This is a genomic window from Gordonia sp. NPDC057258 (assembly GCF_042668985.1).
Taxonomy (GTDB): domain Bacteria; phylum Actinomycetota; class Actinomycetes; order Mycobacteriales; family Mycobacteriaceae; genus Gordonia; species Gordonia hongkongensis.
This window is the reverse complement of record NZ_JBHUXZ010000035.1, coordinates 1-51,096: the sequence shown is the minus strand read 5'-3', so window position 1 is coordinate 51,096 and position 51,096 is coordinate 1. Positions and strand designations below refer to the sequence as shown.

The window sequence follows — 51,096 nt, the reverse complement described above, 5'->3', positions numbered from 1 at the left end:
ACTAGCCCTGGCCTACCCCGACCGCATCGAACCCCACCTCAACTAGACCCAACCAGCAACCACAGGAAACCCAGGAGTCACGTTCTTACACAGACGTCTTGACAAGCTCCGCGAGCATCTGCGTCCAGGCGATCAACTCGCAGGCGAGCATCACGATCGCGCACCAGATCCGGTTCTGATCGAAGCCGTGCAGCGGGAGATTCGTCAGGCCACAGTCTTTGGCGGTACGGACCCGGTCCTCACATCGAGCCCGCCGCCGGTGACACAGCTCCAGATCAGCGAGTTGGCCACGGACGGTGTTGGTGGCGAACGCGGTCAGCCGCAACCCATCACGGTCGGTGAACCGCAATTGTGCACCCGGGTGCGGCCTCTCCTTCCGGACGATCACACGCATCCCCTGCGGCCAGCCCGATAGGTCGATCAACCCGGTCAACTCGGCCACCCACGCCCCGTCGCGTTGCACGCCGTCGGCATCGTAGGCCGGGGTCCACGCCTCGGGACTGATCCGGTCGGTTGCGGCCGCGATGGTCTCGGTCAGCCCGAATCCCACTGAATAGGCCAGGCGCCGGCGGGTGAGATAGCCGAGGAACTCGTGGGTGCCGCCGGCCGAGTCGGTGCGTACCAGCACCGACTTGCCGACCCGATACCCCTGCACCGTCGGTAGCTGCTCGAGTGCGGCGGCGGTGACCGTGATGTGGTCGGCGGCGGTGTTGGCGCCGGCGTTGCCGGGCCGCAATTGGATGGCCAGGGGTTCGCCAGTGCCCTGGCTACCGTGATCGACAAACGCACACAGCGGGTGGAAACCGAACCCGCGCTTGTAGGTTGGTGCCGCATCCTGTTTCTCCGAGTGCGCGGTCACCAAGGTTGCGTCGAGATCGACGATCAGGGGATCGCCAGTATCGGCGTCGTGATCGGGGGCGGACGTGGCGGCTGCTGACCAGCACTCTGCCCGGGCAGCAGCGCGGGCGGAGTTGATGGCCGTCAATGCCGCTGGGGCGTCGGCGGCCAACGCCGAGATCAGTCGTGACACCGTGGGGTCAGAGGCGACCTGACCGAATACGGCGGGGTCGGCGCGCAGTTGGTTGATGTCGGCCAGACAATCACCGCCGATCGCGACTGCCACGGCCAGATCCGTGATGATCTTGCCTGGATCGTGGGTCGCCAGGGGTTTACGCCACGGTGTCAACGCGTCCGATAAATCGGTGGTCAGGCCCGTTTTCTCGGCTGTCCGCAGCAACACCGTGGCGCCGGCTTGCGACACTACCCCGGTTCCGGTGCCATCTGCAGACAGCACGGGATAGGGCGACGTAGACTTACTCACCTGAATGGTGCTCCTCGATCTGGTCCGATTGATGACTTCGCAATCTCAATCATCCCAGGTCAGGGCACCATTCTTCATTCACGACACGGAATCAGCGTGAAAGCACGAGGCTAGCTCCCGCACGGCCGCGGACAGCTCATCGCGTGACGATGCCCTTGCCAGAGTGGTGCCTTGTTCTTCGTCCACCGATCCGGGGGCTACAGGTCGTGGCGCTGCTGCGGATCGGTCGTCGGCGGACACGCCAGCCATGAGCGCTGGGGTGTTCGTTGGATTGTGACGATCGGCGAGCGCGGTGGCCGCGGCCCCGCCGGCTACACAGAGAACCACCGCGGCCACGAGCGATCCACTCAGCCCGGCAACGGCCGTCGACCTGGCTGATGCGCCCGAGACCTTCTCGTCGTCGAGCACGTCGAGAAAAGCAGATCGAACTTGCTGACTGCCTTGGCAATCGAGACCGGACGCCCGCTCCCATGGAGCAGTAGGCGCTGCGGCCCTGGGTTCCTGCCGAGATCGACCGTGCGCGGTGTGCGCGGTGGCCCGAAACCCCTATGATCGAACCGGGCTGCGCGCGGCCATACATCATGCGAGCGAGACGTGTATGGACGGCCATCGCGAGGTAGATATGAAGATGAAGACGTCCCGGGCGCACCCCCCGACCGAGCGTGCGACGCGCGCGGGGGAACAGAGGTAGCGGGCCGGATGGACCTGACCACAGCTTCGGGGGAGGGAGGCATCCGATGTCGCCCCGCCGCACGCGCGACACCCGAAGGCTGCGGCCCCGTGGCTCCGAGGGTGAAGGCCGCCGAGGCACCGCGAGGGGACGTGTGCATACCAATGGGGAGCGGGCTGGGGTCAGCTTTGCGATGCCGTGCCAAGGAAGGTCCTTCAGTCCAAGAGTCGTCCCGGATGGAACAGATCGATATCAAACGAGCCACGAACAGGTTACTACTACGTGGGTTAGTTTCTCTCCGCGCGGGCGCGCCGAACCGGCGCCCCTCACGGTTCCATCAGCGTTTTAAGTTGACCAGTGGGTCAGGGCTATGCGCTGGGGCGGAAACAGTTCGCAACGATGACAGCGCCCGACTAAAGCGTTTGCACGAGCGACCCCGCTAGGCGCGGTAGAAGCCCCACGTTGCCGGAGGCCTTGAACTACGTCGATGGTAGTAGTGCCACAGTGGTAGTAGTGCCACAACGGTGCAGCGCCCCTGAGCACAACCATGGACCAACCGAAGGACGGCTGTCTACCGGTTACGGCCTCGAATAGCACTTCATTCTTTGGAGCCGATCGCCGCTGTCCTCCGTGATCTGGGCCGTGCAGACCGGGACGACGGTCAGAGGCCGAATGCGCCGCCGCTGACGAGGATGACGATTCCGAGAACGATCAGCACGAGCGGGAACAGGATGTGTTCCCACCGTTCCAAGATCTCGGCGATGGCCTTGCGGGTGGTGAGGAACTTCGCGGTGAACACCAGCACGGCGACCAAGAGCAGGAACACGACCGAGTAGGCGACGATCGCCGCTGTACCCACGGTCGCGAAGACCGGGACGTAGACGCCGATGTTGTCGCCGCCGTTGGCGAAGGTCACCGCCGCCACCGTCCAGACCGCGACCTTCTTGCCCTCGAACCGTTCATCGTCGTCGCCGTTGTTGCGCCATGCTCTCCAGGCGGCGAGCAGACCGAGCAGCAGAGGAATGAGCCCGAAGTAGGCGATGGCTTCTTCGGGCAGCAGCGCCGTGACTCCCAGCGCTACGAGGACCGACGCGGCGAGGATCGCTCCGAAACCGAGATATTGTCCGGTCGCGATGGCGGCCGTTGTTCCGCGGGTTCCCGCGCCGCGGGCGAAGAACAGCGAAAGCACGATGATGTCGTCGATGTTGGTCACCAGGAAGAGTCCGATGGCCTGCAGGATCGAGGTAACCATTCCGGCGGATGCCCTTTCTCTGGGAGTACACTGCTGCTCGGCTGACACGCAGTTGTGTCGCGTGCCGTAGCCGCTGTCATGGGAGTGGCTATTTCAGTTTCGATCACGCGCCGGTGATGTCGGCGCGGGCGCAGGAGTGTGGTTGGGGAGTTTGGCGGCGATGGCCGCGGCCAGTAGTGCGCTGATGGCGGCGCTGGCAAGGAACACTGCGGACATGGCGTGGCTGTAGGCGTGGGCGCTGGACGCGGCCAGATCGGCGCCCGCTGGGCCGGGAATCTGGGTCGCGGCAAGTTGCGCTCCGGCGATGTTGTCACGCGCCGCGCTGACCACTGGTTCGGGCAGGCCGCTCAGGTGGGGGTCGAGGTCGCGGGTGTAAACGACGGTGAGCAGGGTGCCCAGGATCGCGACGCTGAACGCGGCACCGACCTGTCGAATGGCCATCAGCAACCCAGCTCCTGCGGCGCTGCGATGCTCGGGCAGGCTCGCCATGACCGCGTCGACAGCCGGCGCCAACGCCAGCCCGGCTCCCAGGCCCACGGTCGCCAGGCACACCGCGACGAAGCCGTAGCCGGAGTCGACGGTGATGCGGGATGCGAGCACGAATCCGGCCGCGGCGATCACCATGCCGGTGGCGATCGGGATTTTGGCGCCGAGTCGGGTCACGATCTTGTCCACAGCGGCTGCGGCGACGATGATCGCCAGCACCAGAGGCACCAAGCGCAGGCCGGTGCCGAAGGCGTCGTGGTAGCGCAGTATCTGCAGGTATTGCGGCAGCACGAACAGCACGCCGACCAGGGTGAAGGTGCCCGCGGTTGCGGCCAGGGTGGGCCAGGTGAAGGCCGGATTGGTGAACAGTGCCAGATCGACCAATGGGTCGCGGGCACGGCTTTCCCACACCAGAAATCCCGCGATCAGCCACACACCGGCCGCCAGAGCCGCGAGCACGACGGGATCGGTCCACCCGTACGCGGGAGCCTGGATGATGCCGAATACCAGCGCCGCCGTACCGGGCACGGCGGTGAGGATCCCGAGCCAGTCCAACGCCGGTGCATGCGGGTCGACCGATTCGGGCAACAGCACCACACAGGCAACCAGGGCGGCGACACCGACCGGGACGTTGATCAGAAACACCGAGCCCCACCAGAAATGCTGCAGCAGCCAGCCACCGACGATCGGCCCCAGCGGCAACCCGACACCCAGTGCACCGACCCACACCGCGATCGCGCGGCGACGCTGGTCGGGGCCGAACAGGGTCGGCAGGATCCCCAGCGACAGCGGCACGATGATCGCGGCCCCGATGCCCATGACCGCGCGGGCGGCGATCAGCGAGCCGGTGGACCCGCTGAAAGCGGCCCAGGCCGAGGCGGCGACGAAGGCGACCAAACCTATCAGCAGCAGCCGTTTGCGACCGTAGCGGTCACCGAAGCCGCCGGCGGGCAGCATGAGCGCGGCGAAGACCAGGGTGTAGGCGTTGACGATCCACTGCAACTGGGTGGTGCTCGCGCCGAGGTCTTGGGCCAGGGTGGGCAGGGCGACGTTGAGAACCATCAGGTCCAGCCCGACGGTGAGCAGGGCGACGACCAGCGCCGCCAGCCCTGCCCACCGACGTGACGGGCCCGGCTCAGTCCCGGTCGTCGGCGTGGTGTTCGGGTGAGAGTGGTTCTCGCTCATCGGAGTTTCCGATCAGAGTGGCGATGATGAGGGCGGTCGCGCCGAGCACGATGAAGGTGTCGGCGAGGTTGAAGGTGGGCCACCAGCCGGTGTGCAGGTAGTCGGTGACCACACCGTCGGGGGCCCGGTCGATGACGTTGGCGGCGGCACCGCCCAGGATCGCGGCGAGCGCGACGCGGGTGAGCAGGTTCGCGCGCGGCGCGACCACCCATCCGCCGACCGCGACCGCGGTGGTGATCACCGTGGTGAGCGTGAGCATCACCCAGCTCGGTGCGTCGGCGGCGATCGAGAACGCCGCTCCCGGGTTGAACGCCAACTTAAGGTCCACCGGACCCGCCTCGATCGGGGCCCCGGCCAGCGTGGTCTGCGCCCACGCTTTGAGCGTGAGGTCGATACCGGCCAGCGCGGCCGCGGCAGCGACCCACCGCAGTCGCCGCCCCCACCGCGACACGGTGGGAGCAGACGACGCGGTGGCGGTCACGCGGGCGCTCCGGCCAGTACCGGTGCGGGCTTTGCCGCCGAATCGGTCAGCGAGGCCAGGGGTTTGGTGCGTCCGGCGCGGACACCGTTGGCGATGACGACGATCTCGGCGAGTTCGTGCACCAGCACCACCGCCGCCAACCCGAGAATCCCGAACAGCGCGAGCGGGATCAAGATCGTGATCAACCCCAACGACAAACCGACGTTTTGCAACATGATCCGGCGAGCCCGACGAGCGTGCTCGAGAGCCCGCGGCAGGTGCCGCAGGTCCTCACCCATCAACGCCACATCCGCGGTTTCGATAGCGACATCGGTGCCCATCGCGCCCATCGCCACACCGAGGTCGGCGGTTGCCAGTGCGGGGGCGTCGTTGACGCCGTCGCCGACCATCGCGGTGAACCGGTCGCTGCGCAGTTCGCCCACGATGTGGGCCTTGTCCTCCGGGCGCAGATCCGCGTGCACGTCCTCGATCCCCGCCTCAGCGGCCAGAGCGGCGGCGGTGCGGGCGTTGTCACCGGTGAGCATCGAGACCCGGATTCCCAGCGCGTGCAATCGGTCGATGACCTCGTGTGCCTCGGGCCGCAGTTCGTCGCGCACAGCGATCGCACCGATCACCTGGCCGTCGAGCTCGATCAGCACCGCGGTCGCCCCCGCGTGCTGCATCCGTTCCACATCGGCGGCCAGAACACCCGGTTCGATCCAGCCCGGACGGCCCAGCCGCGCCCGGCGTCCGTCGACGCGGCCGGTCAACCCGGCACCGGTGACCGCCTCGACGTCGGTGGCGGGAGTGACGGTGTCGACGGCGGCGAGGATGGCGCGGGCGAGGGGATGTTCACTGCGCGATTCCAGCGCGGCCGCGACCGCCAGCACCCGGTCCCCGTGCACACCGCCGGTGGCGGCGATCTCGACGACGGCAGGCTTGTTCGCCGTCAGCGTGCCGGTCTTGTCCAGCGCGACCTCGCGCACCCGGCCCATCGCCTCGAGTGCGGCACCGCCCTTGACCAGCACACCCAGCTTGCTCGCCGCACCGATCGCGGCGACCACGGTCACCGGCACCGAGATCGCCAGCGCGCACGGTGAGGCGGCGACCAGCACCACCAGCGCACGTTCGATCCAGGTGACCGGATCCCCGAAGAGCGCGCCAATCACCGCGATGGCTGTGGCGGCGATCATGATGCCGGGCACCAGCGGTTTGGCGATCTTGTCGGCCAAGCGTTGAGCGTCGCCCTTGCGGGCCTGCTCGGCCTCCACGATCCGCACGATCCGTGCCAGGGAGTTGTCCTCGGCGGTCGTGGTGACCTCGACGGTCAGCACACCGGTGCCGTTGATCGCCCCGGCGAACACCTCCGCGCCCGGCCCGGCTTCTACCGGTACCGATTCGCCGGTGATCGCCGAAACATCCAGCGCGCTACGCCCGTCGACGATCACCCCGTCGGTCGCGACCCGCTCACCGGGGCGCACCAGCATCCGATCCCCGACGCGCAGCTCGGCAGGGGCGATGACGGTTTCGGTGCCGTCGCGTAGCACGGTGGCCCGGTCCGGTACCAGGTTCAACAGGGCGCGCAGCCCGCGGCGGGTGCGCGCGACCGCGTACTCCTCGAGGCCCTCGCTGATGGAGAACAGGAACGCCAGCATGGCGGCTTCGCCGACCTCGCCGAGGATCACCGCGCCGATCGCGGCGATCGTCATCAGCGTGCCGACACCGATCTTGCCCTTGGCCAGCCGTTTGAGCGTGGAGGGGACGAAGGTGTATGCACCGACGAGCAGTGCGGCGATCTCCAACCCCAACTCGACGGCGCGTGGGCCGCCGGTCCAGCCGACGATCAGTGCCGCGACCAGCAGCACTCCGGCGACCGCGGCGGCGCGCAGTTCACTGACTTCCCAGAGCTTTTCGGGTTCGCGTTCCTCGGCCTCGCCGTCACCGGCGGGTTCGTCGTGGCCGCAGCCGCATGCGTCGCTCATGCTCGTACCTCCGCGCTCTCCGTCTCGGTGGTGGAGTCGGTGCCGTAGTTCGGGCACAACGCCACCGCATTGCCTGTCGCCGCGAGCAAGGTCTCTGCCGAGGCGAGTAGGTCCATCAACTCCGGGCGGGCCAGGCTGTAGAACACCTGCCGCCCTTGCGGGCGGCCCACGACCAGCCCGCAGTCGCGCAGGCACGCTACGTGCGCCGATACCGTTGACTGAGCCAGTCCGAGCCCGGCCATCAGGTCCAAGACCCGCGCTTCCCCGCACGCCAGCCGGTGCACGATCGCCAACCGTGTCGCATCGGAGAGGCTGTGGAACAGGGCCACCGCCGGATCCAACCCCTGCGTCTCGACGAGGCAACCCCCGCCATCATTAATCGCCATAAAGCGATGATAGCGGCGAAAGCTATTGATATCGAGTGAGAGTGTGATTAATCTCGTTTCAACGATTACATCGTGATATGGCGATCAATTCGTGGTCGCTACGGAGGGAGGACGCGTGAACCAGCAGAAGTCCGCCGTCGTCGAGAACTCGCCTCAGCAACCATCGCCGCCGGGCTCGCCCGGAGTGCTATATCGGTGGGGCGTTCTGATGGCCCGGCGCAGACGTGCGGTCCTGGCGGTCTGGGGACTGCTGCTGGTGGTGTGCGCGGTGGCCTACCCGCTGCTCGAGAACCGGCTCGGTGCGATGGATTTCGGTGTCGAGGGCTCGGAGTCCACCGAGGTGGATCGCCTGGTTGCCCGGCACTTCCCGCAGTTCGGTACGGAACAGGCGGTCATCGTGCTGCAGTCTGGCGCGGTCACCGCCACCGACGCCGAGTTCCGTGCAGCGGTGGCTCGCACGATCACCGCCGCCACCGCGGTCGAGGGCGTGGTCGACGTCGTCGGCCCCTACGACGGGCTGCCCGGATCCCAGATCTCGGCCGACGGTCACGTCGCGATCGCGCTCGCCGGCATGGACGGCGACATGGCCGAACGCGCGAAAGTCGCGCGCGACCTGCAAGACGCCATCGCCACCACCGGCGACGATTCCATCGACGTAGGGGTCACCGGGTACTCGGCGGTACAGAACGCGGCCACCGAACTGCAGAACGCCGACCTGGCCCGCGCCGAGGCAATCGGCATCCCGGTCGCGCTGGTCCTGCTCGTCCTCGCCCTCGGCGCCCTGGCCGCAGCGGCGGTCCCGATCGCAGTGGCCATCGCCGGGATGCTGACCGCGGTCGGAGTGTTGTTCACCCTCACTGCTGTGACCGCGTTCGATTCGCTGACCGTGGCCATGGCCACCATGGTGGGCCTCGGCGTCGGTATCGACTACGCGATGTTCATCGTCAGCCGCTTCCGCGAAGAACTCACCCACCACACCGGGCCAGACCATGCCGCGATCAGCGGCGCCGTCGGTCGCTCCCTCGCCACAGCAGGCAAAACGATTCTGGTCTCGGGCTTGGTGGTGATGATCTCGCTGTGCGCGTTGATCATCATCCAGGCACCGATCTTCCGTGGCATCGCCATCGGCGTCGCCACCGCCGTCACCAGTATGCTCACCGTCGCCGTCACCCTGCTACCCGCCCTGCTCGCCGCCTTGGGCCCGGCTGTCAACCGCGGTAGTCTCCCGGCCCGCTGGCGCCCTGCCGACAGCGCCACCGACGCTCCCGGCGTTCTCGGTGGCCGCTGGGCGCGCTGGGCGTATCTCGTCATGCGCCGACCCGTCCTCTTCGGCACCGCGGCCGCAGCGGTGCTGGTCCTCGCCGCGCTGCCGGTATTCGGGATCCGCTACGGCCTCGACATGGGCACCACCGCCCTCGACGACACCCCGACCGGACGCGCCAGCACCGCATTGAACACCAACTTCCCGCCCGGAGCACTCTCCCCGGTCGAGATCATCGCCACCGGCCCCAGCGACACCCCACTCACCGCAGACGCCGAAGCACGGGTCAACCGATTCCTGACCGAGATCGACGGCGACGCCCGCATCGACACCGTCCTGCCCGCCCAGCTCAATGACGGTCGAATGCTCGCGATGGCGATCCCCTCGGTCACCTTCGACTCGATGGCCGCCACCGACCTCGTCCGCGACCTGCGCAACACAGCCGCCGGCGCAGCCGGAGCCGAGATCCGCATCGGCGGCAGCACCGCCGAATTCGTCGATCTCTCCGACGAAATGACCACCAAACTTCCGCTGGTCGTAGCCCTGGTGCTGACCGCCTCGCTGGTCTTCCTCATCGCCGCTTTCCGCAGTATCGCCTTACCCCTCAAGGCCATCGCGATGAACCTGCTCGCCACCGGCGCCGCCCTCGGTATCACCGTCGCGGTGTTCCAGTGGGGTCTGGGCGAGAACGTCCTCGACTTCACCAGCCCCGGATTCGTGCAGGTCTACCTACCCACCGTGGTGTTCGCGCTACTGTTCGGGCTCTCGATGGACTACGAGGTGTTCCTGATTCGTCGCATCCGCGAATACTGGGACGCCAGCGGCGACAACCAGCGCGCCGTCGCGGCCGGGCTCACCCACACCGCACGCCCCATCACCGCGGCCGCCGCGATCATGATCGCCATCTTCGCAAGCTTCCTCACCGCCGACATCCTCGAACTCAAACAACTCGGACTCGCCCTTGCCGTCGCCGTCGCCATCGACGCCGTCCTCATCCGCCTCGTCCTCGTCCCCGCCCTCATGCGCCTGCTCGGCGGCTGGAACTGGTGGCTGCCCGCCCTCAGGTTTCGCCCACCCAACACTCGCGCACCACGGGCCGCCGCTGAGTAGCGCGGCGATCAGACCAGGTTGATTCGTCGCGGACACGGGACCGGCCGCCGGGGCCACACCGCCCTCGGGGGCAACCGTCACGGCCGGTCTGACCTTCGAGTCGAGTCGAAGGTTCAGGGTCGCGGGGTGGTGATGATGCGTATTACCCAGCTGGCGCGGCGGAGCGGTGTCCCTGCCACCAGCTGCGGCTCTACGTCGGATCTGGCCGAGTTCGTGGAGGCCGGACCGTTCCTGGAAGCGTTCCTCGTGTTGATCGTCATCCCACTGACGCTGGCGTGGCTCACCCCAGGTGTACCGCGCGCCGGGACCGGGCAGCGGGTCTCGGCGCGCGGTGAGCACCGGCGATGGCGCCGTTGATGGCTACGGTGCTGATCACCGTGGTGGCCTCGCAGGCGCCAAACTCGGTGACGGCCTGAGCCAGGTCGCGGCGGTGGTGCGGGCCGGAGTGCCCGCGTCGCCGGAAGGTGTGGCTGCGCAGCCCTCATCGCAGCCGCGGGCGCGAGTCATTGGCGGGACCAGATCAGTCCGAGGAGCCCGAGTCCGATGGGCGAATCCGAGCGGTTGGAGCCATGACAGGCTCACCAGCAGCGTGCCGCTGCTCAGTGCTACGGCCGCGATCAGCAGCGGGGCACCACCGCGCAACAGCCCAGGCAGCAGTGCCGCGGTCCCGATGCAAGCCCGCCAGCGGCGTGTCTAGGTCGCAGCAGCCACAACGGCCTCCCCCGCAGCTCGCCGAGCCACCGCTGCCTGGCGCTGGGTTCGGTGTCGATGGGACAGGGCAGCAGGGGGATTCGCTGCGCTCGAGCAGGTCTTCGCGTCCGGCCGCCAGCGCGGCGGCCAGGGTGTCGCCGGACCGCGGTGAGTTCGGCGAGCTCGGCATCGACCTCGGCGAGCTTGACACCCAGTCCCAGCCGCGGTGAACCCGCCGACGGTGAGCGGCTGCCGAGACGTGAGGGCTGTCGAGGGCGTTCATGTCCGGTCACCGTCCGGTACCTGGTCGATGCGGGTGCAGCACGTCAGGGCGGCGGCGTTGTCGGCCGCGAGCAACCGGGCGAGCAGCACCAGTTCGGCCACGCGCGGGTCTCCGACCGTGTACCGCAGCTTCTTGCCGTCGCGGCGCGCGACGATGTATCCGCAATCGGCCAGACACGACAGGTGCACCGACACCCGCGGCTGGGAGATGCCGGCGTGCGCGACGCAGTCGGCCGAGGTGCGTTCGCCGGCGAGGATGTATTCCAGCAGCTTCAACCGGGTCGGATCCGACAGGGCGCGAAAGAACTTCGCCGTCGTATCCAGATGTGTGCACGCCAGCTCGTCGCCGGGCACGGCGGTCGTGGACCGGGACATGGGGCACCTCCACACCACTTGAACTATTCGCTTAAGCGCATAGTATGAGCCCTGTAGGTATTCGTCAATGCGAATAGCAGCCGTTGGCTGGCGACGCGGTTGCTCAACCCCTCAGGAGGCAGGCGTGGCCACGACACAATCCCGTCCGGATCTGGCGATCGTCGGGTCCGGTTCGGCGGCGTTCGCCGCCGCTATCGCCGCGGTCGGCCACGGCAGGTCCGTGGTGATGATCGAGCGCGACACCGTCGGTGGCACCTGCGTGAACGTCGGGTGTGTGCCGTCGAAGACGTTGCTGGCCGCCGCGGAGGCCCGCCACGCCGCAGCCGCCGCCGACCGGTTTCCCGGCCTGGGTGCCGCTGCGGTGCCGCTGGATTTTCCGGGCCTGATCGCCGGTAAGGACGCGCTGGTCGCGCAGCTGCGGGCAAACAAGTACATCGAGCTGGCGGGCGAGTACGGGTGGGAGATCGTCTCCGGCACGGCAGTGTTCGACGGCACGAGTGCGGCGCCGGGGTTGCGGGTCGGAGCGAACGACGGCGGGACCCGGGTGATCGAGGCTGGCCATTACCTGATCGCGACCGGTGCGACGCCGTGGATCCCGCCGATCGACGGTCTGGTCGAGGCCGGGTATCTGACCTCGACCACCGCCATGGACCTGAAGCGGCTCCCGGAGTCGCTGATCGTGATCGGCGGCAACACTGTCGGGCTCGAACAAGCCCAGTTGTTCGCCCGCCTCGGCGCCCGGGTGACGGTGATCGAGGCCCTGGGGCGGCTGGCGCCGGGCGAGGAACCGGAAATCTCGGCCGCGATCGAGGCTGTCTTCGCCGATGAGCATATCGCCGTGTTGACCGCGGCCACCGTCGAGAAGGTCCTGGCCGGTGGCGGCCACAAGCTGGTGAGCGTGCGCACTCGGGCCGGGGTCAGCGAGCTGCGGGCCGAACACGTGTTGGTCGCGACCGGTCGCCGCCCGAACACCGCGGGGCTGGGCCTGGAGGCGGTCGGGGTCGGTGTCGACGGGCGCGGCGCGGTGATCGTCGATGACCGTCAGCGCACCGGCAATGCCCGGATCTGGGCGGCCGGGGACGTGGCCGGGGGCCCGCAGTTCGTGTATGTGGCCGCCGCGCAGGGAACGCTGGTGGCCGACAACGCGTTCGCCGACGCGGATCGGGTCCTGGACTACGCCACAGTGCCGCGGCTGACGTTCACCAGCCCCGCCATCGCCGCCGTGGGGCTCACCGAGGCCGAGGCGGTGACGGCCGGATACCGGTGCCGGTGCCGGACGCTGGCGTTGTCGAGTGTGGCGCGGGCGCTGGTCAATCGCGATACCCGTGGCCTGGCCAAGATCGTCGCCGACGCCGATACCGGCCGGATCTTGGGCGTGCACGCGCTGGCCGAGGGTGCCGGAGACCTGATCACCGCCGCCGGATACGCGATGACCGCGGGTATGACCGTCGACCGGCTCGCCCACAGCTGGGCGCCGTATCTGACCATGGCCGAAGCGTTGAAACTGACCGCCCAGACCTTCACCACCGACGTGACGAAACTGTCCTGCTGCGCAGGCTGACGATCTCCTCCAGGAAAGGCCGAGATGAACGGGCACATGACGATCGGCGTGTTGTCGGCGCGGACCGGGGTGAGGGTGAAGGCGTTGCGTGAATACACCGACCTCGGGCTCATCCACACCCTGGGGCGCAGCGCGGCCGGCTACCGCCTGTACACCGATGACGCACTGTGGTGTGTGCGGTTCATCGGCGAGCTGCGCGGGCTTGGGCTCACCATCGCCGAGATCTGCCAGCTCACCGATGACGCCGTCGATAGTGGAGACGGAGCGGTCGGCGCGCGTCTGGCCGAGCTACTGGAGCGGTCGCGACAGCGGCTGCACCGCCGGATCAGCGACGCCCAGCAGATCCTCGACCGCATCGACGACTTCACCAGCATCCACCGTGCGCGGTGGGCCGCCGACGATGTGTGCTGGACCGAGGTCCGTGCCGATGCCCGACGCGGGCTTGACTCTGCCCCCGGGGGCAGACCCTACCGTCATCGACATCGCACCCGACGCATTCTCGGAAAGGCTGACTCTCATGAGCACCGACTCCATTCCCGCCGACGTTTTCGCCACGATCGCACCAGCCGACCGTGACCGGGCGCTGCTGCGGGCCGCGCTGCGGCTGCTGGCCCACGGAGCGCCGGTCACCGTCACGGAGTTGGCGGCCGCAGCCGGTGTCGACGCCGGAGATCTCGAAGAGACACCGATCGGCGCCGACATCGAATACGACGAGCAGGGCCGGGTCCTCGGGTGGGGATTGACCCTGAATCCGACCCCGCACCGATTCACCGTCGCAGGCCATCAGCTCTACACCTGGTGTGCGCCCGACACGCTCGTCTTCCCCGCCGTGATCGGGGCGAGCGCACACGTCGAATCCGAGTGCCCGGTTACCGTCAGCGCCGTGCGATTGACCGTCGATCCAGTCACGGGAGTCACCGACCTGCAACCGGCCGCCGCGATGGTGGCCTTCGTCGACCCCGCCGGGATCCGGGGCGGGCAGGTCCGCGCCACCTGCTGCAATCCGCAGATGTTCCTGGCCACTCCCGACGCCGCCGAGCAGTGGCGATCCGAGCATCCTGGGATGACCGTGCTACCGGTCGCCGACGCCTACACCCAGCTCGCACGCCCACTGGCCGAGGCGCTCATCGACCCGGCCGGCGAGGCGCCGTGCTGCTGACTCAGAACAGGGTGTCGCGCACCCACAAGGGCCGGTACCCGGTCGGGCCGAGCTGGGCGAGTTCGGCGTCGATATCGGTCTTGAACGCGCCGAAGAAGACCTCCGATCACACCAAGAGGTCAAGCCGCGATCTCGAAGGACGCGTCCTGAGCGGGCCCGAACGCCTTGATCGGGTCGTAGTGCTGACCGGTTTGCAAGCAGTAGTGGAGCTGCCCGAGCAAGCGGTCGAAGAGGTGCCGAAGCGCAGCGGCGTGCCGATCGCCGCGGTCGCGTCCTCGGCGTTAATGGTCTTGGGGTGCGCCGGCTTTCGCCATCGCGGCGAACGCCCAAAGGAATCCTGCAGCGTTGAGTCGGTTGTTCTTCACCACGCGGCGGGTAATCGAGATGCTGCGCCCGGAGGCCCGCGTGATCAGCACAGAACCGGCGTAGGTCCTTCAGCGAACGGGCGTCGGTGAACCGCTCGCGGTCGTCGCCGATCTCGCCGAGCACCCGAGCGCCGGAGAGGTCAGCCAGGCCAGGAAAACTGGTGATCACCGCGTAGTCGGGGTACTGCTGGAATGCCTCGGTAGTGGCCTCGGTGAGCTGATCCACGGCGGCGCATTCAGCATCGACGCCACCCAGCAGCGCGAGGGCCTGGCGGCCGAAGGCATCCGCTGATCTACAGATCGAGAGTCAGGGTGGCGGTGCGCGCTCGAGATACGCACGGGTAGATGACTCCGGTGACGAGCGCTACTGACACGAGTGACGAATCCCCAGGTCGCCAACTGACATCCAAATGACGGATCTCAGGCCACGTGTTGCATCTGATGCAATATGCAGGGGCTTACTTGACATAAGATAGGGGCTTCACCGTAGGCGGCTTTGTAGGCGGCCGCGAACCGTGCCACATGAGCAAACCCATTGTCGTAGGCGACGTCTGCAACGGTGGCTGCGCCTCGAGTTCTGTCGGAACGGGTGGAGAGTGTCAGAGCGCCGCGGTCAGATCGTGGGGGTCAAGTGCGAGCGTCGACAGGGTGTAGAGCGAGTCCTTCTTTCGGATGGAAATGGGCATGTATGCGATTGAGTCGTTCGATCCACTCGATGCCGGTGAGTGAGTCTGGTCCGTGGTCGAATGGGCAGGTTCAGTCCTTGGACTGCGGTCGACATGAGTAGTGCGCGACTGTGTGGTGCCTAGGTGGTCTGGTCGTCGACTGTGGCGTCGCCGGCGTTGTGTTTGACCGACTCGATCCCGGTTCGCGCTGAGGCCTTCGACTCATATGCGTGGCTGGCGGCGATGATTTCGCCGTTGGCTGCTTCAGATGGAAACGGTTCTTGCCGGGCCTCGTCGGTGAACAGTTCGAACTTCGCGGCCATCGTTGGGGTTCCTTCCGGTCGGGAGTGCCGCAGTCACTACAAATCGAATATGCGCGACCGTGGGCTCGACTTCTCCCCTCGAGACCTGATCCGGTGCTGATTTGTCCCTGGCCTTGCGGTCCTGCACAACGCTGGATGTGCGGCGTCGGCGATGCCGGTATCTCATTCTTATTCATCGGTACCATCCGTCGTTAGGTGACGAATCCTGACACCAGCGGGCGCGGCGGTCACCACGCCTGCCGTTCACGTCTCTCGCCGAGTGTGCAGACCGAGTATGATCCAGGCGCCAGGTCTCGATGAGTCCGCAAAATCTGTAGACGATTGAGCGCGATGTCGAGATTGTGGATGGCGCGGTGATGGTTGGGCCCGCCAGAGACGTGTAGTGCCAAGCTGGATCTCTCCGCCGTGAGAGCGAGTCTTTCAGCCGCCCGCACTACTAATTTCCGGGGGGACACAGCTCCTCGCCCCTGGATAATTTCGGCCGCCCGCTCGACTTCGGGCCGATGGCGGCGAGTAGGTATTTTGCGCGGTGGGAGGTGTTGCGCGCTTCGCGGACGGCGTCGAAGGGGTACAGCTCATTCAGACGATATGTTGTGACGAGTGCGGTCAACAACTCGACGACCTCTGCTAGGTCTGCGTGGTCACCGGCTGCGTCGCGCGGTCGTCGCGCCCGGGTGTCGAGCCGAGCGCGTATTAACAGCCGGTGCCGATCGAGTTCAAGGGCGAGCAGTAGCCCCTGCAGGCGTGTGGTTGCGCGGCTCTGCTCAAGTGGGACCATTCGGATCAGCCTCAATCCTCAGTTGCCGCAGAATGTCGGTTTGCGTCGCTTGGTTGGTCGACGTGACAAGCCAGCGGCGCGCGTCCGAGAACTGGATCTGTGAGCTTTGCCCGCGAGGGTGGGGAAAGGTCCACGAGATCGAGGGTCATCAATCGCCTGAAACGCCCCGGGTTTGTCGGAGGCTCTCGAATCTGTGAAGGATGGAGAGCATGGCAGCACCACGGAAGTACAGCGTTGAGCTGAAGGAGCGGGCGACGCGGATGGCGGTGGAGGCCCGCAAGGACCCAGCCACGCGACCAGGGGCGCTCAAACGGATCGCCGATCAACTCGGTGTGCACCCGGAGGCGCTTCGCACCTGGGTCAAGCAGGCCGAGATCGATGGCGGGGACCGCCCGGGGACCACGACCAGCGAGGCTGAGCGGATCGCGCAGCTGGAACGGGAGAACCGGGAGTTGCGGCGGGCGAACACCATCTTGAAGCAGGCATCAGCTTTCTTTGCGGCGGAGATCGACCGCCCACAGCGTTGATCGTGGAGTTCGTCGCCGCTTTCCGCGACGAACACGGAGTCGATCCGATCTGCGCGGCCCTGCGCGACACGGCCGCCCAGATCGCTCCGTCCACAGTCCGAGCCCATCTGAGCTCTCGACGAGTCGAGGCGCCACGGGTGGTCCGTGACCGCGAGATCCTCGGTGAGATCCGCACCGTGCATGCCGACAATCTCGGCGTCTACGGTGCCCGCAAAGTCCACGCCGAACTACGCAGAAAGGGTATCGGCGTGGCCCGGTGCACCGTCGAGCGGTTGATGAAAGCTGATGGGCTGCAGGGGATAACGAGATCCAAGACGCGGAAGACCACGCACAGCGAGGGGGCCGAAACTCCGCAGCCGGCCGATCGTGTCGAACGGCAGTTCACCGCGGCGGCGCCCAACGCGCTGTGGGTGGCGGACCTGACCTACATCCGCACACACTCGGGGTGGGTGTATGCCGCGTTCATCCTCGACGTCTTCTCAAGGATGGTCGTGGGCTGGCAGGTCTCGACCACCATGCACACCGACCTCGCGCTCGACGCCTTGGATATGGGGTTGTGGGCGCGGTCGCGTGCCGGCCAGGGCGTGGCCGGGCTGATTCACCACTCCGACCGCGGAGTGCAGTATCGAGCCATCCGCTACACCGAACGTCTCGCCGAAGCAGACGCAGTGACTTCTGTTGGCTCCAAGGGTGATTCGTACGACAATGCGATGGCCGAGGCGTTCAACTCGTTGTTCAAGGCCGAGTGTATCCGTAACCCAGTCATGCGCCCTCGCGGTGGCTGGGGCGGTGTCGGCGAGGTCGAGATCGCCGTCGCCGAGTACATCGACTGGTTCAACCACCGCCGCCTGCACGGCGAGATCGGGCACGTCCCACCCGTCGAGTACGAGACCACCTACTGGTCGACCCACACAGTCACCAGCTACCGTGAGAACCCGGTCCCGGCAGTCGCTGGAACCAAGTAAACGAGCCCCCAGCAAACCCGGGGCGATTCAGATTGCTTCGAGACCCTCGTTCCCGGCGCCCACGCCCGATGGCCACAGAATACGAAGGTGGTTAGTAGAAGTGGGGTGTGATGCGGGTGTGCTGAGGAGATGGTTGGGCATGACTGACGGTGTCGAGGTGCGGCGTGCGGGTCGGTTCGGCCCGCGCGGTCCTGCCCGTACGATCTCCCGTGCGGTGGGTCTTGCTGTGGTGATGTTTGAGGCGGTGGCCGCGTTCTGGCTGGTGATGCTGCTCCGAACGTCGGATCTCGTGCCATCCGACCCCCGCTCAGGAGTCGGGCGCGGTGATCCGGTTGAGCTGCGGGTGCTGACCGCTGTGGATGTGCACGACTGGGTGTCGGCTCTGAGTGCTGCGGCCTTCGCTGCGGGTGTGGCCGGTGCGCTGGTGGCGCGTCTACTCCCAGCAGTCAAGGGGCGCGCGACCGGTTGAGTAGTCGGGCCTGGGCCTCGCCGGAGTTTCCCTTGTCGGAGGGTTTCTATGGCTTAGGCTTTGGTGCCGCCGCCGCGGGTGTGGCGAGGTTTAAGGGTGAGGTATTCGCTGAGCACTTCACGCTCGGCGGGTGTCACGGTCTGGGCGAAGTGCATCAGTACTGCCGCGGAGTCCCCGCTGGCGTCGAGGACCTGACGCAAGGTGCGTGAGGTGGCCTCTTCACGGGTCTGCATGGGGAAGTACCGGTAGGCGCGGCTGACTTTTTCTCGACCGACGAACCCTTTTTTGTGCAGGTTGGTGACGACGGTGAGCACTGTGGTGTAGGCCGGTTCGCGGTCGTGGAGTTCCTCGACTAGGTCGTGCACCGACATCGCCGCACCGGCTGACCACAGCACGTCCATCACTGCGCGTTCCAGTGAACCCAGCCCAGTCATTTTCACCCACCATCTCTAGATGCGGGTCAATCTTACGACGGACTACCTCAGTTAGTAGCTTGGTCCCGTTGGAGCGCATCGGCAGCGCCGCGACGCGTGCGGTGTTTGAAGGCCACGGAGAATTCGGTTCCAGGGGTGCTGCGGTGGATGTGACGTCGGGTGGTGGTCGGCAACGTGATGGTGAAGGTGGCTCCGTGTCCGGCTCCCAGGCTTTCGGCGAGCAAGGTGCCCCCATGGTCTTCGACGATAGAGCGGGCGATGGTGAGGCCGATTCCGCTGCCGCCGGCGTCTCTGGTGCGTGAGGAGTCGGTGCGGTAGAAGCGGTCGAAGATGTGTGGAAGGTGTTGAGGGGGAATGCCGTCACCGCAGTCGACGACGCTGATGCGCACCGCGTGTGCCGGGGCGGTGTCGGCTTTCACTACGACTCGCTGGCCCGGGGAGCTGTGTCGCAGCGCGTTGGTGAGCAGATTGAGCAGTACTTGGCTCATTCGTTCGGCGTCGACATGGATGTGTACGCGCGCGGCGGTGGTGACGATGCCCAGCGTGACTTCGGCGTCGGTGAACAGGTCGGCGGCTTCTTCGTAGGTCGCGATGAGCAGTTCGTTGACAGTGATCGTCGCCGGGTGGAGGGGCATCTGATGCTCGTCGGTGCTGGATACGGTCGCGATGTCCTCGGCGAGACGCTGCAGGCGGGTGGTGGCGGTGCGCACGACGTCAAAGGTCTGTGAGTCGGGAGCCCGGATTCCGTCTTCGATGGCGTCGGTGATCGCGCCGATGGTGGTCAGTGGGGTGCGCAGTTCGTGGGCAAGGTCTGACAGCATCCGCTTACGGATGTCGTCTTGTGAATCCAGCCGTTGTGCAAGTTGGTTGATAGCTCGGCTGAGCTGGGTGAACTCGGTGCCGAGCTGGCGATCGGGTACGCGCGTGCGGTAGTTGCCGGCGCCAATAGCCACGGCTGAGCGGGCGACACTGGCGACTGACTGTTGTACGCGGCGAGCCAGGAACCAGCTGACGGCCGTGGCCAGGATCGTCGAGGTGATCAATGCGGCAGACATTGAGACGACGATCGAGGAAGTGAACGCGGCTTCGACATGGTCGGCCTGAACTGACCCTGGCTCGAGGCGAGCTTGGCCGAGGTGGTCGTGGAAGGTGTGTGGAGCCACGAATAGTGCCACGATCGCGACGCTGATGCCGCCGCCGGCGATGACGATAGCTTGAGCGAGCATGAGCCGGGAGCCGAAGCTGCCGGGGATACGTAACCGTCGACGTTCATCGTTCATCGCTGGCTCCTCGAGGTTGGCCGTCACCCATCCGGTAGCCCACTCCGCGAACGGTGCGGATGAATCGGCCGGCTACGGCGCTGTCACCGAGTTTGCGGCGCAGACTGGCGACATGGACTTCGACGACGTGGGCATCGCCGACCCAGTCGGGTCCCCAGATTTCGGTGAGCAGTTGCTCTCGACTGAACACAACACCGGGCCGCCGCGTGAGCGCTTCGAGAACGTCGAACTCAGTCCGAGTCAGCTCCACGGGTGTGCTCTGCACCTGGACTTCACGACCCTGAGGGTCGAGGGTGAGCTCCCCTATCGTCCGCGGGTGCGACTCGCCGGTTGGGGTCGGCCGTGGTCGGCGCAGCATGGCGTCGATGCGCGCCATCAGCTCACGAGGGCGAAATGGTTTCGTGAGGTAGTCATCGGCCCCCACCGACAGGCCAACGACTGTGTCGACTTCGTCCGCGCGGGCCGTGACCATCACGATGTAGGCGTTGGTGAAGGTGCGTAACTGTCGACAGACCTCGACGCCATCGAGTGACGGCAAGCCCAGGTCGAGGATGACTACTGCCGGACTCGCCGTGCGTGCGGCGGCGACTCCCTCCTGGCCGTCGGGCGCAACGGTGACCGTGAATCCGCTGCGCTGCAGGTAGTCAGCAACGACTTCGGCAATGTCGGGCTCATCTTCGATCACCAGGGCGTGCAGACCGTGCGGTGGTCGGACCACCGGCATATGGAGGTCGTCGACGACGTTGCGATCTTGGGGCACGCTCCTATGGTGGCGGTGGTCTACACGATCATCCAACCTCGTGGGCGTTCTTGAGCAGATCTTGATCCACGCTGCCGATCAGCCTTGAGGTTCGGTGGGCAAGGTGGCGGTGTCGCCGGGTGGAACGTTACGACACAGTTCCCTCTCACACTGATGATCTGATTTCTGCCCGGCGGCGTCCTGTTCAACAACGCAGAGGATGCCCGTGTGACTGTCTCTTACAGCCTCACCACCAGTGATCCATTCGCCACTACCTTCCCCGCCGAAGCCGCGTCGCCCCGTGCTGGGCTGAGTCGTCAGCTGGTGGGCGGCACCCCGGTGTTGCGCATCGAGGAACCCTTCGCCGAGCACGGGCGCGGCTTCTGGGCCAAGCTGGAAGGCTTCAACCCCGGGGGTATGAAAGACCGGCCTGCGCTGCACATGGTGGAACGCGCCCGCGCCCGTGAAGAGCTGGCCCCGGGGGCGCGGATCATCGAATCAACTAGTGGGACACTGGGATTAGGCCTGGCATTAGCGGGCATCGTGTTCGGGCATCCGGTGACCTTGGTGACCGATCCGGGACTGGAACCGATCTTGCGGCAGATGCTCGCCGCCTACGGCGCCCAGGTCGATGTCGTCAGCGATCCCCATCCGGGCGGGGGTTGGCAACAAGCCCGCCGCGACCGCGTGCGCACCTTGCTCGAGCGTGACGAGGCTGGGTGGTGTCCCGACCAGTATTCCAATCCCGACAACGTGACCGGTTACAGCTCGTTGGGTGTGGAGTTGATCGCGCAGCTGCGACATATCGATGTGCTGGTGTGCTCGGTGGGCACCGGTGGGCACTCAGCCGGTGTGGCTCATACTCTGCGGCAGTTCAACCCTGAGCTGGAGGTTGTGGGCGTAGACACCATTGGCTCGACGATTTTCGGCCAGCCGGCACAGTCACGGATTATGCGGGGACTCGGCTCGAGTATCTACCCCCGTAACGTTGCCTATGACCAGTTCAGTGAGGTGCACTGGGTGGCGCCGGCCGAGGCAGTCTGGGCATGTCGCACCCTGGCCGCCACGCATTACGCCACCGGCGGCTGGAGCGTGGGCGCGGTGGCCCTGGTCTCGGGCTGGCTGGCGCGTACTCGTTCGGCCGATACGCGCATCGCGGCGGTGTTCCCCGATGGCCCCGCTCGCTACTACGGAACCATTTACAACGATGAGTACTGCCGCGCTCACGACCTGATCGGCGCCCCGGCGCCGCCCACTGAACCCCGCACCATCAGCGATCCGCTCACTCAGGTCGCGAGCAGCTGGACGCGGTGCCCTACCATCATCGACCCCACTTGCGTGCCGCACGCCGAGCCCACGAGCTGATCTATGCGACGCATCTACCGCAGTTTCCGCAGCTTCGATCGCCCCAGCCAAGTGCTGATGGTCAATCAGTTCACCATCAATCTCGGCTTCTACATGCTCATGCCCTACCTCGCCGCCTACCTCGCCGGCCCGCTGGCCCTGGCCGCATGGGCAGTGGGCCTGGTCCTGGGGATACGCAACTTCTCCCAACAGGGCATGTTCCTGATCGGGGGAACACTCGCTGACCGCTGGGGTTACAAACCGCTCATCATCGCCGGATGCCTGATGAGGGTCATCGGATTCGTCCTACTGGCCCTGGTCAGTTCGCTGCCGGCGATCCTGATCGCCTCGGCGGCAACGGGATTCGCCGGGGCGCTGTTCAACCCCGCCGTACGGGCCTACCTGGCCGCCGACGCCGGTGAGCGGCGCATCGAAGCATTCGCCGTGTTCAACGTCTTCTACCAGGCCGGGATCCTGCTCGGGCCGCTGGTCGGACTAGCCCTGACCGCCCTGGACTTCCGGCTCACCTCTCTCTGTGCGGCAGCAGTTTTCGCGGTCCTGACCCTCGTGCAGATCAAAGCGCTACCCGCAACAGCACCGGCCCCGAGCAGCACCTCAATCATTCAGGACTGGCGCAGCGTCGTCCGTAACCGGCGATTCCTGCTCTTCGCTGCGGCGATGGCCAGCTCTTACGTGCTGTCCTTCCAGGTCTACCTCGCCCTGCCCCTACATGCCGACCGCATAGCAGACAACCCCACCCTCGCCACCAGTGTTGTCACCGCAATGTTCGTGGTGACCGGTCTGGTGGCCATCGCCGGCCAGCTACGCATCACCACATGGTTCGGCAACCGCTGGGGCAGCACCGGCAGCCTGAGCGTGGGAATGACGCTGATGGCTGCAGCTTTCCTGCCCCTAGTCGCCAGCACCGCAACGCATCAGCGCAACATCGCCCTCAACATCGCCGCCCTGCTACTCACCGCAGCTCTGCTCGCCGCCGCCACCGCAGCAGTGTTCCCATTCGAAATGGACACGGTGGTGGGACTGGCCCGCGGCACGCTTGTCGCCACCCACTACGGGCTCTACAACACCATCGTCGGGATCGGGATTCTGCTCGGCAACGCCGCGACCGGGTGGCTGTTCAGCGCGGCCACCACCCGCGACATGCCCGAACTGGTGTGGATCGCTCTAGTCCTCACCGGCATGGCGGCGGCGTCTGCCCTGTTGCTGTTGCACCGCCGCGGATGGCTCAGTGTCGCCGCCCCCACCGAAGCTCAGCCCACCACAACCCATTGATTACCCTAGGGGGGTAAGGTATAACGGTGGTGTGGCGAGACGCCACAGCGACAGACCCCCTGAGGGTCGTTGGCACCACTGCTGTACCGAAAGGGCACATCTCATGAGCACATCGACAGTGATCGTCTCCGGAATGACGTGTGGGCACTGCGCGGCGTCGGTGCGTGAAGAAGTCGGCGCACTGGCCGGCGTAACTGACGTCGACGTCGACGTGGCCAGCGGGCGAGTCACCATCTCTAGCTCGGCCCCGATCGAGGCCGACGCGATCCGCGGCGCGATCGAAGAGGCCGGCTACCACCTGGCGCAGTAGCCGACGAGGGGCTGAAGTGTCTGCCCCACTGGCGACTTCAGCCTCTCCCGGGCGGCGTGGGTGTCGCCACCACCGATGACAGGAATCCAACGATGAATGTTCCAACCAAGCTCGGCGTCTTCGCCGCGGCCCTGCTGATAGTTTTCGCTGCGGCGTACGCCATCGCCGCTGGTGTCGCTCCCGACAGGGCGTCGACCTCCCCGGCTGAGTCCGCCCATGCCGATCACAATGCTGCACCACAGTCGCGAACATCCGCCTCGTCTCCGGGGGCCGATCAGGTTCGCGGAGTTTCGATGGCAGCAGCCGGCTTCATCCTGGGGAATGTGGTGGCACCCCATGCGTCCGGGGTGCAGGCTCCATTGAGCTTTGAGATCCTCGATGCCGCCGGGACCGCGGTCACCGACTTCGCCACCGAGCACGACAAGCAGCTGCACCTGATCGTCGTCCGCGCGGATGGCACCCACTTCCGACACGTGCACCCCACCCTCTCGCCCGAAGGGCGCTGGACGCTGCCCTGGCAGTGGGCGACGGGAGGCAGCTACCGGATCTACGCCGACTTCGTGCCCGCCGCCACCGGCCAACCCCTCACCCTCACCAGCACCGTCGAAGTCAGCGGTGACTACCAGCCGGCCCCACCCACCGCCGAATCACGACAGTCATCCGTCGACGGGTTCGACATCGAGCTGGCCGGTCATCTGCGCGCGGGCGCCGAGTCCGAACTGACCGTCACCGTGCGCCGAGCAGGACAACCGGTTACCACCCTGCAGCCGTATCTGGGCGCTTTCGGTCACTTGGTGGCCCTGCGTCAAGGCGACCTGGCCTACCTGCATGTTCACCCTGAGGGCGTGGCACCGACCGCCGGTCAACTCGCGGGACCACAGGTCCGCTTCGCCACCACCGCCCCCACCCCGGGCCGCTATCTGCTCTACCTCGACTTCCAGGTCGACGGCGCTGTGCACACCGCCACCTTCGTTCTCGACGCCCCCACCGGCGCCCCGGCCCCGACAACCAACTCCACGGCCCCCTCGGCCGATCCGCACGCCGGACACTAACTCGCTGACCAGCGCCACCCCGGGGCCACTGCACCGAGGCACTGCGCCGAGGCGCTCACCCTTCGAGGAACTTCCCCATGACCACCTCAGCTCCGATCCACCCACCTGCGGCCACCGCCGAGCAGACAGGCACCGTCGATGTCGAACTCGCCGTGTCGGGCATGACGTGTGCCTCGTGCGCGGCACGCATCGAACGCACACTGAACAAACTCGACGGAGTGAGCGCCTCGGTGAACTACGCCACCGAAAAAGCTCACGTCAGCGCACGCGCCGGTGTCGACCCCCACCTGCTGATCGAGACCATCGAACAGGCCGGGTACCGCGCTGCGCTGCCCGCCATTCCCACAGGCGCCGACCCCGACGACGACCCTTCGGACGACGACGGGGAGCTCGTGGCCTTGCGTCACCGACTGATCGGTGCGGTGGTTCTCTCGGTACCGGTGATCGCGCTGGCAATGGTCCCGACGTTGCAGTTCACCTACTGGCAGTGGGCGTCGTTGACGTTGGCCGCGCCGGTGATCGTGTGGGCGGCCTGGCCGTTTCATCGCGCCGCGTTGCTCAACCTGCGCCACGGCGCGGCCACCATGGACACCCTGATCTCGGTCGGCACCACCGCGGCGCTGTTGTGGTCGTTGTATGCGTTGTTCTTCGGCACCGCCGGACAACCAGGCATGACCCACGGATTCACCCTGACGGTCGGCGCCTCTGACGGTGCAGGCAACATCTACCTCGAGGTCGCCGCGGGGGTCACGATGTTCGTCCTGGCCGGCCGATACTTCGAGAAGCGGTCCAAACGGCAAGCCGGTGCGGCGTTGCGGGCCTTGTTGGAGCTGGGCGCCAAAGACGTCACGGTGGTCAGGGACGGCCACCAGCATCGGATACCGATCGGCGAGCTCGCCGTCGACGACGAGTTCAATGTGCGGCCCGGCGAGAAGATCGCCAGCGACGGTGTGGTGGTGTCCGGCACCTCGGCAGTTGACGCCAGCATGGTCACCGGCGAGTCGATGCCAGTCCAGGTTGCCCCCGCCGACACCGTGACCGGCGGGACAGTCAACGCCGGCGGACACCTACGGGTGCGGGCGACCCGCGTGGGGGCAGACACCCAACTCGCGCAAATGGCCGCGATGGTCGAACGCGCCCAGACCGGCAAAGCCCACGCCCAGCGACTGGCCGACCGGATCTCAAGCGTCTTCGTGCCGGTGGTCATCACCGTCGCCATCGCAGTCCTCGGCGCGTGGATCGGCGCCGGCTATCCCCTGCAAGCGGCGTTCACCGCCGCGGTCGCTGTGCTGATCATCGCCTGCCCCTGCGCTCTGGGACTGGCCACCCCGACCGCACTTCTGGTCGGTACCGGCCGCGGAGCCCAACTCGGCATCGTGATCAAAGGCCCCGAAGTCCTCGAATCCACCCGAACCATCGACACCGTTGTCCTCGACAAAACCGGCACGGTCACCACGGGACAGATGACACTCGTCCAGGTCACCACCTCCCCCACCACCACTCGCGCCGACGTGCTCGCCCTCGCTGGAGCGGTGGAAAACGCCTCCGAGCACCCCGTCGCGGCCGCCATCGCTGCTGGTGCAGCCGCCGAAGTCGGACAGCTCGACGAGGTCGACGACTTCCGCAACTTCGAAGGTCGAGGCGTGCGCGGCACGGTCCAGGGACGAGTTGTCACCGTCGGGCGTCCGACGCTGCTGGCCGAACACGACATCGCCGTGGATGACCCCCACCTCAACGAGGCACAGGCCGCCGCTGAGGAAGCCGGACAGACCGCCGTACTCGTCGCCTGGGACGGCCGCGCCCATGCGGTCCTGGCGGTCGCCGATGCGATCAAACCCACCAGCGCACACGCCATCGCCCGGCTCACCGCACTGGGTATGACGCCCATCCTGCTGACCGGCGACAACCAGACCGTCGCCGACACCGTCGCCGCTGAGGTCGGTATCGACACCGTCATCGCTAACGTCTTGCCGGCCGACAAAGCCGCCGTCATCACCGACCTGCAATCCGACGGCAAGGTTGTGGCCATGATCGGCGACGGCGTCAACGACGCCGCTGCCCTGGCCCACGCCGATCTCGGGCTGGCGATGGGCACCGGCACCGACGCCGCCATGCATGCCGCTGACATCACCCTGGTCCGCGGCGACCTCAACGCTGCCGCCGACGCGATCGCCTTGGCACGCAGCACTCTGAAAACGATCAAAATGAACCTGTTCTGGGCATTCGCCTACAACGTCGCCGCGATACCGCTGGCCGCGCTGGGACTGCTCAACCCCATGCTGGCTGGGGCCGCCATGGCGTTGTCCAGCGTGTTCGTCGTCAGCAACAGCCTGCGGCTGCGCGCCTTCACCAGCCCGCCCCACTCATCGTCCACAGTTCCACCCACCAACCCCTCGACATATACCCCCCAGGGGTATAAGGTAGCGGCATGAACGAGCACTCTTCCCCTGAGCACGTCGGTCACGACGCCGCCGATGAACGCCACCACGGCCAACTCGCCGCAGCGTCACACAACCACCACGATCACCATGCTGAGCGCGCCCGCGCAGACCATGATCACGCTGGGCATGGGGGGCATGGTGATCACGTCGGGCAGTTCCGCCGGCTGTTCTGGATCATGGGTGCCCTGGCTGTGCCGGTCGTGGCCTTTTCACCCATGTTCGCGATGCTCATCGGCTACGACCTACCCGATGGTCAAGTGCTGCAGTGGGTCTCACCGGTGCTGGGTACGGTGATGTACTGCTGGGGTGGGCGGCCGTTCCTGGTAGGCGCCTCTGCAGAACTGCGGTCGCGCGCACCGGGAATGATGCTGTTGATCGCCTTGGCGATCACGGTGGCCTTCGTGGCGTCCTGGGGTGCGAGCATCGGTGTGTTGCACCATGAACTGGACTTCTGGTGGGAACTGGCCCTGCTCATCGTGATCATGCTGTTGGGGCATTGGATCGAGATGCGGTCGTTGGCCCAGACAACTTCGGCCCTGGACTCGCTGGCCGCGCTGCTGCCCGATGAGGCCGAACGCGTCGAGGGCGACCACATCACCACCGTTGCTCCCAGTGAGCTGCAGGTCGGAGATGTGGTGATCGTGCGCCCCGGGGCCAGCGTCCCGGCCGACGGTCGCGTCGTGGACGGCTCGGCCGAGCTCGATGAATCCATGGTCACCGGAGAATCGCGCACGGTGCGCCGCGGCATCGGCGATCAGGTGGTGGCCGGCACGGTGGCCACCGACTCGGGGCTGCGGGTCCAGATCACCGCCACCGGCGACGACACGGCGCTGGCCGGGATTCAGCGCCTGGTGGCAGACGCGCAGAACTCCACCTCCCGCGCCCAGCGGTTGGCCGATTCCGCCGCAGCGCTGCTGTTCTGGTTCGCGCTCGGCTCAGCGATCATCACCGCCATCGTGTGGACGGTCATCGGTCAACCCGACCAGGCGGTGATTCGTACCATCACCGTGCTGGTCATCGCGTGCCCTCACGCACTCGGTTTGGCTATCCCTCTGGTGGTGGCCATTGCCACAGAACGCGCCGCCCGCGGCGGCGTGCTGGTCAAAGACCGGTTGGCACTTGAGGCCATGCGCACTGTGGATGCGGTGCTGTTCGACAAGACCGGAACCCTGACCAAGGGTGAGCCCACCGTCATCGAGATCGCGGGCGCCGACGGTGTCGATGAGGACACCGTGCTCACCCTGGCAGCTAGCGCCGAAGCCGACAGCGAGCACCCGCTGGCGCGAGCAATTGTCGCAGCTGCCGGAGACCGCGCCCAGCCGGTTCCCGCGGCCACCGACTTCACCTCGTCACCGGCGGTTGGTGTGACCGCTCGCGTCGAGGGTGCCACGGTGCGGGTGGGCGGGCCCCGCATGCTCGAGGAACAGGGCCATCAGGAACTGGCCATCGCTGATCGCTGGCGCGCCGACGGCGCAATCATCTTGCACGTCACCCGCGACACTGAGCTGATCGGAGCTGTCAAACTCGCTGACGAGGTGCGTGGGGAATCCCGCCAAGCCGTCGAGGCGCTGCACGCCCGCGGGGTCGAGGTCGTGATGATCACCGGCGACGCCGAAGCAGTGGCGCACACCGTCGCTCACGACCTCGGTATCGACCGGGTGTTCGCCGGTGTACGCCCGGAAGACAAAGCCAGCAAGGTGGCCGAACTGCAGCACGAAGGACGCAAGGTGGCGATGGTGGGCGACGGCGTCAACGACGCCCCCGCCCTGGCCCAAGCCGATGTGGGCATCGCGATCGGGGCCGGCACCGACGTCGCGATCGCCTCGGCGGGGGTCATCCTCGCCAGCGACGACCCCCGCTCGGTGCTGTCGGTCATCGAGCTGTCGGACGCCAGCTACCGAAAAATGAAGCAGAACCTGTGGTGGGCAGCGGGATACAACCTGATCTCGGTACCGCTGGCCGCCGGAATTCTCGCGCCCATCGGGTTCGTCCTGCCGATGTCGGTCGGAGCGATCCTGATGTCAGCCTCGACGGTCGTGGTCGCACTCAACGCGCAACTGTTACGCCGACTCGACCTGCACCCAGGCGCGAGTACAGTGCGTGCACTGCAGCACAACCGACCGCGATCCACTGAGAAGGTGAGTCCATGACCGCTGCGTCCGCACCGGGACAATCCTCCACCCCGGAAGAATCCTCTGCCTCGGAACACTCTTCCCACGGTTACATCAGCGACAAGGGCAAATACCTGGCCCGCCTCAAGCGCATCGAGGGGCAATCCCGAGGTATCTATCGGATGGTCGACGAGGAGCAGTACTGCATCGACATCCTGACCCAGATTTCGGCGCTGACCAAGGCGCTGGAGGGGGTCGCGCTGGGTTTGCTCGACGACCATCTCACCCACTGTGTGCTCGATGCCGCCCACGCCGGCGGGGACGAGGCGCAGGAGAAGATCGCTGAAGCCTCGGCGGCCATCGCTCGCCTCGTTCGTTCCTGACCCACCACACCGGGTTCGTCACAGGCGTGGTTCGCCGACCCACTGCGGCACCACCGGCCCCGGCGCGCGGGCGTCGGCATCAGCGGCCATCGCCAGAACCACCCCACGATCGGCCAGCCACTGTGCCGGATCAACGTTGACTCCCGTCGGGTCGAGAACCTCGAAATGCAGATGCGGGCCGGTCGACACCCCACGGTTGCCCACCGTGGCGATCGATTGCCCCATCCGTACTCGCGCGCCCTGCTCGAGCAGATTCTCGTCGTTGTGGCCGTAGGTGGTGATCGTGCCGTCATCGTGCCGGATCCGCATCCACAACCCGAACCCCTCGGCAGGTCCGGAGGTGATGACCTCCCCGTCAGCCACAGCGACAATCGGCGCACCCAGATCATTGCCGATATCAATGCCCTGATGGCCCCGTCCGTCACCGAAGGTGGACGTGATCTCACCCGCAGTCGGCGCCACCGCACCGCCACTACCGGGCAGCAGCGGCGTCGGCGTTCCGGGTTCCTGCGGCTGGGGGCCATGCGGCTCGTTCGGATCGTGCGGCACGATCGCGGCGATCAGGGTGGCCACCAGCCGAGCCAGCGGTAACGCGTCGATGATCCGGAACCCGTCTATCGGATCAATGAGCGAAAACGTTCCGAAGCACTGCAGCGCGGCCACACTGCCCGCATCGCCGACACTGCCCGACTGGGCCTGAGCGCCCAGGCAGGACGCCGCCTGCGTGATCGGCTTCCCCAAATTCGCCGCCGCGGCACCACCCAAAGCGGCCTTCACCGAGTCCTGCACGATCGCGATCAACTCCCCGGCCACATGTCCATCGGTCGAGGCCGCCGCCGGTGCGGTGGCAATCACAGGCGCAACGCCCACGCACACCGCCGCTGCCACCCCCAGCGCTTTGGGGCCCCACTGCTGCCCCGCCTTGACCCGTAGCGATGTCAACACCATCTGCATGCGGTCGCACCTTTCCCGCGGACGTCGTAGACCCACGCACGAGTGCCATGCGTGTACCCGCGAGATCACACCACAAGTCACTTGTGCCCCACCAGTCACACGCGGCTCCACTACGAAGCGAACTAATCAGGCATTAGCGGCTTTGTTTGCGCAGTTCACCGCCCGTTTTGTGGGTGCCGGGCAGGCGACTAACTACTATCGGTGTTAGTAGAATTGTTATCGAAGCGCCGCCGGGCGGTGGCGAAGTATCACTCTTGAGGAGGAGATCGATGAGAGTCACACGAACGGGTGTCGTCGTTGCTGCCGCGGCGGCTGTTCTGACAGTGGTGGCCGCGTGTTCGGACACCTCGACTGAGGATCATTCCTCGATGTCGGGGATGGGTACCAGCGCGGCCAGTACCGAATCCTCAGCGGCGGCCACTGCCGAACACAACAGCGCGGACATCTCGTTCGCCCAGCAGATGATCCCGCACCACACCCAGGCGATCATGATGAGCGACATCCTGTTGGAGAAGGACAACATCAACCCCCAGGTCGTCAGTCTGGCCCAGCAGATCAAAGACGCTCAGCAGCCCGAGATCGAGCAGATGCAGTCGTGGCTGAAGCAATGGGGAGCCCCACTCGAGGGCCAGGGGCACAACATGGACATGGGTACCTCGATGGCACCGGGTACCTCCCCGATGCCGTCGATGATGGGCATGATGTCGCCAGAACAGATGCAGCAGCTACGCGACGCGCAAGGCGCCGAGGCGTCGCGCCTGTTCCTGACCCAGATGATCGAACACCACCGCGGCGCCATCGCCATGGCCAAGACCGAGATTCAAGACGGCCAATCGCCCGAGGCGATCGCGCTGGCACGCCAGATCGTCACTGACCAGGAAAGTGAAATCGCCAGGATGCAGCAGCTTCTCAACAACCCCTAGCGGCCCGACCCGCCCGGGTTTGCCTCGGCTACACACACATCGCGATCACCATCGCCGCGACGACACCGGATGCCGCCAGCGTGGTCGGTACCGCCACCACACCAGCCACCGCCGCGGCGGCACCCACATGATGACGCCGCGACCGGCACCGGTGACCGGAGTCCAAGCGGCTCAGCCGCGGCCCCACCGACGACGAATCGCTGATCGACAACACACCCACCGGGCCCGCCACGGGCCCCGAACGGGCCAACGTTCCCAACGCCGAGCAGACCGCCCGCGCACCCACCAGCTGGGCGGCGCGGGCATCGGCGGCTTGCTCGACCAAGCCGGCGACCTCACGGCCCGCGCGGCTGAACAACGGAATCAGCGGAAACGCACGCCCGAGAGCGCGGGCCGCCAACACCACGGTGTGATGACGTTGCCGCCGGTGCGCGCGCTCATGGGCAACGACGGCATCGAGTTCCTCACCGGACAACGCCGCCTGTAACCCAGTCGTGGCGGCGATCCCGGCATCCTTACCCGGCAGACAAAACGCCATCGGCCGCCCGTCGGCGAGCCACCACACGTCGGGATAGCGCTCACTGCGGGCGCCCACCAACCGCAACGACTGCAGATACTCCTCACGAGCACCACGCATCCGCACCGCCGATCGCACCGCGATCGTCACCGCTCGGACAATCGCTGCCCCGGTCACCACCGCCAGCACGCCACCGGAGATCGCCTCCACCCGCGGGGATGCGCCGTGTGACAACACCCGCAGACACGACACCACCTCGGACAACGAATGGATGCCGAAATGGCCGGGAACCGCCAGCGTCACAACAGCTCCCACCCACAACATCGCAAACACGACCTGCGCGGCCGGCCAGGCCACCAACACCCAACGAGCATCGATACGGCCCTGCACCCGAACCATCCATCGAGGCCACAACCAGCCCAGCACACCCGCGGCAACAACTAACACCACCGCTGCACTCATGGATGCTCACCCATCGTTCGCCTCGATCCTCGACGCCCCGCCGTCAGCTCGCTGAGACCCACACTCAACACACCTTCCCGGCGACCCACCACCTGCACCACCAGCCAGTATGCCCCAGAAGTTCGTCGGTGACGCCGCAACTCAGGCACCGACCGCGCCGCCAATTACTAGGTTGTATAGTAGTTAGATGACGCGGGTTGACCCAGCCTGCGCGTACTAGTTCGAGGGATGCGCTGTGACCGAGAACCCGAGGGGGACGCACTCGCCCCCGGACGACCACCGTCGTCAGTATCTGCATGCCATGCGAGACGTCTACCGGGCACCCACGCCATACTCGGCCCACCAGTTTTTCCACCGCGCCCATCACTTCAGCGTCACCTCGAACCGACGCCGCCACCTCGCCGCACACATCGGTCTCGTCCGCCACCTCGCTGCGATCGGCGACCTCTCCGGGGCGCGTCACCACCTCGGTACCGTCCTTGCCTCCCTCGTCCTCCAAAGACATTGCGGCCAACAACCATCGCAGGCTTCCATCCCCATCCAGAAGTCGTGACCACGACACCCCCAGAGGGTTAGGGCGGCTCCTACCCGGTCTCGCCACCACCCCGATCACCACACCACCCACGCCCGAACTCAGTCCTACCCACACGAAAGTCCTAGCCGCTTGCCTGCCTCAAACCCGTCCAACCGCACCGCTGCGGTCGTCCTCGCAGTCATCGCCACGCTGATTGTGCTAACCGGCTGCTCCACCCGGGAACAACCCACATCCCCACCACCGTCGGCAACCTCAGCAGAGAGCGCAACACTGACCCCAGAACTCGACCACCTCCACGCCCTGCACATCCGCGCCGACGGCACTATCCTCGCCGGAACTCACACCGGCGTAATCGCCCTCACCGCAGATGGAACCACCAGCCGGGTCGGCGTCTCCGACGACGACTTCATGGGACTGGCCGGGGTAACCGGCTCTGATCGGATCTTCGCCTCCGGCCATCCCGGCCCGCGGAGCTCGGCACCCAACCCGCTGGGACTCGTCGCCAGCGAAGATGGCGGGCAGACATGGACACCGAGATCGGTGGCCGGCGACATCGACTTCCACGCGCTCGCCACCAACGGACAACTACTCGTAGGCTTCGACGGAATCAACGGCCTGCTCGTATCGACCGATGACGGGAGAAGCTGGACCCCCGGCGCGCCCCTGGCCGCAGCAGCACTCGCGATCACCGACCGCGGCGTATGGGCGACTACCCCAGATGGCCTGCAACACAGCACCGACGACGCCCAGACCTTCACAACCGTTCCCGATGCGCCGGCCCTAGCTCTCCTGGCGGCCGCACCCGATGGCACGCTCTGGGGCATCGACACCGCCGACACCGTCTGGCGCAGCCCAGACGGCACACACTGGGAACAACGCAGCACCATCAATAGTGTCAACGCGCTGGTCGCCAGAAACGCCGAAAATGCATACGCCGCAAACGAACAATTGCTCTACACGCTCAGCTAACGGACTCGTGTGGAGCAACGAAGGAAGGAGGCGACTCAGATCCGGACGCGCTTTTGATCACGTCCACTCCACCCACTCCACGAGCAGGATCTGACAGACGGTGGCACCCGGCCGACCTGGGTGGTCACTCTCGACCACCTGACGGCACCCAGAAACGCCACGTCTTCGAAGACGTCACTGTCGTTATCGATGAGACGAGCAGCCCCGACTACCCCACGAACTTGCTGCGCGTGTCACAGCTGCGTGAGCACACCGAACCCGCGACCTCAAAGATCGCCTTGGGCGGGGACGGTTATCGAAGGCCGCCGGCTTCGGGCTGTGGATGCGAGTGCTGCAAGACGACGGCACGATCGGCGTGTATGGGCACATCAGCGAGACACTGGTGAGCGTCTGGCAGCGAGTCCTGGCCGGCGCGCAGATCGCAACGGTAGGAAACCGCGGCTACTCCACCGGCCCACACCTGCACTACAAGGTGTGGCAGCAAGATGGACCCAAACTCGATCCTGCACCGTGGTTGAGAACCCGGGGAGTCTACGTCGTCGGACGACCCGCCTTATCGGCGCGCGGGAGGTATGAGGACGAGTGGTCCCGCAGGTGTCGCGAGAGTTGTCGCACCACGGCCTCGACGTCGGCGAGCGGTGGCGAACACGCATCGGCGGGGACTACCTGTGGGGTGTCGCCACACGGCAATAATGAGGTCGACGTGACCGCTCGGCGGTCGCCCACCACGAAGACGTTTCGAACCTTCTCTCGCGCTGTGCAGCGGGTAGAGGAGCGCACAGCATTCAACTACTATCGTGGATAGTAAACCTAGTCCAGGCGCCGAGTGAGAGGGTTCGCCACAATCGATGGGCCGCGTAAGAAGGACTCGAGCTATCGAAGAGCCACGTGATCTCTTGGCGGCTTACGGTGCGCAGCCGCAGTGCTCGAGCGCTCGTGGATGCCGCGGGTCGGTCCGGGCAGGTATTCCGCGACTGCTGATGCTCGCAGCCCTGACGGCTGTGGTGATGTTATTGACCTCGTGCAGCTCAACCGGAGGCGCCGCCTACAGCAACGAGATTCAGGCCGTTGACAGCTTCGCCGACATCGCACAGCCTTCCATTGCTGTGGCCACCGAAGGTGGCGGTCGACTCGCGCCCAACGCGGTTGTCGAACCTGGGCTTCCTATTGTTGTCACGGCCAGCCGCGGCGCGTTGACAAAAGTCCGTATCCCCACAGCCAGCGGCCGTCCCTTGGCGGGCTCACTGAGCGAGGACGGCTCAACGTGGACAAGCACCCAACCCCTGGGATATTCGAAGCGGTATTCCGTTCAAGCCGAGGCCGTGGGCGTGGGCGGTCGATCGGTCGTCTCGCAGCGCTTCACCACGACCTCACCGGAGTCACTGACCAGCGCTGCCATCCTCGGCGAGAAAACCGTCGGGATCGCCCACACAGTCGGGGTGCGGTTCGCCGATCCCATCCCCGACCGAAAGAAGGCACAGGCGGCGATCACCGTGTCGTCTGACCCCCAGATGCGGGGTGCGTTCTATTGGATCAGCGACTCCGAAGTCCGGTGGAGGCCCGAACGCTTCTGGACGCCGGGCACCAAAGTCAGTGTCGCCGTCAACATTTACGGAGTCGACCTCGGCGACGGGCTCTACGGCGACGAGAACTTGTCCTACGACTTCACGATTGGCCGAGCTCAGGAAATCGTTGCCGACGACAACACCAAAACGATAGTCGTCAAACGAGACGGCAAGGTCATCCGCACGATGCCGACCTCGTTCGGCAAAGACAGCACTCCGACGCCCCGCGGTATCTACATGATCGGAGATCGCGTCGAGCACATCATCATGGACTCGTCCACCTACGGAGTGCCTGTCGAGTCCGCAGCGGGATACCGCACACCCGTTCAATGGGCGGTGCAAATGTCCTACAGCGGCATTTACATGCACGGCGCACCGTGGTCGATGTCGGCGCAAGGCAGCAGCAACGTCAGCAACGGTTGCCCAAACCTGAGTCCCACTGACGCGGAATGGCTCGTGAAGAACACCCTGCGCGGTGACCCCGTCACGGTCAAGAACACCAACGCCGACACACTCCCGGGAGTTGATGGACTCGGCGATTGGAACATCCCGTGGCCACAATGGAAGAACGGCAACGCAGACACCTAGGCGCCCCCGCCTGGCTGGAGTTCGTCGACGCTCAGCACGTTCTTCCGACCATGCACGGCCGGGGCGAGTTCACGACGGGCTCACCCGCTCACTGTCTCAGGCGCTTCTCGCGGTGTACAGAACTTCGCTCGAATGCAGCACACCACCACTCGCGACGAGTGCTACTACCGGTCACCCACTGAGCCAGGGGTTAATTCACGAGGGCCGTTGGTCAGTCATGTCGAGACCCTGTGCGGGCGAACCGGTGCCGTGAGGATCAACATCAATAACGAGCAGCGGCGGCATAGCGTCCGTCGGTACTACCTGTGCGAGGCGAGGCTGATCTGGCCGCGTGGGACGACAACCACGCCGCGCGCCGTTCGGGTCTTCTTGGCCGATCCCGGCGTTCGTTTGGCCGGCGGACCGTGCACGGAGTGTCGTCAGAGACGTCAACCCGCACTTCGCCACCTTCGGTGCCAGCTCCCTTGCGGTTACCAACATTCTCGCCGACCCGCACGTCGACACCATCGACGACGACCCTACGGTCGATCCACCGCGCTACCTCTGATGGCCGAGCATTTCGGAGAGGACCCTAAAGACCTTGTTGTTGATGCGGTCGATGACCGGTGCGGCGATGGGCTAACCCCACTTTCCGGCTTCATATCCAGCATCCGCCCAAATGTCCATAATAGGTTCGTTGACAGGATGTGCGCCAGTTGTGGGGTAAATGAGCCATTCTGAAACGAATTAAAGCGACCTTTGCCGTCCGGTGTCACGATCTCATCGGAGTCTGGGTAGGCCAGGTATCCGCACTGAGCTTCGAGGCCACCCGCCGTGGCTTCTACGTCAGTACTGATCGACTCGGCATCCGCCGCCGCACCCACCACGAGGGCGTGAGCGCCACGAGATGCGCCCACTTTCAAAGACGACGTTGTGCTGCCGCGACACCGAGCCCTACCGCGGCCCGCGTCGCTCCCGCACAATCACCCCGACTGCCTTGTGCGTCCGGTGTGCCCGACCTCCCGAGACGAGGTCGCCGGCCCCGACCGGTTGCGGTTTGTCTGCCGGCTGCGCCGTCACCTCATCGGAGCGGCTACGCCGCGCCCTGAGCCCTTCGGGCTGAGTTGGTTTGCGTTGCCCTGCCGCATTCTCTTACCTCCACTCGCGGCCCGCAAGGGCGTGAAAAACTAACCCGCCCTACGGGTTTGCAGGCCTACGGCCCGGATGACTTTTTCACTTCCTCGCTTGCAGCCCACTCCCTCCGGCAAAGAGATGGCCAGTGCAAACGCAAACCAGCACTCACAACGGGAGGGGTCACCATGACCAGCGCCACCACCACCGCCTACCAGCTGTGCAACAGCTGCGCGGTCGCCGTCGCCTACGGAGACATGACCGCCCTCAACACCGAGAGCACCGCCCAGGTCCTGGCGTTCATGGCCGATCACGGTTACCTGACCCAGGCCGACGACATCGACCCACCCGGCTACTGGCTCTGCGAATGCTGCGGAATCGACCAACTCGGCGCAGGCCGCACCTTCACCCACGACTAACCCGCACAACAACCCGAAAGGACCCACCGACATGAACGCCCTGGATCGCCACCAAGGACCCCGCCAACGTCGACGCCGCCGCCGACCAGATCGCCCAGCACGAACCGAACCGCCTCACCGAGGCCGACGGCGACCGCGAATTCGCCGTGTGGATGTACGGAGTCGACCGAGCAATCCGCAGACGCACCAACGGATTCAGCCACCGCGACCTGCCCGATTTCGGCTGGAAAGACGCATACAACAACGACCTGTCCCCCGCCCTCGCCGCCGCCGACGCGATCGCCCACTGGGAAGAGATCGGCGACCTGTAAAAGAAGCTTCCGCGTCGCAATCCGGTACGCGGACAAAAGAAAACCCGGCCAGGGTCAAGCTGGCCGGGGTCTCACCCACCACAGTAAGGGAGAAACCCCATGACACACAACACCACCACCGAGACCGTCACCGCGACGGGCGAGCTGCGCCACCTCAACCCGGCCGATCTGGTCATCGACACCAACATTCGCACCGAGGCCGAGGCCACCCTGACCGCCGAGTTCGTCGATTCGATCCGCGACGGCGTGCGCCAACCCATCCTCGCTGTCGAGGTCGACGGCGAGGTCCGGGTACGCGACGGGCAGCGCCGCACGCTGGCCGCGCGCGAAACCGAGCTTGCCACCGTCCCGGTCTACGTCGTGCCGGTCGCGTCCGACGCCGACGACAAGGCGTTGACCATCGACCGGATCGTGGAGCAGCTGGCCAGCTTCCAGCGCGAAGGACTCCGCACCCGCGACCGCGTGGCCGCGATCGAACAACTCTCCCTGGCCGGGATGTCGGCGACCAAGATCGCCAAGACGATCCGCACCAAGAAGAAGGACGTGGACGCCACCCTCGCGTTGGCGAAGTCCGAAACGACCCTGGATTTGATCGAGCAGGGAGCGGGGTTGACGTTGGAGCAGTCCGCGACCGTCGCGGCCTACGACCACGACCCCGAAGCGCAGCAATGGCTCCTAGACGCCGCCGCACGCGGCGTGTTCGAGCATCAGGCCAAGCAGTTGGCCGACAACGCCGACGAGCGGGTCGAGCTGCTGGCCCAGGTCGCCGTCTACACCGCCGACGGCATCGAGGCCGTGACCCGTAGACCCGAGCACCGGCACACCCGCGCCCAGTTGGAACACATCGAGACCGCCGAGGGTAAGCCCGTACAGATTGAGGACGTGCCAGTGAGTCAGCGTCTCGCCTACGTGTGGGCCGACGTGACCGAAGGGTGGGTCGACGCCGAGGGCAACAGCATCGACGAGCACCTGATCGACTTGGACCTCACCGACGAGGACACCCCCGCTGACGCCCAGCCCGACGAGGGATTGCACGACCCGCGTGCCCTCACTCGCCAGGCGAGCCGGTCAATCGAGACCACTTGGTATGTCAGCGAGTTCCGCGACCTAGGAATGAGGTTCCGTACCTACAGCAGCACCCCGAGCAGCGCAACCGCCACCGCTGACCTCAGCGATGACGAGAAGGAGGCCCGGAAGCAGGAACGTCGCCGGGTGCGGGTCCTCAACACCGCGAGCGTGACCGCCCGCGAGGTGCGGATCGAGATGCTGACCGCGTGGCTGGCCCGCAAGACCCTGCCGAAGGGCAGCGCCCCGAAGGTCGCGAAGTTCATCGCCGAATCGATGCGCGCCCATCACGACATGTTCGGAGCGAACAGCATGCAGGGCAACGCCGCCGAGATCGCGGCCACGATCCTCGGAGGCGAGCCCGCCGAGCTGATCGAGCAGGCCACCACCGCCGACCGCGCCCAGATCATCGGACTCGGCATCGCGCTTGCGTCGCGGGAAGCGCACATGTGGAAAGACGCCTGGCGCAACGTCGGTGACCGCAACTACCTCGGCGGCAGCCAGGTCAAGGCCCGCGCTGGCTACCTGCACTTCCTCGTCGAGGTGACCGGCTACACCCTCTCCGACGTCGAGCAGGTCATCGCCGGTGACAAGCAGGCCGCCGACGTGCCACTCGACTAGACACCCGACGCTAGCCGCTCTTAGACTGAGTCCTTGCCTATGTCGTGAACATGGCCGCAGGTTGCGTTTCGTCACGTGTGACGAAACGCATTGTGCAGCCGCGCGTTCCAAGTGGATTGTGCTCAGCGGCGAACCGCCCGACAGGCTTTGTCGAAGTACAGCATCCGGGGTCTGTCGAGCGATGTGACAGTCGGTGACCGGGATGACCTACCATGCCTGTGGTCGGTCTGGTCACCGTTCGTCCCCGTCCGCCGGCCGTGTGTCCGCACACGAACCCGAATTCCGTTGAAATCAAACGACTGCTGTCGTCAGCAGTCGCCAGCGCCACCGGTTCCGACGGTGAGTTTTCGCTGCCGAACACACAGGGAGGGTAATTCCGATGCCGCACAATGAGTCACGGCCCGACCGGTCGTCGGTGGCGGACAAGGTCGCCCAGACCACCGGGGAAGCCATCCGCGCGGCGCGCGCCCACGACTCCGAGGCGTTCGGTGCCGCGACCGACCTTCTCGCGTTGCACCCCGAGTCGCGAGAAGTGCATGCGATCACGCTGCGCGAACTCCTCGAGACCGTGTTCCCCGATGGGCTGACCGGCGATGATGTGTCCGAGGTGATGACCAGCACCAGCCGTGCCGCCGCCTCATGGACTGCCGCCGCCAGTCCCGCAGCGGTAGCCCTGGTGCTGACCGGCGCGTTGGGGGTGGGCGACACCGCCGGCGCCGATGCGCTGCCATCCGCTGGCCTACCGGACGCGGAGACCACCGCCGCTGCCCTGGTGGTCATCACCGACCTCACGGCACGTGCCGACGTCGACCCGATGGAGTACGTGACTCGGGCTGTGGACGAGATTCGTCGCGCCCAGACGATGGAGATGCCTTGATCGGTGGTCGCACGGTGACCGCGATCCGCTGGTCGCCTTGGACCACGACTTCGCGCGTGACCAACTGCGAGCGCCCGGCGAGGTCGAACGCATCTGCGGCAACTGCGAATCTCGACTAGATCTCCCCTGCGGTCATTCGCTTGCGACGCGTATGACGACCTTGCCGCGCACGTGACCGGACTGGCTCCACTCGTGCGCGTCGGAAGCATCAGCGAGATCGAACACCTCCGCAATCTCCGGCGTGAGATCGCCTGCGTCGGCGAGTCGGGCGAGTTCGGCAAGGTCCGTGGCGTCGGGACGCACCCAGACGTAGTGGCCGCCGAATTCGTCGCGCGCCCGCGCGTCGGTGATCGAGGCGACCGTGCCGCCGTCGCGCAACACGTCCTCGACCGAGTCGAGTGCGTCGCCGCCCACGTAGTCGAGGATGACGTCGACACCCTGCGGCTCGAGTGCCCGTACCCGGTCGGCGAGGCCCTCGCCATACGTCGTGGGCTCGGCGCCCAGACTGCGGAGATAGTCGTGGTTCGACTCCGAGGCCGTCCCGATCACGCGTGCGCCCAGGGACCGGGCGATCTGCACGGCGAACGATCCGACTCCGCCCGCGGCGGCGTGAACCAGCACGGTGTTTCCGGACTGAACTCCTGCCCGGCGGATGGTCTGCAGAGCGGTGAGACCGGCCAGCGGGAGCGCCGCAGCCTCTTCGAACGACCAGTTCGACGGCTTGTGTGCCAGGGTGCGCACCGGGGCGGCGACGAACTCGGCGAACGTCCCGCCCGCCACTTCCCCACCGACGACGTCTTTGCGGACGTAACCGAACACTTCGTCGCCGACTTGGAACTCAGGTGTGTCCAGGCCGACCTGCTCGACCACTCCCGCGACGTCCCAGCCCGGGACCACCGGGAAGACGGTGTCCATGATCTCGGCGAGATAGCCCTCGCGAACCTTCCAGTCCACGGGATTCACACTCGAGGCGCGGACACGCACCAGCACGGAGTCGGGTCCGACCTTGGGCGTGGGCAGGTCGGTCAGTTCCAGGACGTCGGGACCGCCGAAGCGGTCATAAGTGATTGCTCGCATGGTGGCACCAACGGGACGCTCGACGGAATGATTCCAACAGCTCTGCGATGTCTGCCGACGTCCCATCGTCGTGATGCGTACCGAATGCGCCCCATATCCGGCAGGCCGGGACGTGGTCCATCGCGGGGACAACCAGCGCAATCCCGGCCCGAGCCTGCTGGACTAAGCCCGGTCGCAGCATGAAAAACATTGTGCCGTAGTGTTTTCACCCGTGAATTTCGCTGCTGCCGATGCCATCGTGACCGACTCCACTGCCCACGCCTGCGTGTGGTGCTCATCCAGCGACGACATCGCAGAACTCCGCGGCGAACCGCGGTGCGGGCGCTGCCGCGAGGCAGAGCAAACTATCGCGGCGGCCCGCGAGTTCGTCGGTTTCTACGGGCTACGACCTTTGGGCGCGTCGATGACGTCCGACGACGAAGAGGAACGCGAACACCGGGTGGCGGCCCGTGACGCCTGGGCAGTGCTGAATCGGACCCGCACACAGCCCCCACTGCGCGTCCGGTCCGGCCAGCGCGGTGTGACACGATCCGCGTCCACCACCACAAACAAGGACGGCAGCACAACGGCTCGCAAAGCCAAGAACGTCGGGGCCGGAAGCGCCCGCCCTGCGGACGTCTCCCGACCCGACCATGAGGAGCTCATGAGCCGTGCGCAGTCCTTGCTGGCGCAGCTCGCCGAGATCGAGCAACGGCTGGCAGTCGCGCAGGCGGACCCCGGACTGAGCGGCAAGGCCAAGGCGAGCGACTTGACCGCCAAGCGCGATTCGGTGCTGCGTACGCTCGCCGCTCTGGAAAAGGCCAAGCGGGCCCTGGAGCCGGCCTGAGTTCTCACGTGCCAGGACGGTTGTGATCCGGAAGGCGATGAACCGTCACCCGATCCTCCTCACGGAGTAGCGGACGGAGATTGTGCGGTCCACAGCGATTCCACTGTCACCGCCACAGCGACACGATCAGGACGAGGATGAGCAGCTTCAGGGCCCAATCCCCGAGGTGTACAGCTGCCGCGGACAGGACCGTTCCCTCGTGGAAGACCGCGCCCGCGAACAGAACCAACGGGATGAGGAACAGCCCCGCGGCGAGCAGAAGTGCACCGGTGGCATCCGGATCGAGTTGCGCGACCAGACCGGCGACCAGGAGTACGAGCAGTGCGTTGCGGATGAGTTCGACAACCGGCGTCGCCCAGGCCGGTCGGTGTACTTCCGCCGCGGCGGGTGCACCCACGACGCCGTAGTACACACCGCTCACCAGGAACGCGGCGACCGTTGCGGCCACGCACGCCAGTACGTTCACGCTGCCCAATGTCTCATCCGATCGGTGGTAGGTGCAGGGTCTGACACCACCCCGATACAAAACTCATCGGTGGTAGAAGTGTTGCCCCGACCCAAAGCACACGCGTGCGTCGGCTTCTCAGTCGGCAGCGACTCCGGAGAAGAACGTCCGGACGGCGACATCGGCGGCGCGGCGACGCGACATCACCCCGCCGGCGATCGAGACCGCACCGACAAAACAGAGTGAATAGAACACCCCGGCCAGCCATCTCGTTTCGAGATCATCGGCGATGGCACCGTCTTTCTGCGCCCGAGAAAAGATCTCCGGAAGCATCTGGTCCTCTTCCTCAGCCCACTCCGGGTGGCCGTCGAACCGGTGTGGGTCGGCGAACAGGAACACGATGACGTCGTCGATGCCGATGATCACCCGCATCAGCGATTCGAGTGCTGCGCGAGCCGATTCGCACCCGTCGACCGCTTCGCTCGCCTGCCGCTCGAGAACGCTCCTCGCCTCGACGAGCGCCGTATCGACGAGAGACTGACGGTCGGGGAAGTGGCGGTGCAAGGTGCTGCGGCTGACGTCCGCCCGGTCGGCGATGTCGCCCAGGGACGTCGAGAAATCAGTTGCCCACGCCGCGATGGCGGCTGACACTATGGCCTGTCGGGTGCGCAGGCGCACGCCCGAGACGGCAGCCGGTTCCGGCGCATCGTTCACCTGGCCGAGACTATCCACCACACTCGGGTATCTGCAACACACTTGATTGAAAATGGGACACCAATGTGTCATTGTAGAGCTTGCATGTTCCGCTCGGGAGGGCTCACACCATGACGACTTCGACAACCGCGGCCGATCCCGGGCAGACCCCGGATATGCCCATGCGCGCCAAACTCGCGATCCTCTGGGACTACATACGTCCGTACCGGGGCGTCCTTGCCGTGGGCGTCGTCCTCGGGTTACTCGGCACCGCTGCCGAACTCGCGACCCCGCTGGTCACGAAGTGGGTGCTCGACGGTCTTGCCGTGTCGGAATCTCTGGCGGCGCCGATCACAGTCCTGGCCGTGTTGCTCGTCGCCGGGTCGGTGATCGGTCTGATCCAGACGATCATGTTGGGAACCCTGGCCGAACGCATCATTCTCGCCACCCGCACCGGACTCATCGGACACCTGCTCCGCGTCGAGGTCCCCGAGCTCGCCCGTAGGTCGAGCGGCGAGATGGTCGCGCGCGTCACCTCCGACACCCTGCTGATCCGCGAAGCGACGACGTCGAGCATTGTCAACGGTGTCAACGGTTTCGTCGGTATGGTCGGCGCGCTGGTACTCATGGCGTTTCTGGACCTCCCGCTGTTCGCGACCACGATGGTCGTCGTGGTCATGGTCGGGATCGCCGCCGCCGTACTGATGCCGGGGTTGGCGAAGGCGCAGCAGGACGCGCAGGCCCAGATCGGTTTCCTGGGTGGCCGATTGGAGGGGATCCTTCGATCGATTCGCACCGTCAAGGCGAGTCGGGCCGAGGCGCGGGAATCCGACCGGATCGGAGAGTTCGCGCACCGGTCGGCGAGCAAGGGAATCCGGGCCGTGCGTATCGAAGCATGGGCCTGGACGATCACCGGGTCCGGGATCAATCTGGCGGTGATGGTCGTCCTGGCGTTCGGGGCCTGGCGCGTCGCCGACGGTTCGATGGCCGTCAGTACTCTGATCGCATTCCTGCTCTACGGATTCCAACTGATGATGCCTGTCTCGCTGCTCACCCAGAGTGTCACGGCCTTGCAGTCGGGATTGGCCGCGGCTGCGCGGATTGCCGAGATCTCCGACCTGCGAACCGAATCCGACGACGAGGTGGTGGCGAATCGCACGTCGGCTCGGGTCGACCGGACCGCGTCCGCACTCGAACTGCGCGACGTGGTGTACCGATACGCACCAGACTCCCCCGCTGCGCTCAACGGCATTGACCTGACGATCCCACGCCGCGGACACACTGCCATCGTCGGACCGTCGGGTGCCGGGAAGACGACCATCTTCTCCCTCTTCCTGAAGTTCCTACGACCGGATCGCGGCGAGATCGTGCTCGACGGTCGGCCGCTCGACCAGTGGACACTCCACGATCTGCGAGCACGCATCGCCTACGTGGAGCAGGACACCCCTCTGGTCCCCGGAACGGTCCGCGACAACCTCGTCTACGCGGCGCCCGAGGCGACAGACGACGAGGTGTGGCGTGCCCTGTCGGCCGTCCGGATGGATGAGCGTGTCCATTCCATGCCCGACGGCCTACTCACCGACGTGACCACGTCAACGCTGTCGGGCGGGGAACGGCAACGCATCGCGCTCGCCCGCGCGCTGGTCGTCGACCCAGAACTCCTCCTGCTCGACGAGGTGACCGCGCAACTCGACGGGTTGACCGAGGCGGCTGTGGCCGAGGGCATCCGGCGACAGGCCACTCGCGGAGCCGTCGTCACCATCGCGCATCGGCTCTCGACGATCATGGACGCCGACCAGATCGTCGTCCTCGAAGCCGGTCGGGTGCGGGCGGTCGGCAACCATCGGAGCTTGCTAGCCACCGATGAGCTCTATCGAGAACTGGTGGCCGCCATGCGTATCGACACCGACGTGGACGCTGCCGAGCTGAATTGATCCGACAGCCGCCCACCCGGCACAGGCCGGGTGGGCGGGTGTCGCCGGCGGGTCGGGTCAGAACCGCCCGACGACCACGTTGGTGGTCTGGACCCGTGCCCGGCAGTCGCCGTCGGTGAAACGGACCCGGGTGAACACCTCGTCGGCACCGTCCCGGTCCTCGTTGAGAACCGAGCTCGGAACGACGAACTCCCGGAGATACTCGAGCCCGCGGTCAGAAGCCCGGAGGAAACCTTCGGTCCCGACCGAGGTGCCCGGGAAGTTGCGGTCGTAGAGGTACTGCTCTCTACCGTCGTCGCCCAGCACGATGTAGTGCATTCCACCGCAACCCCGATCGTTGATGTGGGTGACGAATCCGACCGCGTCCGCTCGTGTCATCGGATACAGGCCCTGGATGATGATGCGGTTCTTGCCGGCACCGGTGATGTTCTGGTCGACGATCGTCAGCGTCGCGCCCGGTGTGCGCGCGGGTGCTGCCGAAGCCGTCGTCGCAAGCGGCGCGGCGACGCCGATGGCCGCGGCGATCGACAGTGTCGCGCCGAGGCAAGCGATGACCTTGCCACGACTCCGGGGCGCGCTCATGACCGCACCGCCTCGACGACGCGGTACTCCCAGTCGATGGAGATCCCGCCGGGGACCGGTTGCTGCCGAGACTCGGCGAGGGAGATCAGATCGGCACGCAGTGCGTGCTTGCCGCCCTCGTCGAGCTTCGACGCCGCGGAGAACGTCGGACCGTAGTAGCCGAGGAACAGGTCCGCGAAAGCGGCCGCGTCGACGAACCGAACGGTCAGCACGGCGGTGTGCGAATCGACCGAGTGCACACGATCGCCGAACAGCGATGCGACGTACTGCTGATCGCCCCACCGGGTGGCGGGACGCGCGCCCGGCGGCGGCGTCACGTGGCGGCCGACCGCGGCGAGCATTCCACCGACGAAACCGTCTGCGGTCCAACTCGTGACCACGATCTTTCCGGCCGGACGGACGACTCGGGTCAATTCGCGCGCGGCCTGCTCGTGATCGGCGGCGAACATGATGCCGATCGACGAGATACCGGTGTCGAACGCGGCGTTGCCGAACGGCAGGACCTCGGCCGGGGCTTCCACGAAGTCGACGTCGAGATGTTCTGCGGCTGCCCGACCCCGGGCGATGTCGAGTAGTGCCGGCACGTAGTCGATCGCGGTGACGTCGCCACCCTGGCGGGCAGCGGCGAGCGCGGAGTGGCCGGTGCCGGTCGCGACGTCGAGGACACGATCGCCGGGGATGACCGATGCCGCGACCACGGTCGCTTCGTTGACCGGCACGGTCAGCGCGGCGATACGGTTGTAATCGCCGCTGCTCCAGACCTTCTGCTGCTTCTCCCGCAGCGATACCAGGTCTGGTGAGAGAGATGTCGTCATCGGATTGTCCATTTCTGTGTGGTGGGACGACTGGCCGTCGGTGACCGTTTGTCGGTACCGGCGCACCACAACAGTCGGTCACCGGGCATACGGACGGCATCGGTGAGGACCTCCCATCTTTCGCCGAACGTCCTACCCGTGAATGGGTAGACCCACCTATTCGAGCGTCGGGCGGCCTACACTCGGACGGTGCGATTGTTGGAGAGAACCGAGCAGTTGTCGCAGATCAGTGCGGCATTTGACCGGTTGCCGGTGGGTTCGGCCTTCTCCATCGCCGGCGAGAGCGGCGCCGGCAAGACGACGCTGATCGCGCAGGTGTGTGCGACCGCCCGGGACGTGCGTGTGCTGCGGGTGGCCTGCGATCCGCTCGACACACCACGTCCATTGGGTCCCGTCAAAGACCTGGGCATCGGTGTGCAACCGATGATGCTCGCCGACGTCTGCGAAGCCGCCTTCGCTCATCTGGGGGCTGAACCGACGCTTCTCGTGGTCGAGGATCTGCACTGGGTCGACGCCGCGTCGACCGATGTGCTGAGGTTCCTGTGTCGACGCATCGAGTCGATGCCGCTCGTCCTGCTCCTGACGCATCGAGAGCTCGAGCCCCAGGCGGCGGCGCGTGCCCTGCTCGTCGAGGGCGTGTGCCGGATCGAGCTGCCGCCGCTCAGTGTCGCGGCGATCGCGGAATTGGTCGAGGGTACGGGTCTCGATCCCGTGCGGGTCCATGCCGCGACCGGAGGTAACCCCTACTTCGCGACCGAGGTCTCCCGCGAACCCGACCTGCCGATCCCGTCGTCGGTGCGCGATGCGGTCCTGGCGCGGACGACCAAGGTCAGCGCGACCGATTTCGAAGCCCTCCAACTGATTGCGGCGTCGCCGGAACGGGTGTCGGACACCGCGCTGCCGGTCCTGCGGATCGGTTACCCCACTCTGCAGCGTCTCGCCGACACGGGACTTCTGGAATGGGGGCCCGACGGCATCCTATTCCGACACGAATTGGCCCGTCGGGCAATCGAATCCACGATTCCGCCGGGCGGGGTGGCCCATCTGCACGCGCAGCTCCTGGACGCACTCGAGCAGTTGGGCACCGTGCACCCGTCGGTGTTGACCCACCACGCCGTCGCCGCCCGGGACTTCGACCGCGCCGTCCGTCATGCCTGCGCCGCAGCCGAGGACGCCATCCGCGGCGGAGCGCACACCGAGGCCGTCGCGTACTACGAGATCGCCAAGCAGCACCAAGTCAATGCTCCGGCTCGCGAGCGTGCCGAACTGTTGTTGGCGCTGGCCAACGAGCAGTACATGGTCAGCCGACTGCGCGATGCGATAGCCAGTGTGAACGAGACCTTCCCGTTGTGGACCGAACTGGGTGACGACACCGGGTTGGCCACGGCACATGTGGCCGTCGGGGTCTACGAGTACTACAGCGCGCACCGGCAGAGCGCGGAATCGCACCTGGGCCGTGCCGCGGAGATCGCCTACGGGACAGGGGCGTCGACGGTGTACAGCGAGGCCCAGATCCACCGCGCGTTTCTCGCGTTCATGCGGGGCGACGTGTCGGGAACGGCGTCCCTGCTGGCCGACACCGCGTCGGCATCCGACGAGGAACTGCGGCTGTGGAACAAGGTCGTCTCGGACTCGGCTGCGCTGTCCACCGGCGAAGTCGACTCTCGCAGCAGACTTCTCGATCACATGGAAACCGCCCGCACCCTCGGCTTCGACGAACTCGCCTCAACCGTCTATTCACAGGTGGCCAGTCTCGATGTCGAACAGGGAAGGTACCGGGCCGCCGACCGGATCCTCGACGCGGGTCTCCCGTTCACGGTGGAGCGCGACATCCAGATCTGTCGCCACTGGCAGACCGCTGTGCGGAGTCGCCTGCATCTGACCCGCGGACACTGGAACGGAGCCCTCGAGGACGCCGGGGCGGTCATCGACGCCGACGGGATGCCGATCGCCACGCTGTGGCCGCTCCTGGTCACCGTGCTGGTGCCGCTCCGATGCGGCGCGTCGTTCGACATCGACGAGATTGAGAACGCCTGGACCCTCGCCAACCAGATCGATGAACCCCTCCGACGGCTCGCGGTCCTGACCGCCCTGGCGGAGATCAGTTGGATGACCGGGACCGAGGACGCCCGGGTCACCGCGGCGCACACCCTCGACGATGACGGAACAGAATGGGGCACAGGGAGCCTCGCTGTCTGGCGTGCGAGGCTCGGGTGGTCGACGCAGACCGGGCCGATCGCGGCGCCGTACCGATTGTCGCTCGACGGTCGGCACGCCGACGCCGCGCGCTGGTGGTCGGACGCGGGTGACCCGTTCGCATCGGCGATGTGCTGGTTGGATTCCGACGAACCAGCCCGTGGTGTGACGGTGCTCGACGGACTCGGCGCCGCGGGTACCGCCGATCGTGCGCGTGCGTTGATGCGCGAACGGGGTTGCGGCACCGTCCCGCAGCGCCCTCGGCCCACGACACGAGTGAACCCCGGTGGCCTGACGAACAGGCAACTCGAGGTCGCCCGCCTGGTGGCGGAGGGACTGTCGAATTCGGAGATCGCCAAGCGGCTGTACATCTCGTCGAAAACCGCGGACCATCACGTGTCCGCGGTCCTGGCGAAGCTGGGTATGACGTCGCGTCGTGAGGTGCTCGCGCAGGGCGTCGAGTTGGGGCTCCGTTAGCGCCGAACCCGCGGAACGAAAAAGAAGTGGTGGGCATCGCCGGGCGGTGTTAGCGTGAGCCGCGCTGTCCGGTGGGGCAGCACGAGACCTGGAGGTGAGTCGATGGTTGCCGTCGAGATCGCTGGCATCGTCAGCATCCGAACCATCCCTGTTCCTCCAGCCCGTTACTGATCCTCGAACACCGTTCTCGCACAACCGACTGAGCTGCGAGTCGGATGACACCTGGGGTCGCGGGCATTCCTCGAAAGTCCCCAACAGTGAATTCTGCAAGTAATTCGTCCTTCCCCGTCGAGCTCGCCGCTCTCGGCTGGGACGAGCATTTCTCGACCCTGTACACCGACCGCGCGTCCGACGACGAGCTACCAGCTCGCATCGTGCGGGTGGATCGCGGCGGGTGCGACACCATCACCGCATCAGGTCCGGTCCGCGCCATCCGCGGTGTCGGGCGCACTGCGGAGCGCGAACAGTCCGTGTGCACCGGCGATTGGGTGGTGCTGCGCCGAGACGACGGGCAGGCCCGGATCGTGCACCTGTTGCCGCGCCGGACGGCGATCGCGCGCGCGAGTTCGGATCGGACATCGGAACGGCAGGTGCTCGCCGCCAACGTCGACACGGTGATCATCGCGGTGTCGGTCGCGAACAGGGTGAATGTCGGTCGCGTCGAACGCCTGCTGACGTTGGCCTACGACGCCGGCACCCGGCCGATCATCGCGTTGACCAAGTCGGATCTGGTTGACGATCCTCTTCCGGGCGAGGCTGCAGTCGCCGCGGTCGCTCCGGGCGCCGACATCGTGACGACGAGTACGATCACCGGCGCAGGCGTCGACCTCCTCGAGTCCACCATGACCGGTACCGCCGTCCTGCTGGGCTCGTCCGGCGCCGGCAAGTCGAGCCTGGCCAACGCACTGCTCGGTCGTGAACAGATGGCGGCCAACGAGATTAGGACGGTCGACGGGAAGGGCCGGCACACGACGGCGCACCGCGAGCTGCTGCTCCTGCCGGGAGGCAAGGTACTCATCGACACACCTGGCCTGCGTGGGATCGGGGTGCAGGATGTCGCCGAGGCGGCCGGCCGTACGTTCGCCGACATCGAAGAGCTGGCTCGTGAGTGCGCGTTTCGCGATTGCGAACACCGCAGTGAGCCGAGATGTGCCGTACAGGAGGCGATCCGGGACGCCCGGCTCGACGCCGGCCGTCTGGAACGCTATCGCAAGCTGCTGAGGGAGAGTGAGTGGTCGGCCGCTCGGGGCGACGCCCGACAGGCGAGCAAGCGGAGCAAGCGGGACAAAGCGATCACGCGAGACATTCGCGCGATGTACCGGTTCCGGGACCGACAGGGCTGACGGGGCCCTTCGTGACGCGCCCTCCGCAAGCTCCGGGAGCTCCTAGTAATAGCTGGAAGGGCTGGTAACTGGGACATCCTCCTGATGTGGTCATAAGGGGCTTGGTTATCCCAACCACAAAAGGAGGATGTCA

General features: G+C 66.3%; 41 protein-coding genes, 4 pseudogenes and 1 other annotated feature. Of the genes and pseudogenes, 26 read left to right on the top strand and 19 right to left on the bottom strand.

All coding sequences use genetic code 11. From position 1 onward, the window contains the following. Positions 1-109 precede the first annotated feature (109 nt). The 6 genes and pseudogenes from ACFUEJ_RS19900 to ACFUEJ_RS19875 all read right to left on the bottom strand — a co-directional run. Positions 110-1,321 (bottom strand): annotated as a pseudogene (locus ACFUEJ_RS19900) (IS1380 family transposase); the annotation flags it as partial. A 1,331-nt stretch (positions 1,322-2,652) separates the two neighbouring features. Continuing rightward, positions 2,653-3,243: a cadmium resistance transporter gene (locus ACFUEJ_RS19895; RefSeq protein ID WP_005179560.1), complete on the bottom strand. Its 591-nt coding sequence runs from the start codon at positions 3,241-3,243 to the stop codon at positions 2,653-2,655. A gap of 93 nt (positions 3,244-3,336) precedes the next feature. Then, positions 3,337-4,914 (bottom strand): DHA2 family efflux MFS transporter permease subunit, encoded by a 1,578-nt coding sequence (locus ACFUEJ_RS19890; protein ID WP_005179563.1) that lies wholly within the window; start codon positions 4,912-4,914, stop codon positions 3,337-3,339. Further along, on the bottom strand, positions 4,865-5,395 hold the full coding sequence (gene lspA / locus ACFUEJ_RS19885; RefSeq protein ID WP_005179567.1) for a signal peptidase II: 531 nt from the start codon (positions 5,393-5,395) through the stop codon (positions 4,865-4,867). Before lspA ends, ACFUEJ_RS19890 begins: the two co-directional genes overlap by 50 nt. Beyond that, complete coding sequence (locus ACFUEJ_RS19880) at positions 5,392-7,356, bottom strand: cation-translocating P-type ATPase (protein ID WP_006902503.1); 1,965 nt, start codon at positions 7,354-7,356, stop codon at positions 5,392-5,394. The genes lspA and ACFUEJ_RS19880 overlap by 4 nt, the downstream gene beginning before the upstream one ends. Next, a complete protein-coding gene (locus tag ACFUEJ_RS19875) occupies positions 7,353-7,742 on the bottom strand; it encodes a helix-turn-helix transcriptional regulator (RefSeq protein ID WP_005179570.1) in 390 nt (129 codons plus the stop codon). Before ACFUEJ_RS19875 ends, ACFUEJ_RS19880 begins: the two co-directional genes overlap by 4 nt. A gap of 208 nt (positions 7,743-7,950) precedes the next feature. Between ACFUEJ_RS19875 and ACFUEJ_RS19870 the strand changes: the two genes are divergently transcribed. Further along, on the top strand, positions 7,951-10,113 hold the full coding sequence (locus ACFUEJ_RS19870; protein ID WP_007240197.1) for an MMPL family transporter: 2,163 nt from the start codon (positions 7,951-7,953) through the stop codon (positions 10,111-10,113). A gap of 135 nt (positions 10,114-10,248) precedes the next feature. Further along, positions 10,249-10,470, top strand: a complete 222-nt coding sequence (locus ACFUEJ_RS19865) for a hypothetical protein (RefSeq protein ID WP_005179582.1) — start codon at positions 10,249-10,251, stop codon at positions 10,468-10,470. Positions 10,471-11,082: 612 nt separating this feature from the next. Here the strand turns inward: ACFUEJ_RS19865 and ACFUEJ_RS19860 are convergent. Next, positions 11,083-11,460 (bottom strand): helix-turn-helix transcriptional regulator, encoded by a 378-nt coding sequence (locus tag ACFUEJ_RS19860; RefSeq protein WP_005179587.1) that lies wholly within the window; start codon positions 11,458-11,460, stop codon positions 11,083-11,085. Between the two features lie 124 nt (positions 11,461-11,584). Between ACFUEJ_RS19860 and merA the strand changes: the two genes are divergently transcribed. Genes merA through merB form a run of 3 tightly spaced genes read left to right on the top strand, consistent with a single transcriptional unit; the run spans position 11,585 to position 14,180 of the window. Then, entirely contained in the window at positions 11,585-13,021 is a 1,437-nt protein-coding gene (gene merA, locus ACFUEJ_RS19855; RefSeq protein ID WP_055476916.1) for a mercury(II) reductase, read from the top strand. 24 nt (positions 13,022-13,045) lie between these two features. After that, entirely contained in the window at positions 13,046-13,597 is a 552-nt protein-coding gene (locus ACFUEJ_RS19850) for a MerR family transcriptional regulator (RefSeq protein WP_005179589.1), read from the top strand. After that, entirely contained in the window at positions 13,539-14,180 is a 642-nt protein-coding gene (gene merB, locus ACFUEJ_RS19845; protein ID WP_005179592.1) for an organomercurial lyase MerB, read from the top strand. The genes ACFUEJ_RS19850 and merB overlap by 59 nt, the downstream gene beginning before the upstream one ends. A 1,170-nt stretch (positions 14,181-15,350) precedes the next feature. Here merB and ACFUEJ_RS19840 read toward each other — a convergent pair. After that, positions 15,351-15,533 (bottom strand): DUF1508 domain-containing protein, encoded by a 183-nt coding sequence (locus ACFUEJ_RS19840; RefSeq protein WP_055476917.1) that lies wholly within the window; start codon positions 15,531-15,533, stop codon positions 15,351-15,353. 987 nt (positions 15,534-16,520) lie between these two features. On the opposite strand from ACFUEJ_RS19840, the pseudogene ACFUEJ_RS19835 reads away from it, so the two are divergent. Both ACFUEJ_RS19835 and ACFUEJ_RS19830 read left to right on the top strand, forming a co-directional pair. Next, positions 16,521-17,803 (top strand): annotated as a pseudogene (locus tag ACFUEJ_RS19835) (IS3 family transposase). Further along, positions 16,799-16,927 (top strand) — a sequence feature (AL1L pseudoknot). (Overlaps the previous pseudogene by 129 nt.) A gap of 139 nt (positions 17,804-17,942) precedes the next feature. Beyond that, complete coding sequence (locus tag ACFUEJ_RS19830; RefSeq protein WP_005180014.1) at positions 17,943-18,272, top strand: hypothetical protein; 330 nt, start codon at positions 17,943-17,945, stop codon at positions 18,270-18,272. Positions 18,273-18,325: 53 nt separating this feature from the next. Here ACFUEJ_RS19830 and ACFUEJ_RS19825 read toward each other — a convergent pair whose 3' ends face one another. Genes ACFUEJ_RS19825 through ACFUEJ_RS19815 form a run of 3 tightly spaced genes read right to left on the bottom strand, consistent with a single transcriptional unit; the run spans position 18,326 to position 20,710 of the window. Next, the gene (locus tag ACFUEJ_RS19825; protein ID WP_005180013.1) at positions 18,326-18,706 is read right to left on the bottom strand and encodes a BlaI/MecI/CopY family transcriptional regulator; all 381 of its coding nucleotides are present in this window, start codon (positions 18,704-18,706) and stop codon (positions 18,326-18,328) included. 47 nt (positions 18,707-18,753) lie between these two features. After that, positions 18,754-19,986, bottom strand: a complete 1,233-nt coding sequence (locus tag ACFUEJ_RS19820) for a cell wall metabolism sensor histidine kinase WalK (protein WP_055477340.1) — start codon at positions 19,984-19,986, stop codon at positions 18,754-18,756. After that, positions 19,976-20,710 (bottom strand): response regulator transcription factor, encoded by a 735-nt coding sequence (locus tag ACFUEJ_RS19815; protein ID WP_055477338.1) that lies wholly within the window; start codon positions 20,708-20,710, stop codon positions 19,976-19,978. Before ACFUEJ_RS19815 ends, ACFUEJ_RS19820 begins: the two co-directional genes overlap by 11 nt. Positions 20,711-20,953: 243 nt before the next feature. Between ACFUEJ_RS19815 and ACFUEJ_RS19810 the strand changes: the two genes are divergently transcribed. The 7 genes from ACFUEJ_RS19810 to ACFUEJ_RS19780 all read left to right on the top strand — a co-directional run bounded on the left by ACFUEJ_RS19810 (position 20,954) and on the right by ACFUEJ_RS19780 (position 29,659). Further along, positions 20,954-22,090: a PLP-dependent cysteine synthase family protein gene (locus tag ACFUEJ_RS19810; protein WP_165630007.1), complete on the top strand. Its 1,137-nt coding sequence runs from the start codon at positions 20,954-20,956 to the stop codon at positions 22,088-22,090. A gap of 3 nt (positions 22,091-22,093) precedes the next feature. Beyond that, on the top strand, positions 22,094-23,362 hold the full coding sequence (locus ACFUEJ_RS19805; protein ID WP_055477279.1) for an MFS transporter: 1,269 nt from the start codon (positions 22,094-22,096) through the stop codon (positions 23,360-23,362). A gap of 103 nt (positions 23,363-23,465) precedes the next feature. Beyond that, positions 23,466-23,672 (top strand): heavy-metal-associated domain-containing protein, encoded by a 207-nt coding sequence (locus ACFUEJ_RS19800; protein ID WP_005195294.1) that lies wholly within the window; start codon positions 23,466-23,468, stop codon positions 23,670-23,672. Between the two features lie 92 nt (positions 23,673-23,764). After that, the gene (locus tag ACFUEJ_RS19795; RefSeq protein WP_388031346.1) at positions 23,765-24,724 is read left to right on the top strand and encodes a hypothetical protein; all 960 of its coding nucleotides are present in this window, start codon (positions 23,765-23,767) and stop codon (positions 24,722-24,724) included. 77 nt (positions 24,725-24,801) lie between these two features. Then, on the top strand, positions 24,802-27,156 hold the full coding sequence (locus ACFUEJ_RS19790; protein WP_226513387.1) for a cation-translocating P-type ATPase: 2,355 nt from the start codon (positions 24,802-24,804) through the stop codon (positions 27,154-27,156). After that, on the top strand, positions 27,153-29,315 hold the full coding sequence (locus tag ACFUEJ_RS19785; protein ID WP_388031343.1) for a heavy metal translocating P-type ATPase: 2,163 nt from the start codon (positions 27,153-27,155) through the stop codon (positions 29,313-29,315). Before ACFUEJ_RS19790 ends, ACFUEJ_RS19785 begins: the two co-directional genes overlap by 4 nt. Further along, positions 29,312-29,659 carry a metal-sensitive transcriptional regulator gene (locus ACFUEJ_RS19780; protein WP_005195356.1) on the top strand — a complete coding sequence of 116 codons (348 nt, stop codon included), beginning with the start codon at positions 29,312-29,314 and terminating at the stop codon, positions 29,657-29,659. Before ACFUEJ_RS19785 ends, ACFUEJ_RS19780 begins: the two co-directional genes overlap by 4 nt. Before the next feature lie 18 nt (positions 29,660-29,677). Here ACFUEJ_RS19780 and ACFUEJ_RS19775 read toward each other — a convergent pair whose 3' ends face one another. Beyond that, on the bottom strand, positions 29,678-30,613 hold the full coding sequence (locus tag ACFUEJ_RS19775; RefSeq protein WP_055477282.1) for a M23 family metallopeptidase: 936 nt from the start codon (positions 30,611-30,613) through the stop codon (positions 29,678-29,680). Between the two features lie 269 nt (positions 30,614-30,882). On the opposite strand from ACFUEJ_RS19775, the gene ACFUEJ_RS19770 reads away from it, so the two are divergent. After that, positions 30,883-31,536 carry a DUF305 domain-containing protein gene (locus ACFUEJ_RS19770; RefSeq protein WP_042375754.1) on the top strand — a complete coding sequence of 218 codons (654 nt, stop codon included), beginning with the start codon at positions 30,883-30,885 and terminating at the stop codon, positions 31,534-31,536. 28 nt (positions 31,537-31,564) lie between these two features. Here the strand turns inward: ACFUEJ_RS19770 and ACFUEJ_RS19765 are convergent, their stop codons facing one another. Continuing rightward, positions 31,565-32,515 carry a M56 family metallopeptidase gene (locus ACFUEJ_RS19765; RefSeq protein ID WP_006357618.1) on the bottom strand — a complete coding sequence of 317 codons (951 nt, stop codon included), beginning with the start codon at positions 32,513-32,515 and terminating at the stop codon, positions 31,565-31,567. A gap of 664 nt (positions 32,516-33,179) precedes the next feature. Here ACFUEJ_RS19765 and ACFUEJ_RS19760 point away from each other — a divergent pair. The 3 genes and pseudogenes from ACFUEJ_RS19760 (at position 33,180) to ACFUEJ_RS19750 (ending at position 36,172) form a co-directional block, all read left to right on the top strand. Beyond that, entirely contained in the window at positions 33,180-34,019 is an 840-nt protein-coding gene (locus ACFUEJ_RS19760) for a F510_1955 family glycosylhydrolase (RefSeq protein ID WP_035718240.1), read from the top strand. Positions 34,020-34,320: 301 nt separating this feature from the next. Then, positions 34,321-34,563 (top strand): annotated as a pseudogene (locus tag ACFUEJ_RS19755) (M23 family metallopeptidase); the annotation flags it as partial. Positions 34,564-34,999: 436 nt separating this feature from the next. Next, positions 35,000-36,172, top strand: a complete 1,173-nt coding sequence (locus tag ACFUEJ_RS19750) for an Ig-like domain-containing protein (RefSeq protein ID WP_065632065.1) — start codon at positions 35,000-35,002, stop codon at positions 36,170-36,172. Between the two features lie 618 nt (positions 36,173-36,790). Here ACFUEJ_RS19750 and ACFUEJ_RS19745 read toward each other — a convergent pair. Continuing rightward, positions 36,791-37,035, bottom strand: a pseudogene (locus ACFUEJ_RS19745) (hypothetical protein). A gap of 435 nt (positions 37,036-37,470) precedes the next feature. Between ACFUEJ_RS19745 and ACFUEJ_RS19740 the strand changes: the two are divergent. From ACFUEJ_RS19740 to ACFUEJ_RS19725, 4 genes are all read left to right on the top strand, one after another. Beyond that, entirely contained in the window at positions 37,471-37,701 is a 231-nt protein-coding gene (locus tag ACFUEJ_RS19740) for a hypothetical protein (RefSeq protein ID WP_068970854.1), read from the top strand. A 152-nt stretch (positions 37,702-37,853) separates the two neighbouring features. Next, a complete protein-coding gene (locus ACFUEJ_RS19735) occupies positions 37,854-38,012 on the top strand; it encodes a hypothetical protein (RefSeq protein ID WP_388031337.1) in 159 nt (52 codons plus the stop codon). A gap of 99 nt (positions 38,013-38,111) precedes the next feature. Next, the gene (locus ACFUEJ_RS19730; RefSeq protein ID WP_226513383.1) at positions 38,112-39,698 is read left to right on the top strand and encodes a ParB/RepB/Spo0J family partition protein; all 1,587 of its coding nucleotides are present in this window, start codon (positions 38,112-38,114) and stop codon (positions 39,696-39,698) included. 379 nt (positions 39,699-40,077) lie between these two features. Further along, complete coding sequence (locus ACFUEJ_RS19725; protein WP_068970857.1) at positions 40,078-40,575, top strand: hypothetical protein; 498 nt, start codon at positions 40,078-40,080, stop codon at positions 40,573-40,575. Between the two features lie 132 nt (positions 40,576-40,707). Here ACFUEJ_RS19725 and ACFUEJ_RS19720 read toward each other — a convergent pair whose 3' ends face one another. After that, positions 40,708-41,652, bottom strand: coding sequence for an NADP-dependent oxidoreductase (locus ACFUEJ_RS19720; RefSeq protein WP_374613523.1), 945 nt, complete (start codon positions 41,650-41,652; stop codon positions 40,708-40,710). A gap of 238 nt (positions 41,653-41,890) precedes the next feature. Between ACFUEJ_RS19720 and ACFUEJ_RS19715 the strand changes: the two genes are divergently transcribed. Beyond that, positions 41,891-42,478 (top strand): hypothetical protein, encoded by a 588-nt coding sequence (locus ACFUEJ_RS19715; protein WP_388031358.1) that lies wholly within the window; start codon positions 41,891-41,893, stop codon positions 42,476-42,478. 106 nt (positions 42,479-42,584) lie between these two features. Here ACFUEJ_RS19715 and ACFUEJ_RS19710 read toward each other — a convergent pair whose 3' ends face one another. Further along, the gene (locus tag ACFUEJ_RS19710; RefSeq protein ID WP_374613521.1) at positions 42,585-42,944 is read right to left on the bottom strand and encodes a hypothetical protein; all 360 of its coding nucleotides are present in this window, start codon (positions 42,942-42,944) and stop codon (positions 42,585-42,587) included. A 117-nt stretch (positions 42,945-43,061) separates the two neighbouring features. After that, positions 43,062-43,637 (bottom strand): TetR/AcrR family transcriptional regulator, encoded by a 576-nt coding sequence (locus ACFUEJ_RS19705; RefSeq protein WP_171011587.1) that lies wholly within the window; start codon positions 43,635-43,637, stop codon positions 43,062-43,064. Positions 43,638-43,747: 110 nt separating this feature from the next. Here ACFUEJ_RS19705 and ACFUEJ_RS19700 point away from each other — a divergent pair, with 110 nt between their 5' ends. Further along, a complete protein-coding gene (locus ACFUEJ_RS19700) occupies positions 43,748-45,550 on the top strand; it encodes an ABC transporter ATP-binding protein (RefSeq protein ID WP_388031331.1) in 1,803 nt (600 codons plus the stop codon). Positions 45,551-45,607: 57 nt separating this feature from the next. Here ACFUEJ_RS19700 and ACFUEJ_RS19695 read toward each other — a convergent pair whose 3' ends face one another. After that, positions 45,608-46,132, bottom strand: a complete 525-nt coding sequence (locus ACFUEJ_RS19695) for a hypothetical protein (RefSeq protein WP_388031328.1) — start codon at positions 46,130-46,132, stop codon at positions 45,608-45,610. Then, positions 46,129-46,947 (bottom strand): class I SAM-dependent methyltransferase, encoded by an 819-nt coding sequence (locus ACFUEJ_RS19690; protein WP_388031325.1) that lies wholly within the window; start codon positions 46,945-46,947, stop codon positions 46,129-46,131. The genes ACFUEJ_RS19695 and ACFUEJ_RS19690 overlap by 4 nt, the downstream gene beginning before the upstream one ends. A gap of 189 nt (positions 46,948-47,136) precedes the next feature. Between ACFUEJ_RS19690 and ACFUEJ_RS19685 the strand changes: the two genes are divergently transcribed. Together ACFUEJ_RS19685 and rsgA are read left to right on the top strand one after the other, a co-directional pair. Then, positions 47,137-49,620, top strand: coding sequence for an ATP-binding protein (locus ACFUEJ_RS19685; RefSeq protein ID WP_388031322.1), 2,484 nt, complete (start codon positions 47,137-47,139; stop codon positions 49,618-49,620). A 257-nt stretch (positions 49,621-49,877) separates the two neighbouring features. Then, complete coding sequence (gene rsgA, locus ACFUEJ_RS19680; RefSeq protein ID WP_388031319.1) at positions 49,878-50,963, top strand: ribosome small subunit-dependent GTPase A; 1,086 nt, start codon at positions 49,878-49,880, stop codon at positions 50,961-50,963. The last annotated feature ends 133 nt before the right edge of the window (positions 50,964-51,096 follow it).

Coding starts and splice junctions, on each gene's coding strand:
- ACFUEJ_RS19775 (WP_055477282.1), bottom strand. CDS start 30,613: ATGCAGATGGTGTTGACATCGCTACGGGTCAAGGCGGGGCAGCAGTGG.
- ACFUEJ_RS19765 (WP_006357618.1), bottom strand. CDS start 32,515: ATGAGTGCAGCGGTGGTGTTAGTTGTTGCCGCGGGTGTGCTGGGCTGG.
- ACFUEJ_RS19815 (WP_055477338.1), bottom strand. CDS start 20,710: ATGCCGGTGGTCCGACCACCGCACGGTCTGCACGCCCTGGTGATCGAA.
- ACFUEJ_RS19690 (WP_388031325.1), bottom strand. CDS start 46,947: ATGACGACATCTCTCTCACCAGACCTGGTATCGCTGCGGGAGAAGCAG.
- ACFUEJ_RS19850 (WP_005179589.1), top strand. CDS start 13,046: ATGAACGGGCACATGACGATCGGCGTGTTGTCGGCGCGGACCGGGGTG.
- ACFUEJ_RS19805 (WP_055477279.1), top strand. CDS start 22,094: ATGCGACGCATCTACCGCAGTTTCCGCAGCTTCGATCGCCCCAGCCAA.
- ACFUEJ_RS19785 (WP_388031343.1), top strand. CDS start 27,153: ATGAACGAGCACTCTTCCCCTGAGCACGTCGGTCACGACGCCGCCGAT.
- ACFUEJ_RS19800 (WP_005195294.1), top strand. CDS start 23,466: ATGAGCACATCGACAGTGATCGTCTCCGGAATGACGTGTGGGCACTGC.
- ACFUEJ_RS19830 (WP_005180014.1), top strand. CDS start 17,943: ATGACTGACGGTGTCGAGGTGCGGCGTGCGGGTCGGTTCGGCCCGCGC.
- ACFUEJ_RS19875 (WP_005179570.1), bottom strand. CDS start 7,742: ATGGCGATTAATGATGGCGGGGGTTGCCTCGTCGAGACGCAGGGGTTG.
- ACFUEJ_RS19865 (WP_005179582.1), top strand. CDS start 10,249: ATGCGTATTACCCAGCTGGCGCGGCGGAGCGGTGTCCCTGCCACCAGC.
- ACFUEJ_RS19895 (WP_005179560.1), bottom strand. CDS start 3,243: ATGGTTACCTCGATCCTGCAGGCCATCGGACTCTTCCTGGTGACCAAC.
- ACFUEJ_RS19890 (WP_005179563.1), bottom strand. CDS start 4,914: ATGAGCGAGAACCACTCTCACCCGAACACCACGCCGACGACCGGGACT.
- ACFUEJ_RS19780 (WP_005195356.1), top strand. CDS start 29,312: ATGACCGCTGCGTCCGCACCGGGACAATCCTCCACCCCGGAAGAATCC.
- ACFUEJ_RS19820 (WP_055477340.1), bottom strand. CDS start 19,986: ATGAACGATGAACGTCGACGGTTACGTATCCCCGGCAGCTTCGGCTCC.
- ACFUEJ_RS19740 (WP_068970854.1), top strand. CDS start 37,471: ATGACCAGCGCCACCACCACCGCCTACCAGCTGTGCAACAGCTGCGCG.
- ACFUEJ_RS19750 (WP_065632065.1), top strand. CDS start 35,000: ATGCTCGCAGCCCTGACGGCTGTGGTGATGTTATTGACCTCGTGCAGC.
- ACFUEJ_RS19700 (WP_388031331.1), top strand. CDS start 43,748: ATGACGACTTCGACAACCGCGGCCGATCCCGGGCAGACCCCGGATATG.
- merB (WP_005179592.1), top strand. CDS start 13,539: ATGAGCACCGACTCCATTCCCGCCGACGTTTTCGCCACGATCGCACCA.
- ACFUEJ_RS19860 (WP_005179587.1), bottom strand. CDS start 11,460: ATGTCCCGGTCCACGACCGCCGTGCCCGGCGACGAGCTGGCGTGCACA.
- ACFUEJ_RS19720 (WP_374613523.1), bottom strand. CDS start 41,652: ATGCGAGCAATCACTTATGACCGCTTCGGCGGTCCCGACGTCCTGGAA.
- ACFUEJ_RS19735 (WP_388031337.1), top strand. CDS start 37,854: ATGTACGGAGTCGACCGAGCAATCCGCAGACGCACCAACGGATTCAGC.
- ACFUEJ_RS19730 (WP_226513383.1), top strand. CDS start 38,112: ATGACACACAACACCACCACCGAGACCGTCACCGCGACGGGCGAGCTG.
- ACFUEJ_RS19870 (WP_007240197.1), top strand. CDS start 7,951: ATGGCCCGGCGCAGACGTGCGGTCCTGGCGGTCTGGGGACTGCTGCTG.
- ACFUEJ_RS19790 (WP_226513387.1), top strand. CDS start 24,802: ATGACCACCTCAGCTCCGATCCACCCACCTGCGGCCACCGCCGAGCAG.
- ACFUEJ_RS19825 (WP_005180013.1), bottom strand. CDS start 18,706: ATGACTGGGCTGGGTTCACTGGAACGCGCAGTGATGGACGTGCTGTGG.
- ACFUEJ_RS19695 (WP_388031328.1), bottom strand. CDS start 46,132: ATGAGCGCGCCCCGGAGTCGTGGCAAGGTCATCGCTTGCCTCGGCGCG.
- ACFUEJ_RS19840 (WP_055476917.1), bottom strand. CDS start 15,533: ATGGCCGCGAAGTTCGAACTGTTCACCGACGAGGCCCGGCAAGAACCG.
- ACFUEJ_RS19880 (WP_006902503.1), bottom strand. CDS start 7,356: ATGAGCGACGCATGCGGCTGCGGCCACGACGAACCCGCCGGTGACGGC.
- ACFUEJ_RS19795 (WP_388031346.1), top strand. CDS start 23,765: ATGAATGTTCCAACCAAGCTCGGCGTCTTCGCCGCGGCCCTGCTGATA.
- ACFUEJ_RS19725 (WP_068970857.1), top strand. CDS start 40,078: ATGCCGCACAATGAGTCACGGCCCGACCGGTCGTCGGTGGCGGACAAG.
- ACFUEJ_RS19770 (WP_042375754.1), top strand. CDS start 30,883: ATGAGAGTCACACGAACGGGTGTCGTCGTTGCTGCCGCGGCGGCTGTT.